This window comes from Klebsiella sp. JB_Kp031 (assembly GCF_040064295.1).
GTDB lineage: Bacteria > Pseudomonadota > Gammaproteobacteria > Enterobacterales > Enterobacteriaceae > Klebsiella > Klebsiella quasipneumoniae.
Window position 1 is genome coordinate 1 of sequence record NZ_JBEAJW010000023.1, and the last position, 55,906, is coordinate 55,906.

General features: G+C 59.7%; 54 protein-coding genes and 2 pseudogenes (1 of these 56 cut by a window edge). 26 read left to right on the plus strand and 30 right to left on the minus strand.

The window, feature by feature from the left end; genetic code table 11:
* Nucleotides 1-495 precede the first annotated feature (495 nt).
* A complete protein-coding gene (gene phoC / locus ABLV64_RS08035; protein WP_049118453.1) occupies nt 496-1,242 on the minus strand; it encodes an acid phosphatase PhoC in 747 nt (248 codons plus the stop codon).
* 225 nt (nt 1,243-1,467) lie between these two features.
* On the opposite strand from phoC, the gene selD reads away from it, so the two are divergent.
* The 3 genes from selD to ABLV64_RS08050 all read left to right on the plus strand — a co-directional run bounded on the left by selD (nt 1,468) and on the right by ABLV64_RS08050 (nt 5,612).
* A complete protein-coding gene (selD, locus tag ABLV64_RS08040; RefSeq protein ID WP_004203794.1) occupies nt 1,468-2,511 on the plus strand; it encodes a selenide, water dikinase SelD in 1,044 nt (347 codons plus the stop codon).
* A 4-nt stretch (nt 2,512-2,515) separates the two neighbouring features.
* Entirely contained in the window at nt 2,516-4,456 is a 1,941-nt protein-coding gene (locus tag ABLV64_RS08045; RefSeq protein WP_004203795.1) for a DNA topoisomerase III, read from the plus strand.
* 175 nt (nt 4,457-4,631) lie between these two features.
* Nucleotides 4,632-5,612 (plus strand): NAD(P)H-quinone oxidoreductase, encoded by a 981-nt coding sequence (locus tag ABLV64_RS08050; RefSeq protein WP_348843059.1) that lies wholly within the window; start codon nt 4,632-4,634, stop codon nt 5,610-5,612.
* Between the two features lie 43 nt (nt 5,613-5,655).
* Here the strand turns inward: ABLV64_RS08050 and gdhA are convergent, their stop codons facing one another.
* Nucleotides 5,656-6,999, minus strand: coding sequence for an NADP-specific glutamate dehydrogenase (gdhA, locus tag ABLV64_RS08055; protein WP_004203797.1), 1,344 nt, complete (start codon nt 6,997-6,999; stop codon nt 5,656-5,658).
* Nucleotides 7,000-7,181: 182 nt separating this feature from the next.
* Nucleotides 7,182-7,592, minus strand: coding sequence for a pyrimidine (deoxy)nucleoside triphosphate diphosphatase (locus tag ABLV64_RS08060; protein WP_057216769.1), 411 nt, complete (start codon nt 7,590-7,592; stop codon nt 7,182-7,184).
* A gap of 86 nt (nt 7,593-7,678) precedes the next feature.
* Between ABLV64_RS08060 and ABLV64_RS08065 the strand changes: the two genes are divergently transcribed.
* Nucleotides 7,679-8,293, plus strand: coding sequence for a CDP-alcohol phosphatidyltransferase family protein (locus ABLV64_RS08065; RefSeq protein WP_217324981.1), 615 nt, complete (start codon nt 7,679-7,681; stop codon nt 8,291-8,293).
* Nucleotides 8,294-8,341: 48 nt separating this feature from the next.
* On the opposite strand, the gene ABLV64_RS08070 is transcribed toward ABLV64_RS08065, so the two are convergent.
* The 7 genes from ABLV64_RS08070 to ABLV64_RS08100 all read right to left on the minus strand — a co-directional run bounded on the left by ABLV64_RS08070 (nt 8,342) and on the right by ABLV64_RS08100 (nt 14,956).
* Entirely contained in the window at nt 8,342-9,649 is a 1,308-nt protein-coding gene (locus tag ABLV64_RS08070; RefSeq protein WP_004203802.1) for a sulfurtransferase, read from the minus strand.
* Nucleotides 9,650-9,742: 93 nt separating this feature from the next.
* The gene (locus tag ABLV64_RS08075; protein ID WP_004203804.1) at nt 9,743-10,375 is read right to left on the minus strand and encodes an ATP-binding cassette domain-containing protein; all 633 of its coding nucleotides are present in this window, start codon (nt 10,373-10,375) and stop codon (nt 9,743-9,745) included.
* Entirely contained in the window at nt 10,375-11,910 is a 1,536-nt protein-coding gene (locus tag ABLV64_RS08080; protein WP_217324980.1) for an ABC transporter permease subunit, read from the minus strand. The genes ABLV64_RS08075 and ABLV64_RS08080 overlap by 1 nt, the downstream gene beginning before the upstream one ends.
* A complete protein-coding gene (locus ABLV64_RS08085) occupies nt 11,883-13,061 on the minus strand; it encodes an ABC transporter substrate-binding protein (protein WP_217324979.1) in 1,179 nt (392 codons plus the stop codon). The genes ABLV64_RS08080 and ABLV64_RS08085 overlap by 28 nt, the downstream gene beginning before the upstream one ends.
* A gap of 2 nt (nt 13,062-13,063) precedes the next feature.
* Nucleotides 13,064-13,624, minus strand: a complete 561-nt coding sequence (locus tag ABLV64_RS08090; RefSeq protein ID WP_004203808.1) for a carboxymuconolactone decarboxylase family protein — start codon at nt 13,622-13,624, stop codon at nt 13,064-13,066.
* Nucleotides 13,621-14,331: a TVP38/TMEM64 family protein gene (locus ABLV64_RS08095; RefSeq protein ID WP_004203809.1), complete on the minus strand. Its 711-nt coding sequence runs from the start codon at nt 14,329-14,331 to the stop codon at nt 13,621-13,623. The genes ABLV64_RS08090 and ABLV64_RS08095 overlap by 4 nt, the downstream gene beginning before the upstream one ends.
* Complete coding sequence (locus tag ABLV64_RS08100) at nt 14,318-14,956, minus strand: TVP38/TMEM64 family protein (protein ID WP_224052166.1); 639 nt, start codon at nt 14,954-14,956, stop codon at nt 14,318-14,320. The genes ABLV64_RS08095 and ABLV64_RS08100 overlap by 14 nt, the downstream gene beginning before the upstream one ends.
* Here ABLV64_RS08100 and ABLV64_RS08105 point away from each other — a divergent pair.
* Nucleotides 14,888-15,031: a hypothetical protein gene (locus tag ABLV64_RS08105; RefSeq protein ID WP_224222643.1), complete on the plus strand. Its 144-nt coding sequence runs from the start codon at nt 14,888-14,890 to the stop codon at nt 15,029-15,031. The two genes, ABLV64_RS08100 and ABLV64_RS08105, sit on opposite strands and share 69 nt — an antisense overlap.
* A 156-nt stretch (nt 15,032-15,187) precedes the next feature.
* Here ABLV64_RS08105 and xthA read toward each other — a convergent pair whose 3' ends face one another.
* The gene (xthA, locus tag ABLV64_RS08110; RefSeq protein ID WP_004203811.1) at nt 15,188-15,994 is read right to left on the minus strand and encodes an exodeoxyribonuclease III; all 807 of its coding nucleotides are present in this window, start codon (nt 15,992-15,994) and stop codon (nt 15,188-15,190) included.
* 438 nt (nt 15,995-16,432) lie between these two features.
* Between xthA and ABLV64_RS08115 the strand changes: the two genes are divergently transcribed.
* The 6 genes from ABLV64_RS08115 (at nt 16,433) to spy (ending at nt 23,285) form a co-directional block, all read left to right on the plus strand.
* Complete coding sequence (locus tag ABLV64_RS08115; RefSeq protein ID WP_205436832.1) at nt 16,433-17,653, plus strand: aspartate aminotransferase family protein; 1,221 nt, start codon at nt 16,433-16,435, stop codon at nt 17,651-17,653.
* Nucleotides 17,650-18,684 carry an arginine N-succinyltransferase gene (gene astA, locus ABLV64_RS08120; RefSeq protein ID WP_004203813.1) on the plus strand — a complete coding sequence of 345 codons (1,035 nt, stop codon included), beginning with the start codon at nt 17,650-17,652 and terminating at the stop codon, nt 18,682-18,684. The genes ABLV64_RS08115 and astA overlap by 4 nt, the downstream gene beginning before the upstream one ends.
* Complete coding sequence (gene astD, locus ABLV64_RS08125; RefSeq protein WP_348843058.1) at nt 18,681-20,159, plus strand: succinylglutamate-semialdehyde dehydrogenase; 1,479 nt, start codon at nt 18,681-18,683, stop codon at nt 20,157-20,159. The genes astA and astD overlap by 4 nt, the downstream gene beginning before the upstream one ends.
* Complete coding sequence (gene astB, locus ABLV64_RS08130; RefSeq protein WP_217324976.1) at nt 20,156-21,481, plus strand: N-succinylarginine dihydrolase; 1,326 nt, start codon at nt 20,156-20,158, stop codon at nt 21,479-21,481. Before astD ends, astB begins: the two co-directional genes overlap by 4 nt.
* 9 nt (nt 21,482-21,490) lie before the next feature.
* The gene (astE, locus tag ABLV64_RS08135; RefSeq protein ID WP_064150253.1) at nt 21,491-22,456 is read left to right on the plus strand and encodes a succinylglutamate desuccinylase; all 966 of its coding nucleotides are present in this window, start codon (nt 21,491-21,493) and stop codon (nt 22,454-22,456) included.
* Between the two features lie 343 nt (nt 22,457-22,799).
* Nucleotides 22,800-23,285 (plus strand): ATP-independent periplasmic protein-refolding chaperone Spy, encoded by a 486-nt coding sequence (gene spy, locus ABLV64_RS08140; protein WP_072096650.1) that lies wholly within the window; start codon nt 22,800-22,802, stop codon nt 23,283-23,285.
* Nucleotides 23,286-23,372: 87 nt separating this feature from the next.
* Here spy and cho read toward each other — a convergent pair whose 3' ends face one another.
* Together cho and nadE are read right to left on the minus strand one after the other, a co-directional pair.
* Entirely contained in the window at nt 23,373-24,236 is an 864-nt protein-coding gene (gene cho / locus ABLV64_RS08145; protein ID WP_017898663.1) for an excinuclease Cho, read from the minus strand.
* A gap of 99 nt (nt 24,237-24,335) precedes the next feature.
* Nucleotides 24,336-25,163, minus strand: coding sequence for an ammonia-dependent NAD(+) synthetase (gene nadE, locus ABLV64_RS08150; protein WP_004203821.1), 828 nt, complete (start codon nt 25,161-25,163; stop codon nt 24,336-24,338).
* Nucleotides 25,164-25,445: 282 nt separating this feature from the next.
* Here nadE and osmE point away from each other — a divergent pair, with 282 nt between their 5' ends.
* The 8 genes from osmE (at nt 25,446) to chbG (ending at nt 31,370) form a co-directional block, all read left to right on the plus strand.
* Nucleotides 25,446-25,784 (plus strand): osmotically-inducible lipoprotein OsmE, encoded by a 339-nt coding sequence (osmE, locus tag ABLV64_RS08155; RefSeq protein WP_004203822.1) that lies wholly within the window; start codon nt 25,446-25,448, stop codon nt 25,782-25,784.
* Nucleotides 25,785-26,062: 278 nt separating this feature from the next.
* The gene (gene chbB, locus ABLV64_RS08160) at nt 26,063-26,383 is read left to right on the plus strand and encodes a PTS N,N'-diacetylchitobiose transporter subunit IIB (RefSeq protein WP_217324975.1); all 321 of its coding nucleotides are present in this window, start codon (nt 26,063-26,065) and stop codon (nt 26,381-26,383) included.
* A 19-nt stretch (nt 26,384-26,402) separates the two neighbouring features.
* Nucleotides 26,403-26,519: a hypothetical protein gene (locus ABLV64_RS08165; protein WP_032425961.1), complete on the plus strand. Its 117-nt coding sequence runs from the start codon at nt 26,403-26,405 to the stop codon at nt 26,517-26,519.
* An 11-nt stretch (nt 26,520-26,530) separates the two neighbouring features.
* Nucleotides 26,531-27,889 (plus strand): PTS N,N'-diacetylchitobiose transporter subunit IIC, encoded by a 1,359-nt coding sequence (gene chbC, locus ABLV64_RS08170; protein WP_064794776.1) that lies wholly within the window; start codon nt 26,531-26,533, stop codon nt 27,887-27,889.
* A gap of 53 nt (nt 27,890-27,942) precedes the next feature.
* The gene (chbA, locus tag ABLV64_RS08175) at nt 27,943-28,290 is read left to right on the plus strand and encodes a PTS N,N'-diacetylchitobiose transporter subunit IIA (protein WP_004203824.1); all 348 of its coding nucleotides are present in this window, start codon (nt 27,943-27,945) and stop codon (nt 28,288-28,290) included.
* Nucleotides 28,291-28,317: 27 nt separating this feature from the next.
* Nucleotides 28,318-29,142, plus strand: coding sequence for a transcriptional regulator ChbR (chbR, locus tag ABLV64_RS08180; RefSeq protein WP_004203825.1), 825 nt, complete (start codon nt 28,318-28,320; stop codon nt 29,140-29,142).
* A gap of 110 nt (nt 29,143-29,252) precedes the next feature.
* Nucleotides 29,253-30,599, plus strand: coding sequence for a 6-phospho-beta-glucosidase (locus tag ABLV64_RS08185; RefSeq protein WP_004203826.1), 1,347 nt, complete (start codon nt 29,253-29,255; stop codon nt 30,597-30,599).
* Between the two features lie 12 nt (nt 30,600-30,611).
* Nucleotides 30,612-31,370: a chitin disaccharide deacetylase gene (chbG, locus tag ABLV64_RS08190; RefSeq protein WP_064177934.1), complete on the plus strand. Its 759-nt coding sequence runs from the start codon at nt 30,612-30,614 to the stop codon at nt 31,368-31,370.
* A gap of 55 nt (nt 31,371-31,425) precedes the next feature.
* On the opposite strand, the gene katE is transcribed toward chbG, so the two are convergent.
* Complete coding sequence (gene katE / locus ABLV64_RS08195; protein ID WP_049002938.1) at nt 31,426-33,684, minus strand: catalase HPII; 2,259 nt, start codon at nt 33,682-33,684, stop codon at nt 31,426-31,428.
* 190 nt (nt 33,685-33,874) lie between these two features.
* Between katE and cedA the strand changes: the two genes are divergently transcribed.
* Complete coding sequence (gene cedA, locus ABLV64_RS08200) at nt 33,875-34,129, plus strand: cell division activator CedA (RefSeq protein ID WP_008807754.1); 255 nt, start codon at nt 33,875-33,877, stop codon at nt 34,127-34,129.
* Nucleotides 34,130-34,186: 57 nt separating this feature from the next.
* Here cedA and ABLV64_RS08205 read toward each other — a convergent pair whose 3' ends face one another.
* From ABLV64_RS08205 to hxpB, 4 genes are all read right to left on the minus strand, one after another.
* A complete protein-coding gene (locus tag ABLV64_RS08205; RefSeq protein WP_017898666.1) occupies nt 34,187-35,578 on the minus strand; it encodes an L-cystine transporter in 1,392 nt (463 codons plus the stop codon).
* A 135-nt stretch (nt 35,579-35,713) separates the two neighbouring features.
* A complete protein-coding gene (locus ABLV64_RS08210) occupies nt 35,714-36,304 on the minus strand; it encodes a metal-dependent hydrolase (RefSeq protein WP_004203834.1) in 591 nt (196 codons plus the stop codon).
* A gap of 91 nt (nt 36,305-36,395) precedes the next feature.
* Nucleotides 36,396-37,157: a 2-dehydro-3-deoxy-D-gluconate 5-dehydrogenase KduD gene (gene kduD / locus ABLV64_RS08215; protein ID WP_049093157.1), complete on the minus strand. Its 762-nt coding sequence runs from the start codon at nt 37,155-37,157 to the stop codon at nt 36,396-36,398.
* A gap of 149 nt (nt 37,158-37,306) precedes the next feature.
* Nucleotides 37,307-37,975 (minus strand): hexitol phosphatase HxpB, encoded by a 669-nt coding sequence (gene hxpB, locus ABLV64_RS08220; protein ID WP_017898668.1) that lies wholly within the window; start codon nt 37,973-37,975, stop codon nt 37,307-37,309.
* Nucleotides 37,976-38,163: 188 nt separating this feature from the next.
* Between hxpB and ABLV64_RS08225 the strand changes: the two genes are divergently transcribed.
* Nucleotides 38,164-38,700: a YniB family protein gene (locus ABLV64_RS08225; protein ID WP_004203839.1), complete on the plus strand. Its 537-nt coding sequence runs from the start codon at nt 38,164-38,166 to the stop codon at nt 38,698-38,700.
* A 29-nt stretch (nt 38,701-38,729) separates the two neighbouring features.
* On the opposite strand, the gene yciA is transcribed toward ABLV64_RS08225, so the two are convergent.
* The 5 genes from yciA to ABLV64_RS08250 form a co-directional block, all read right to left on the minus strand.
* Nucleotides 38,730-39,128, minus strand: coding sequence for an acyl-CoA thioester hydrolase YciA (gene yciA, locus ABLV64_RS08230; RefSeq protein WP_002901629.1), 399 nt, complete (start codon nt 39,126-39,128; stop codon nt 38,730-38,732).
* 98 nt (nt 39,129-39,226) lie between these two features.
* Nucleotides 39,227-41,410, minus strand: coding sequence for a TonB-dependent siderophore receptor (locus ABLV64_RS08235; RefSeq protein WP_064183128.1), 2,184 nt, complete (start codon nt 41,408-41,410; stop codon nt 39,227-39,229).
* Between the two features lie 270 nt (nt 41,411-41,680).
* Nucleotides 41,681-42,220, minus strand: coding sequence for a septation protein A (locus tag ABLV64_RS08240; RefSeq protein ID WP_004203842.1), 540 nt, complete (start codon nt 42,218-42,220; stop codon nt 41,681-41,683).
* A 54-nt stretch (nt 42,221-42,274) separates the two neighbouring features.
* Nucleotides 42,275-43,018: a YciC family protein gene (locus ABLV64_RS08245; protein ID WP_004203845.1), complete on the minus strand. Its 744-nt coding sequence runs from the start codon at nt 43,016-43,018 to the stop codon at nt 42,275-42,277.
* A 25-nt stretch (nt 43,019-43,043) separates the two neighbouring features.
* On the minus strand, nt 43,044-43,457 hold the full coding sequence (locus ABLV64_RS08250; RefSeq protein ID WP_004203847.1) for a YkgJ family cysteine cluster protein: 414 nt from the start codon (nt 43,455-43,457) through the stop codon (nt 43,044-43,046).
* 269 nt (nt 43,458-43,726) lie between these two features.
* Here ABLV64_RS08250 and ompW point away from each other — a divergent pair, with 269 nt between their 5' ends.
* Complete coding sequence (gene ompW / locus ABLV64_RS08255) at nt 43,727-44,365, plus strand: outer membrane protein OmpW (protein ID WP_126065708.1); 639 nt, start codon at nt 43,727-43,729, stop codon at nt 44,363-44,365.
* Nucleotides 44,366-44,443: 78 nt separating this feature from the next.
* Here the strand turns inward: ompW and ybiX are convergent, their stop codons facing one another.
* From ybiX to ABLV64_RS08270, 3 genes and pseudogenes are all read right to left on the minus strand, one after another.
* Complete coding sequence (ybiX, locus tag ABLV64_RS08260; RefSeq protein WP_048294545.1) at nt 44,444-45,121, minus strand: PKHD-type hydroxylase YbiX; 678 nt, start codon at nt 45,119-45,121, stop codon at nt 44,444-44,446.
* Between the two features lie 48 nt (nt 45,122-45,169).
* Nucleotides 45,170-47,455: a catecholate siderophore receptor Fiu gene (locus tag ABLV64_RS08265; RefSeq protein ID WP_017898670.1), complete on the minus strand. Its 2,286-nt coding sequence runs from the start codon at nt 47,453-47,455 to the stop codon at nt 45,170-45,172.
* Nucleotides 47,456-47,778: 323 nt separating this feature from the next.
* Nucleotides 47,779-48,116 (minus strand): annotated as a pseudogene (locus ABLV64_RS08270) (short-chain dehydrogenase); the annotation flags it as partial.
* A gap of 162 nt (nt 48,117-48,278) precedes the next feature.
* Between ABLV64_RS08270 and ABLV64_RS08275 the strand changes: the two are divergent.
* Nucleotides 48,279-48,541 (plus strand): annotated as a pseudogene (locus ABLV64_RS08275) (helix-turn-helix domain-containing protein); the annotation flags it as partial.
* Between the two features lie 47 nt (nt 48,542-48,588).
* Here the strand turns inward: ABLV64_RS08275 and ABLV64_RS08280 are convergent.
* Nucleotides 48,589-49,497 carry a LysR family transcriptional regulator gene (locus tag ABLV64_RS08280; protein ID WP_004203855.1) on the minus strand — a complete coding sequence of 303 codons (909 nt, stop codon included), beginning with the start codon at nt 49,495-49,497 and terminating at the stop codon, nt 48,589-48,591.
* Between the two features lie 127 nt (nt 49,498-49,624).
* Between ABLV64_RS08280 and ABLV64_RS08285 the strand changes: the two genes are divergently transcribed.
* From ABLV64_RS08285 to ABLV64_RS08295, 3 genes are read left to right on the plus strand one after another with little or no spacing between them, the layout of a single operon-like run.
* Nucleotides 49,625-50,935 carry an MFS transporter gene (locus ABLV64_RS08285; RefSeq protein ID WP_004203856.1) on the plus strand — a complete coding sequence of 437 codons (1,311 nt, stop codon included), beginning with the start codon at nt 49,625-49,627 and terminating at the stop codon, nt 50,933-50,935.
* Between the two features lie 14 nt (nt 50,936-50,949).
* Nucleotides 50,950-52,038: a tartrate dehydrogenase gene (locus ABLV64_RS08290; protein ID WP_004203857.1), complete on the plus strand. Its 1,089-nt coding sequence runs from the start codon at nt 50,950-50,952 to the stop codon at nt 52,036-52,038.
* 2 nt (nt 52,039-52,040) lie between these two features.
* Nucleotides 52,041-53,300 (plus strand): glycerate kinase, encoded by a 1,260-nt coding sequence (locus ABLV64_RS08295; protein ID WP_032455868.1) that lies wholly within the window; start codon nt 52,041-52,043, stop codon nt 53,298-53,300.
* A gap of 216 nt (nt 53,301-53,516) precedes the next feature.
* Here ABLV64_RS08295 and trpA read toward each other — a convergent pair whose 3' ends face one another.
* The 3 genes in view from trpA to trpCF are tightly spaced (at most 9 nt apart) and all read right to left on the minus strand, a layout consistent with a single transcriptional unit that may run on beyond the window.
* Nucleotides 53,517-54,326 carry a tryptophan synthase subunit alpha gene (gene trpA, locus ABLV64_RS08300; RefSeq protein WP_004203859.1) on the minus strand — a complete coding sequence of 270 codons (810 nt, stop codon included), beginning with the start codon at nt 54,324-54,326 and terminating at the stop codon, nt 53,517-53,519.
* Entirely contained in the window at nt 54,326-55,519 is a 1,194-nt protein-coding gene (gene trpB / locus ABLV64_RS08305) for a tryptophan synthase subunit beta (protein ID WP_004203860.1), read from the minus strand. Before trpB ends, trpA begins: the two co-directional genes overlap by 1 nt.
* 9 nt (nt 55,520-55,528) lie before the next feature.
* Nucleotides 55,529-55,906: the 3' end of a bifunctional indole-3-glycerol-phosphate synthase TrpC/phosphoribosylanthranilate isomerase TrpF gene (gene trpCF / locus ABLV64_RS08310; RefSeq protein ID WP_004203862.1), read on the minus strand. Its footprint extends 981 nt past the window's final position; 378 of the gene's 1,359 nt are visible here — the last part of the coding sequence; its start codon lies beyond the right edge, outside the window; its stop codon occupies nt 55,529-55,531.

Sequence of the window (55,906 nt, forward strand, 5' to 3'; positions counted from 1 at the left end):
CCGGAGCCCGGGGGTACAGGGGGCGGCGGCGACTGGCCGCCCCCTGTGCGCTCCCGGCGCCATGAGTGACATAACGCAGACGATTAACCGGGAGCGCAAACTACGCTGAAGCCACAGATAACATAAACAACCACACTGCAGTGCTTCCCCTCACCCTGGCCCTCTCCCGGAGGGAGAGGGAACCGTCCGGCTGGCCGCGCAAGCGCAGCGCCGCCGGGCAAGATATCAGGCATGGTACCCGTGGTGTTGCCGGGTGGCGGCTGCGCCTTACCCGGCCTACATAACCATCGCTATATCAGACGGTTACTCCTCAATGTAGGCCCGCGCAAGCGCAGCGCCGCCGGGCGACGGCAGCAAGCTCGGAGCCGCATCTATGCCGGGCGGCGGCTGGCGCCTGACCCGGCCTTCAAACCCTACCATTCGAATCAATCGCGGTTTTTGTCGCCCGGACAAGGCGCGCCAGGCGCCGTATCCAGGAGTTCAACGGCGATGACGTTACTTCTGCGCTTTGGCGAATTCGTCTTTGGCTTTCTGCAACTGCTGCTGGAAGGCCGGGTTGGTGTGCAGCGTGGCGACCACCGCGGAGCCGACGATGCGCGCCGCATCGACATCGCTCTGCCAGTGATAGCCGCAGATCACCCGGCTCTCGCCAAGCTCATAGCCGCGCTTCAAAATTTCGTTCTGCCGCTGCGGGTTGATCTCCGCCAGCACCAGGGCGGTGGCCCAGCCGATGGAGGTATGCCCGGACGGGTAAGAGCCGTTTTTCGCCAGCTTGTCCTGCTCGGTGGTGTTGCAGGTGGAGACGCCGTAGAAGGCAAACGGGCGAATGCGCATATACTTCTCTTTCGCGCCGCGGGTCGCCAGATCGCCGGCGTCTTCAATCATATTGGTCAGCAGCTTATGGAGCTGCGGCGCGTCTTTTTCGGTGATCGGCGAACCAAAGGCGCTGGAGAAGGCGTTAGCCACGCCGCCCGCGCTGAGGTTGGCATCCTCTGCCGCCAGCTTCCCGCGCTCGGTGTTGCGCAGCAGGCGCCCCTGCTCATACATCGCCTGATCGTTTAAGAACGCGATACTGCCCACCGCCGGCGGCGGCGGCAACAGCGCCAGGCTGTCGATGGCCTGGGCATTGGTCAGATAGTAGAGATCGGGCTTGGTGGTGACATCGTTACCGGGGGGAACCAGTGCGAAGGCGTTAACGGAGAAGAAACTGGCCAGGCAAAGGGCAAGAACACGCTTTTTCATTAGAATTTCCTTACGTCATAATCATTCCAGAGAAGACAGTCCTGTGTTGTCACATTTCTGTCATCTTTAAGTAAAAGTGAAAATGGTCGGGAAAAAATTGCCGCGTCTCGCAAAAACGGCTTTTTGTCTGCTTAATGAGCAACCATACGCGATTTCAGACTGTCGTACTTACCACCCTGGCGTTTGGGCGCTAACATAGCGGGATTGCAATGACAGGAGATGTCCATGAGCGAGCAAGCCATTCGTTTAACGCAATACAGCCACGGAGCCGGTTGTGGTTGTAAAATTTCCCCGAAAGTGCTGGAAACCATCCTGCATAGCGAGCAGGCGAAGTTCGTCGACCCGAACCTGCTTGTCGGCAACGAAACCAGCGATGATGCCGCCGTTTACGATCTCGGTAATGGCACGTCAATCGTCAGCACCACCGACTTTTTTATGCCGATTGTCGATAATCCGTTCGACTTTGGCCGCATTGCCGCCACCAACGCCATCAGCGATATTTTCGCCATGGGCGGGAAACCGATTATGGCGATTGCCATTCTCGGCTGGCCGATCAACACCCTGGCGCCGGAAATCGCCCGCGAAGTGGTGGAGGGCGGGCGCTTTGCCTGCCAGCAGGCGGGGATCGCGCTGGCGGGCGGCCACTCCATTGACGCCCCGGAGCCGATCTTCGGTCTGGCGGTCACCGGCGTGGTGCCCACCGAGCGCATCAAGAAAAACAGCACCGCGCAGGCGGGCTGCAAACTGTATCTCACCAAACCGCTGGGGATCGGCGTGCTGACCACCGCAGAGAAAAAATCGCTGCTCAAGCCGGAGCATCACGGGCTGGCGACGGAGACCATGTGCCAGATGAACCTCGCCGGCGCCGCGTTTGCCGCTATCGACGGGGTGAAGGCGATGACCGACGTCACCGGCTTTGGCCTGCTCGGCCACCTCAGCGAAGTGTGCCGCGGAGCCGGCGTGCAGGCGCAACTGCGCTATGCCGATATCCCGAAACTGCCGGGGGTGGAGGAGTATATCGCCGCCGGCGCGGTGCCGGGCGGCACCGGGCGCAACTTTGCCAGCTATGGCCATCTGATGGGCGAGATGCCGACGGAGTGGCGCGATCTGCTCTGCGACCCGCAGACCTCCGGCGGTCTACTGCTGGCGGTGACCCCGGAGGCGGAGGCGGAAGTGCAGGCTGCCGCAGCGGAGTTCGGTATTAAGCTGGCCGCCATCGGCGAGCTGGTGACCGCCCGCGGCGGACGACCCATGATCGAGATCCGTTGATTCGATGCGGTTGTTTATTGCAGAAAAACCGAGTCTCGGTCGGGCTATCGCCGATGTGTTGCCTAAACCGCATCGCAAAGGCGATGGCTTTATTGAGTGCGGCAATGGGCAGGTGGTCACCTGGTGTATCGGTCACCTGCTGGAGCAGGCGCAGCCGGACGTCTATGACAGCCGCTATGCCCGCTGGAATCTCACCGATCTGCCGATTGTGCCGGAGAAATGGCAGCTGCAGCCAAAACCTTCGGTCACCAAACAGCTGAATGTCATCAAGCGCCTGCTCGGCGAGGCCGAGGAGGTTATCCACGCCGGCGACCCCGACCGTGAGGGGCAGCTGCTGGTGGATGAAGTGCTCGACTACCTGCAGCTGGCGCCGGAGAAGCGTCAGCAGGTGCAGCGCTGTCTGATAAACGATCTCAACCCGCAGGCGGTTGAGCGGGCGATCAACCGCCTGCGCGCTAACAGCGAGTTTGTGCCGCTTTGCGTGTCGGCGCTGGCGCGGGCGCGCGCCGACTGGCTGTACGGCATCAATATGACCCGGGCCTATACCCTGCTGGGGCGCAACGCCGGCTATCAGGGGGTGCTCTCCGTGGGGCGGGTGCAGACCCCGGTGCTCGGCCTGGTGGTGCGCCGCGATGAAGAGATTGAAAACTTCGTCGCCAAAGACTTCTTCGATGTCAAAGCGCATATCGTCACGCCGCAGGAGGAGCGCTTTGTCGCGACCTGGGTGCCGAGCGAAGCCTGCGAACCTTACCAGGATGAAGAAGGGCGCCTGCTGCATCGTCCGCTGGCCGAGCACGTGGTTAAGCGTATTGAAGGCCAGCCGGCGCTGGTGACCGGCTATAACGATAAGCGCGATTCCGAACCCGCGCCGCTGCCGTTTTCGCTGTCGGCGCTGCAGATTGAGGCGGCCAAACGTTTCGGCTTCAGCGCGCAAAACGTGCTGGATATCTGCCAGAAGCTGTATGAAACCCACAAGCTCATCACCTATCCGCGCTCGGACAGCCGCTATCTGCCGGAAGAACATTTCGCCGGCCGCCATGCGGTGCTGAATGCGATTGCCGTCCATGCGGCGGATCTGCTGCCGCAGCCGGTGGTGGATCCGGAGATCCGCAACCGCTGCTGGGATGATAAAAAGGTCGACGCGCACCATGCGATTATCCCGACCGCCCGCAGCAGCCAGGTCAAACTCACCGATAACGAAGCGAAGGTCTACACCCTGATCGCCCGCCAGTATCTGATGCAGTTCTGCCCGGACGCGGTGTTCCGTAAATGCCAGATTGACCTCGAGATCGCCAACGGTAAGTTTGTCGCCAAAGCGCGTTTTCTGGCCGAGGCGGGCTGGCGGACGCTGCTTGGCAGCAAAGAGCGCGATGAAGAGAACGACGGCACGCCGCTGCCGGTGGTGGCCAAAGGCGATGAACTGCTGTGCGAGAGGGGCGAAGTGGTGGAGCGCCAGACGCAGCCGCCGCGCCACTTTACCGACGCCACGCTGCTGTCGGCGATGACCGGGATTGCCCGCTTCGTGCAGGATAAAGATCTGAAGAAGATCCTCCGCGCCACCGACGGCCTCGGCACCGAAGCAACCCGCGCCGGGATTATCGAGCTGCTGTTTAAGCGCGGTTTCCTGACTAAAAAAGGGCGCTATATCCACTCCTCGGAGGCCGGAAGGGCGCTGATTCATTCCCTGCCGGAGATGGCCGGTCGACCGGACATGACCGCCCACTGGGAGTCGGTATTGACGCAAATCAGCGAGAAACAGTGCCGCTATCAGGACTTTATGCAGCCGCTGGTGGGCACGCTGTATCAGCTAATCGAGCAGGCGCGCAGCACGCCGGTGCGCCAGTTCCGCGGTCTGGTGGCGCCGGGCGGGGCGAAAAAATCGTTCAGTAAAGGCAAAGCGAAAGGCAAAAAAGCGGCAGAGGATGCCGCGCCGCCGCCGCAATAACCTGCCCGGCGGCCGTGAGGAGGCCATTCCCCACGGCCGCCGTTTCTCCGCCAGACTGGTCAATGGTCTACACTAAACAGCCGGGAAGGGGGGGACGATCGCCCCGCAGAACGGGGGCGCCCATTGCCCTTCCCGATGCCTTGCTTAATTCTCTGACAGGCGATAAGGAGGACCCGTGAAATATATCGCTATCAGCCAACCGGGTGGCCCGGAGGTTTTACAGATCCGCGAAGGTGAGATCCCCACTATCGGGGAGCATGAGGTGCTCATCGAGGTGAAAGCGGCGGGCGTCAACCGGCCGGATATTCTGCAGCGCCAGGGTCTGTATCCCATGCCTGAGGGGGTTACCCCCGTGCCCGGCCTCGAGGTGGCGGGCGTGGTCGTGAAGGTTGGTGCGCAGGTTGCGGCCTTTGCCCCCGGGGATCGCGTCTGCGCGCTGACCAACGGCGGCGGGTATGCCGAATACTGCGCCGTCCCGGCAGGCCAGACGCTGCCGATCCCGGCGGGCCTCAGCTTTAGCGAAGCGGCCGCCATTCCGGAAACCTTCTTCACGGTGTGGGCGAACGTTTTCCAGCTCGGTAAGCTGCAGCCCGGCGAGAGCATTCTGATCCACGGCGGCGCCAGCGGGATTGGCACCACCGCGATCCTGTTGTGTCACGCGCTGGGGATGACCGTCTATGCCACCGTCGGCCAGGACGAAAAAATTGCCGCGCTGCGGCCCTACGCCACGGCGATCAACTACAAAACCGAAGATTTCGCTGAGAAAATTCATCAGCTGACCAACGATGAAGGGGTGGATGTCATTCTGGATATCGTGGGCGGCCCTTACTTTAACCGCAACCTGGGGCTGCTGAAAAAGGACGGGCGGCTGGTCATCATCGGCTTTATGGGCGGGCGAATGGCCCATGAGGTCGACATTCAGACCCTGATGCTCAAGCGGGCCACCGTCACCGGCTCCACCATGCGCGGCCGGACGGCGGCGGAGAAACAGGAGATTGCCGAGGCGCTGCGGCGCCACGTCTGGCCGCTGCTTGAGGCTGGGAAATGCAAGCCGATGATCTACGCCAGCTACCTGATGGCGGAAATTGCCGAGGCGCATGCCTGTCTGGACAGTGGTCAGCATCTGGGGAAAGTGGTGATCACGATGACGTCGTGAGAGACATCCCGGCGGGCAGCCGCCGGGATGGTGTGAGGGGAGGTTAAATCACGCCCTGGGCCAGCATGGCGTCCGCCACCTTGACGAAACCAGCGATATTGGCGCCGCGCACGTAGTTGGTCTGCTTCGCTTCACCGCCGTACTGCACGCAGGCGTGGTGGATATCCAGCATGATGTGATGCAGACGGGCATCCACTTTTTCCGCTTTCCAGCCCATGCGCGCGGCGTTCTGCGCCATCTCCAGACCGGACGTCGCCACGCCGCCGGCGTTGGCCGCTTTGCCCGGGGCAAACAGCACGCCAGCTTCAAGGAACAGATCGGTCGCGGCGATGGTGGTTGGCATGTTGGCGCCTTCCGCCACGGCCTTCACGCCGTTGGCAATCAGCTGGCGAGCGGCGTCGGCATCCAGTTCGTTCTGGGTGGCGCAAGGCAGAGCGATATCCACCGGCACTGACCACGGCTGCTGGCCTTCGAGATAGGTGAGGCCAAATTCGCGGGCGTAGTCGGCCACCCGGCCGTGGGCACGCTCTTTGATGTCGATCAGGCGGGCCAGTTTTTCTTTGGTGAAGCCCGCTTCGTCAACGACGGTGCCGTTGGAGTCGGAGGCGGTGACCACCCGCGCGCCAAGCTCCATCGCTTTCTCAATGGCGTATTGCGCGACGTTGCCGGAGCCGGAAACCGCCACGCGAGCGCCTTCGAAGCCGAGGCCGTGACGTTTGAGCATCGCTTCGGTGAAGTAGATCAGGCCGTAACCGGTGGCTTCCGGACGGATCAGGCTGCCGCCGAAGGAGAGGCCTTTACCGGTGAAGACGCAGGCGCTGTTGTTGGAGAGCTTACGCATCATTCCGGCCATAAAGCCGACCTCGCGGCCGCCGACGCCGATATCGCCCGCCGGTACGTCGGTATCCGGGCCCAGATGGCGATAAAGCTCGGTCATCAGCGCCTGGCAGAAGCGCATCACTTCGCCATCGCTCTTGCCTTTAGGATCGAAATCGCTGCCGCCTTTCCCGCCGCCCATCGGCAGCGTGGTCAGGGCGTTTTTGAAGGTCTGCTCGAAGCCAAGGAATTTGAGAATCGACAGGTTTACCGACGGGTGGAAGCGCATTCCGCCCTTATACGGGCCGATGGCCGAGTTGAACTGCACGCGCCACGCGCGGTTGACCTGGACCTGATTGCGGTCGTCCACCCACACCACGCGGAACTGGATCACGCGCTCCGGTTCCACCAGACGTTCCAGCAAAGCAAGCTGACGATAGCGCGGATTTTCCTCAAGGAAAGGCCACAGGGTGGTCATGACCTCCCGGACGGCTTGAGCAAATTCGGTTTGATGAGGATCGCGCTGTTGAACGCGGGTGAGAAAGCCTTCCAGAGTGCACGTCTGATCCATAGATATAAGTTCCCCTTATGGTTGTGGTTGCATGTATTTATTATGATTCGGTCCTTGAAAAAACCGATTTTCCGACTATAACACCGCTAATCCTTAGGCAAGCAAGGAAAAATTAAGCCGTCAGCAAAATTTATAATTGCCCGCCCGTCATAACTAAAAACGATGACGAGGCGGCGAGCGGATCAGCGGAGGGAAAGGGACGGGCGCTGGGCGATAAAGGCGTGCAGGAGGGGGATATCGGCCGGGGCGAGATCGAGGGTTAAGGCGTCGGCAGGAAGGCACCAGCGCAGCTGGCTGTGATAGTGGGCCAGCGGCACGCCCTGAAAATCCGGCACCCACCAGGCGTGCAGATGGATCTGACGACCGGAGACTTCCCGCTGATGGCTGGCGATATAGCATGCCGGGTGGGCGATGATGCCCATTTCCTCCTGCAGTTCCCGGGTCAGCGCCTGTGGTTGGCTTTCACCTGGCTCCACTTTGCCGCCGGCGAACTCCCACATTCCCGGCTGGTCGGCGTGGGGCGGGCGCTGCGCCAGCAGAATTTTGCCATCCTGTTCAATAATGGCGGCGACAACTTCAATCATTTTTAGCATAAGCATCAACGTTAATAAGGCCAAACTGGCCTATTATCACCGCCATAGACCTTCACTGACAACCGCCAACTCTGCTGGAGATCCTCGTGCTTGATAGCCACCTGCATCCTCGCCTTAAACCCCTCCTTAACGCTGTCGCCGGCGCGCTTGACCGCCCGGGTATTTCACCAGACAGGCTGACGCTGCTCGGTTTTGCCATCGGCGTGCTGGCTCTGCCATTTCTGGCATTAGGGTGGTATGGCGCGGCGCTGGCGACCATTCTTCTCAACCGCCTGCTGGACGGCCTGGACGGCGCCCTGGCGCGGCGGCGCGGGCTGAGCGACGCCGGCGGTTTTCTCGATATCTCACTGGATTTTCTCTTCTATGCCCTGGTGCCGTTCGGTTTTATCCTGGCGGATCCGCAGAATAACGCTCTGGCGGGCGGCTGGCTGCTGTTTGCCTTTATCGGCACCGGCAGCAGCTTTCTCGCCTTTGCCGCGCTGGCGGCAAAGCACCAGATCGCCAATCCCGGCTATGCCCATAAATCGCTGCACTACCTCGGGGGGCTGACGGAGGGGACGGAAACCATCCTGCTGTTTGTCCTCAGCTGCCTGTTTCCGGCACATTTTGCCTGGCTGGCGTGGCTGTTTGGCGCGCTATGCTGGCTGACGACGGCGACGCGTATCGCCAGCGGCTACCAGACCTTAAAGCGGGTGGCGTGAGCGGGAAAGCGCGCGTCGCCGGCTGGGGACGCGCGCTGGTGGGGTGTGTTACTGACTGCTTTCCGGGCCGCGCTCGCCGCGGGCGACCGGATTGTGCGGGTTGCTGCTCCATTCGTACCAGCCGCCGTCATAGACAGCGACGTGCGGCCAGCCCATGGCCCGGGCATACATGAAGGTTTCCGAGGCCCGCCAGCCGGTCCCGCAATAGAACGCCACCTGCTGGTTCGGCAGGATGTTCCACTGGCGCCACAGGGCAGCGATATCGTCGGCGCTGCGCATGGTGCCGTCCGGGTTATGGAAGTCTTCCATGTGCGTGGAGTCGCTTCCGGCATGGCCCCAGCGGGCGCCGGCGATATCGCCCTTCGGTTTGATATAGCTGTAGCCGCTGGTGGTGCCGATAAACTCCGGCCAAGAGCGGACACTGACCAGCGAGGCGTCCTGACGGTGGAGCAGGCCGCGGGCCTGCTCGGTATCCAGCATCAGCTGCGGCTGGCCGGGGATCGGCGCGCCAAAATCTGGCGCCGGCTGCGGCGTCGGCGGCATGCCGCGCTCCACCGGCAGACCGGCGTCGGACCAGGTCTGCCAGCCGCCGTCCAGCAGGCGCACGTCTTTGACGCCGGCGTACAGCATGATCTGCGCCACACGCGCCGCGGCGTAAACGTCGCGACCGTAGAGGATCACCGTGGTGTCATGGCGGATGCCGTGCTTCGCCAGCATCGCCTTCAGCTGCGCATCGGACACTTTATTCCACAGCGGTTCGCTCTCCACCTCATTGGTATCGATATAGCCCGCGCCCGGGATATGGCTCAGCAGATAGAGCTTCGGCGCCCCCCAGGCGGCCTCAACTACTTTCCAGTCGCCGGCCGGGGCGGCGGCCACGCTTTTCCCTTGCTGCAGGTCGTGCAGCCATTGCGGATAAACCAGCTGTTCAAAGTGCGGCAGCTTTTGCAGACGGTCTCCCTGGCTCAGGGCGTCGCTCAGGGTGTTGAGCCGGGTGAAGCCCGCTTGTTTCAGTCGCGCCGCGACGCTGGCGTTATCCTCAGGACTGCCGTACAGCGCAAGGGGGGTATCGGCCTGGAGCTGGTGCTGCTTAGCCCAGCCGCGGAGCTGCTCGTCGCTCATGGCGCCGAGCCAGCGGGCGGAAAGATTCAGCGCCTGCGGCTCATGCCCTTCCGGGCCGTTGGCGCGCTGCGGCCAGCCGTTGTAATAAGCGCTCAGGCGGGTGTCGATGGCCACGCCGTGCTGCTGTTGCAGGTGGGAAAGAGTGAGCGCTGGCATGGTTTCAGCGGCGAAGGTGGTGGAAGCAGCAAGCCCCATGAACAGGGCGAGTGCGGTCAATTGAGAAACACGTTTCATCGAAATGCCCGACGGTAAAAAGTGGAGGGCGTATTCTCCGCTTGCCAGGCGTTGATTTCTTTGCGGTAACGCAGGTTTGCACGCTATTGCTCTTCATTGCCAGCGCTCCATCGTCAGGCAGCGCCCCGTCGGCGGACAGTCCTCGCGATCGTGGGTCACCAGGATCGCCGGAATGGCCTGGCGGGCCAGTTCCTCAAATACCCAGCGGCGGAACGCGGCGCGCAGGGCGGCATCCAGGCGGCTGAAGGGTTCATCCAGCAGCAGCGCCTCGGGGCGCGCCAGCAGGGCGCGCAGCAGACTCACCCGCGCCCGCTGTCCGCCGGAGAGCGTGGCCGGGTCGCGCGCGGCGAAGCCATGCAGCCCGGCGCGACTGAGCGCCTGCTCCACCGCGGCTTTTCGCGCCTCGCCGCGCACGCTTTCCGGTAGCGCCAGCTGTAAATTTTGCCCGACGCTGAAATGGTCGAACAGCAACGGGTCCTGAAACAGGATGCCGATGCGCCGGCGCTCCGTGGGCAGCGTATCGCACCGCCGCCCGTTGAGCCACAGCTCGCCCTCGGCGCGGAAGTCGCCGGCCAGGGCGCCAATCATCCACGCAAACAGCGTCGATTTTCCGCTGCCGGAAGGGCCCATCAGCGTCAGCACTTCACCCGGGGCCACCGAAAAGTCGACCTCCCGCAGCAGCGGCTGACGGTTCACGCTCAGGGTCAGATGGTTTACGGTTAGCACTAGCGAAGTCCTCGTCGATAGCGGCCTGCCAGCCAGGCCAGCAGGGCCGTCAGGATAAAGCATACCGCCGGCAGCAGTAATTGCCACAGCGCCTGGGCGGCAAGCATCTGCGCCTCGCCGCCGCTGCTGAGCGCCACCGCCTGGCTGGTGAGCGTCGGGATACGGCCTGCCCCCAGCCATAGCGTTGGCAGATACTGCGCGATGCTCACCGAGAAGCCCACCGCCAGGGCGGTCAGCAGTGGGCGGGTCAGCGAGGGCAGAGTCAACAGCCAGAAAATACGCGTGGGTCCCCAGCCGAGCGTGCGGGCGATCACCGTCATCCGCGGATCGTGCTGGCGCCAGGCCGGGCGCAAAATAAATAGCATCCACGGCACCACCCACAGCAGATGGCCCCACAGGACGGTCCACCATTCGCCGTCTAGCCAGGCGTACAGCGCCAGCCGGTACTGGCCATCGGCCAGCGGCAGGGCCGGCAGCACCAGCGGCAGCCAGACCCAGCCATCTCCCCGCTTCGGGCCGCAGGCCAGCCACAGCAGGCAGACGGCCGCGCCGAGGGCGCAAGCCATCAGCGCGAGGCCAAGGCTGTTGCCCAGGGCATCCATCTGCGGCGGCGCCGAGCGCGCCAGCCCCGCCAGCAATAGCGCGCACAGCAGGCCGCTCAGCGGCAGGGCACTCGCCAGCAGGCGGCCGGGCAGGGCGTGGGGATGGGGATGCCGAATGCCGCGCAGATCGGGCAGACGCCGACGCTGTAGCCGCCATCCGCCCCAGGCGACCAGCGCCAGCCCGCCGAGGATCGCCAGCAGCAGCAGGCTGGCCAGCGCCCCTTTCGCCTGCTGCATGTCATCGCCCTGGCTTAACCACTGCCACGCCAGAACGGCGAGGGTGGGTGGATTGCCGGGCCCCAGCACCAGGGCGACGTCTACCGTCGACAGGCTCCAGGCCGCGGCGGCCAGCAGCACCATGCCGAGGGCGGGCAGCAGCGCAGGCAGCACCAGCCAGCGCAGGCACTGCCAGCGGCCGTAACCGAGGCTCTTTAGCGCTGTCGCCTGGTCGGCGAGGCGCGCCTCCCCCAGCAGGCCGTAGATCACCCACAGCACAAAGGCGCTCTCTTTAAGGGCCATCGTCAGGCCAAGCCCGATGCCGTACCGGTCGACCGGCGGCGTCAAAAACGGCAGTCGCTGCCAGATCCAGCCGCCTTCGGCGAACAGCAGCAGCGCCGCCGTCGCCAGGGCAAGATGGGGCACCGCCAGCAGCAAAGGCAGGCGGGAAGCCAGCCGCCGCCAGCGGGCCGAAGGCCAGAAAGCGGCGACGATGGTCAGGGCGATCAGTAGCGCACCGCCGACGGACAGCAGCGTGGAAACAAGGGTGGCGGCCAGCGCCTGGCCCAGCTGCGGGTCGGCGAACAGCGCCCGCCAGTGGACCGGGGAGAGCGCCGGCCACATCAGCCCTGCAGCGGCGGGGAATAAGGGCAGATAGATGGCCGCCATCGTCCCCCAGGCCAGCAGGATCAGTGGGTACCGTAGCGGCGCAGCCATTCCTGCTCCAGCGCGTCAACCCACGCCGCATGTGGCTCGGCAAGCACCGGCGGCAGATCCTGCGGCAGGGTGGCCGCCAGCGCCTGACGCTGTTTGTCAGGCAGACGCTGCGGGTCCAGTACGCTTGGATCGCCCCAGACGGCGGCATCCGCCTTGCGCAATTGCGCCTCTGGGGAAAGCAGGAAATTGGCGACCACTTTGGCCGCGGCGACGGCGCGTGCGTTGGCCGGGATGGTAACGAAATGGACGTTGCCGAGGGTCCCTCCGGTAAAGCCGAAGCTGTAGCTGTCCGCCGGTAACTCCCCGCTGACGGCCTTCTGGCGGGCATGGAGCGGGTTAAACGTCAGCGACAGGCGGAGGATGCCCTGGTTGAACATGGCGTCCATCCGCGCCGGCGACGCCGGGAAATCCTTACCCGCCCGCCACAGCGTCGGGTGCAGCGCATCGAGATAGCGCCACAGCGGGGCGGTTACCGCCGAGAAGGTCGCCGTCTCCGGCGGCTGGCGCAGGGCGGCAGGCTGGTCGGTGAGGGCGATCAGCAGCTGCTCCAGCAGGGCGGTACCCGTAAAGTCCGGCGGCCGCGGGTAGGTCACGCTGCCGGGATGGGCTCTGGCGAAGGCCAGCAGCGCCTGCGGGCTGGTGGGTGGCTGCGGCGTTTGCCCGCGGCGGGCGATAAACGTCAACTGGGCGCTGCCCCACGGCGACTCCGCGCCCTCGGTGGCGACAGAAAAATCTTCCTGAACCGGTTTTTGCAGATCGATATAGCGCCAGTTGGGCAGCGATTCTGCCCAGCCGGTGAGCAGCAGGTTGGCCTGTTTTAGGGTGTGAAAGTTCTCGCCGTTGATCCACAGGAGATCCACCGACCCGCCGCGGCGACGGCCGGCCTGCGCCTCAGTCTGGATGCGTTTCACCGCGTCGGCGGCATCGGCGATAGGGACAATACGCAGGTCGATCGCGTAGTGGCGTTTGACCTCCTCGCTGACCCACGCCAGATAGCGGTTGACGGCCGGGTCTCCACCCCAGGCGTTAAACCAGACGGTCTGGCCGCGGGCTTCCGTCTGGGTCTGCCGCCAGCTGTCGTCGGCTTGAACCACCAGCGGCCAGAGAAGCAGCAGGCACAGACAGAGGCTGAAATCACGCAAACGGCGCATCGTTACTCCTTATGGTGCGGGGAAGAACCAGGTATCTTGCACAGCCCCTGGGCAGGGATCGCCATCGCGGCATTGAACCGCGCCGATAAATTTTGCAGGCCAATCAGGGCGGTCAGCTCGGTGAGCGCCCGGGCGTCAAAATGCGCGGCCATCGCGCTACGCAGGGCATCATCCACCGCCGGCGGCGTCTGGGTGGCGGCTTCGGCATAGGCCAGCGCCAGACGCTCTTTTTCGCTGAACAGCTTACTGCTGCGCCAGTCGGCGACCGCCAGCAGCTTGTCCTGGCTCCCGCTCCGCGCCGCGAGGGTCATGCTGGTGATATCGATGCAGAATTCGCAGTGGCACAGCTGGGCGATACGGGCGCTGACCAGCGAGCGCAACACCGGATCCAACGGCGAGCGGCGGCGTTCAATATAGCCCACGAACAGCGAAACCAGGTAAAACAGCCACGGGATCCGTCCCCACCAGCGAATGGGGCTCAGCACCTGGCCGTAATGCCGGCGATGCAGCCAGGCCTGCGGACGAAGGATCAGGGGGACAGTATCCAGCGGGGGTAAGCTCATGGCGACGATCTCTTATGACGTTCACGGTAAATATTTTTGGCGATGGAGATGACCACCGCCAGGGCCAAAAGCAGCGAAAGGCCGGTGGCCAGCCAGAAGGCGCCTCCGGTCAGCAGGCTCCCGGCCCAGGAATAGACGATGGTCGCCGGCAGCTGGCCCACGCCGGTGGCCAGCATAAAGGGCCAGAAGCGCTGCGAGGTCAGTCCGGCGGCATAGCTGACCGGATCAAAAGGGACAAACGGCAGCAGGCGGCAGACCAGGATCGTCTGCGCGCCATAGCGGGCGAAATAGCCGTCGACGCTGCGCAGCACCGTGCGGCCGGTGAGCTTCTCCACCATCTCGCGCCCCAGCGCTCTGGCGATGCAAAAGCAGAGCCCGGCCCCGACCATGGCGCTGAACCACGACAGCATGCCTCCCCAGAAGGCGCCGAACAGCGCGGCGTTCGCCAGGGTGATCAGGAAGGCCGGCAGCGGGGCGACGATCGCCTGGAGGATCATTAGCGCAAAAGAGACCAGCGCCGCCTGCGTCCCCCAGGCGGCGATAAAGTTTTTGACATACTGGGGATCCAGCGACGCTAACGCCGTCAGGCTGTGTTGCAGAAAGGCTCGCCCGTCGGGGAACCACAGCCAGGCGGTCAGCCCGGCGACAGCCACCACGGCAAGGGCCAGCCTGGCGCGGCGCAGGTGACGGCGATCAGGTCGGGTCATGGCGCACCTCCTCGCCGGGCGTTGCCACACGGCGGGCGCGGGCAAACCGTTTGCCCATCTGCACCAGGGCAAACAGCAGCCCGCCGGCGAGGCTCAACTTGAGCGCGAAAGCGAGGGTCGCTCCTTCGCGGGCCAGTTCGCTGGCCATCACCGAATAGATGACCAGGCCCGGCAGGGTGGTCACGGCGGAGATCAGAGTAAAAGGCCAGAAGGGGATCGCCGTCAGGCCGTAGGCGTAATTCTGAATGTTGTAGGGAAAGAGTGGCACCAGGCGGGTGAGGATCAGGAAATCGCTGCCGCTGCGGGCGATACCGCGCTCAATGGCCTGGAAGACGGCGGTATGGCCTACATAGCGCTGCAGCAGATCGCGCCCCAGCCAGCGGGCGATCAAAAACGACAACGAAGAGGCGACGGTGGCGGCGGCAAACGAGAGCAGAGAGCCGGTCAGCGGGCCGAAAAGCACCCCGCCGGCGATCACCAGCAGGCTGCCGGGGATCAGGCACAGGGTGGCAATGATAAATAGCGCAACATAGACCAGATAGCCCCAGGCGCCATGATGGCGGAGGGTCTCCTGCAGCAGATGCAGGTGAGTCAGCAGATCGTGGAGACCAACGCGGTGGCTGATAACGGCCAGCGTGGTCGCCAGCGCGAGAAGTACCAGCCCTTTACCAATGGCCGGATGATGGCTTCTTTTTCATGAAGGGGTCTCCTGTACAGCCTGGACGCGGTGGACGTCAAAAAGTGCGCGCGACAGTATCCTGTTCCGACGACGGTCACAATGGTTTACCGTCGCTTTGTTGATTTTGCTCAGGAAATTCTGCCCCCCGCGCGGCGGGAGGCGAGAGAAGGACGTGACTTACGGCCGGAAGGTGGCCCACACCGGCGCGTGGTCGGATGGTTTTTCCATCCCGCGGATCTCATAATCGATCCCGGTCTCCACGCAGCGCTGGGCCAGAGGCTGACTGGCCAGCAGCAGGTCGATGCGCAGCCCACGGTTATCGTCAAAGCCTTTGGAGCGGTAATCAAACCACGAGAAGTGCTCATGATTGTCAGGGTTAGCCTGACGCCAGGTATCCACCAGGCCCCAGCCCAGCAAGCGATCCATCCATTCCCGTTCTTCCGGCAGGAAGGAACATTTGCCGGTGCGCAGCCAGCGTTTGCGGTTCTCTTCACCGATACCGATGTCGAGATCGGTAGGGCTGATGTTCATATCGCCCATGATCAGTACCGGATTCTCTTTGTTGAGCTCGCTCTCCAGGTAGTTCTGCAGATTCTGATAGAACGCCGCTTTGGCCGGGAATTTGGTCTCATGATCGCGGCTTTCACCCTGCGGGAAATAACCGTTAATCACCGTGACGTTACCGAAGGGCGACGGGATCTCCGCCATGATGATGCGGCGCTGAGCCTCTTCGCCATCGTTAGGGAAACCGCGGCGGACGGCAATCGGCGTCTCTTTGGTCAGCAGCGCGACGCCATAATGGCCTTTCTGGCCGTGATAAAAGACGTTATAGCCGAGTCTGGCGACCTCTTCGAGAGGGAACATGTCGTCGTGAACTTTGGTTTCCTGCAGGCCAATCACGTCCGGCTGGTGTTTTTCGACGATGGCGGCCAGTTGGTGTGGGCGGGCGCGCAGGCCGTTGATATTAAAAGAGACGAATTTCATAGTCGCTGCCACTGTGCAAGGTGAATAGTGCAGGGATGGTAGCAGAAATTCGCCAGGCTGGCTGCCATCCGATGCGTCATTCTGCCAATCGCTGCGCATGATCGTGCCGTTGGTGCCCCTTTTGCGGGCACGCCGCGCCAAAAAAGGGCAAATATCTACGATAAATTTCGCAGAAGATCACAATTACAGAATTATATCTTACCGTTGCATAACTTATCTTCTTTAATCACTGTTCATCCCCCTTTATCGGATAGTTATTCACTAAATATGCATTTTATATGAATAGCGTTAGGTTGTAACTCGTTGATATTGCGTTATCTCATCCGGTTTATGCATTTTTATCGCTGGCTGGCACGAACCGTGCAATCTACATTTACAGCGTAATAACTCATATTTATTAACATTATTGCTACTTTTAATTTACCGGAAGAGGTCGATATGTCTCAGTCAATTACGCGTAACCACTTTGATGAATGGATGATGCCGGTCTACGCGCCAGCGGCGTTTATTCCGGTGCGGGGCGCCGGGTCGCGGCTGTGGGATCAGCAGGGCAAAGAGTATATCGATTTTGCCGGCGGTATAGCCGTGAACGCGCTGGGGCATGCGCATCCGCGTCTGGTGCAGGCCCTCACCGAGCAGGCGGGCAAGTTCTGGCATACCGGCAACGGGTATACGAATGAGCCGATCCTGCGGCTGGCCAAAATGCTTATTGATGCCACTTTCGCCGATCGGGTCTTCTTCTGTAACTCCGGGGCCGAGGCTAATGAGGCGGCGCTCAAGCTGGCGCGTAAATATGCCCACGATCGCTTTGGCAGCGAGAAAAGCGGCATCGTCGCCTTCCAGAACGCTTTCCACGGGCGGACGCTGTTCACCGTTTCGGCGGGCGGTCAGCCGGCCTACTCCCGGGATTTTGCTCCGCTGCCGCCGCAGATCCAGCATGCGGTGTTTAACGATCTCGAGTCGGCAAAGGCCTTAATCAATGACCAAACCTGCGCGGTGATCGTCGAGCCGGTGCAGGGTGAAGGGGGCGTGGTGCCGGCCAGCGTCGAGTTTTTACGCGGCCTGCGTCAGCTTTGCGACCAGCACAACGCCCTGCTGATTTTCGATGAAGTGCAGACTGGGGTCGGACGCACCGGCGAGCTGTACGCCTATATGCACTACGGCGTGACGCCCGATGTGCTGACTACCGCCAAAGCGCTGGGCGGCGGCTTCCCCATCGGCGCGCTGCTGGCCACAGAGGCCTGCGCCAGCGTGATGACCGTCGGCACCCACGGCACCACCTACGGCGGCAACCCGCTGGCGGGGGCGGTGGCCGGCGAGCTGCTGTCGATCGTCAACACCCCGGAAGTGCTCTCCGGCGTCAGACAGCGCCATCAGTGGTTTTGCGAACGTCTGCAGGCGATCAACGCCCGCTATGGCCTGTTCAAGGAGATCCGCGGCCTGGGGCTGTTGCTCGGCTGCGTGCTGAACGACGCCTGGGCCGGGAAGGCGAAAGCCCTCAGCATCCTGGCGGCGGAAGAGGGGGTGATGATCTTGATCGCCGGCGCCAACGTGGTGCGTTTCGCTCCGGCGCTGAACGTCAGTGAAGAAGAGGTGAACAGCGGTCTGGATCGCGTCGAGCGGGCCTGCGCGCGTTTCCTGGCGGGAGTCTCATCATGATGGTTATTCGACCAGTGGAGTCGGGCGATCTGCCCGGGCTGCTGAAGCTGGCAGCTGAGACCGGCGGCGGGCTGACCTCGCTGCCGGTGGATGAAGCGACCCTCGCGGCGCGGATCGCCCGCTCGCAGCAAACCTGGCGCGGCGAGCTGCCGAAAAGCGAGCAAGGTTATGTCTTTGTGCTGGAGGAGAGCGAGAGCGGCACGGTGGTGGGCATCTGCGCGATAGAGGTGGCGGTGGGCCTCAACGATCCCTGGTACAACTACCGGGTCGGCACTCAGGTCCATGCCTCGAAGGAGCTTAACGTCTACCAGGCGCTGCCGACGCTGTTTCTCAGCAACGACCACACCGGCAGCAGTGAGCTGTGCACCCTGTTCCTCGACCCGCAGTGGCGCAAAGAGGGCAATGGCTATCTGCTGTCGAAATCGCGCTTCTTATTTATGGCCGCTTTTCGCGAGCGCTTCAATGAGAAGGTGGTCGCCGAGATGCGCGGGGTGATTGACGAGCACGGCTATTCCCCGTTCTGGGAGAGCCTGGGCAAACGCTTTTTCGCCATGGAGTTTTCCCGCGCCGACTACCTGTGCGGCACCGGACAAAAGGCTTTCATTGCCGCCCTGATGCCCAAGCATCCGCTGTATATCGATTTCCTCACCCCCGAGGCGCAGGCGGTGATCGGCAAGGTCCATCCGCAGACCGCCCCGGCCCGGACGGTGCTGGAGAAAGAGGGATTCCGCTACCTGAACTACATCGATATTTTCGACGGTGGCCCGACCCTGGAGTGCGATATCGACCGGGTGCGGGCGATCCGCAAAAGCCGTCTGGTGACTACCGAGGCCGGCGAAACGCCACCCGGCGACTGGCCGTTGTGCCTGGTGGCGAACGAACAGTATCACCAGTTCCGCGCCCTGCTGGTGCGTGCCGACCCGGATGGCGACACCCTGACCCTCAGCGCCCGCGAGCTGGATATGCTGAAGTGTCATGCTGGCGACCAGGTGCGCATGGTGCGCTTGATCCCTGAGGAGAAAACCGCATGAGTCTGTGGATTAACGGCGAATGGCGGCCCGGCGATGGGCCGCGCTTCAGCAAACAGGATCCGGTCAACCTGAAGATTGTCTGGCAGGGCGAGGCGGCGGATGCCGGGCAGGTTGCCGAGGCGGTCGCGGCTGCCCGCCAGGCGTTCCCGGCCTGGGCGCGGCTGCCGTTTGCCGACCGCCAGGCCATCGTCGAAAAGTTTGCCAGCCTGCTGGAGGCCAGCAAGGCGGACCTGACGGCGATTATCGGCGCCGAGACCGGAAAGCCGCGCTGGGAGGCGGCCGGGGAAGTGACGGCGATGATCAACAAGGTGGCGATCTCGGTGAAGGCGTATCACACCCGCACTGGTGAACAGCACAGCGATCTGCCCGATGGCGCCGCGACGCTGCGTCACCGGCCGCATGGCGTGCTGGCGGTCTTTGGTCCCTATAACTTTCCCGGTCATCTGCCGAACGGGCATATCGTGCCGGCGTTGCTGGCGGGCAATACCGTGGTATTTAAACCCAGCGAATTAACCCCGCACAGCGGCGAAGCGGTGGTGAAGCTGTGGGAGCAAGCTGGCCTGCCCGCCGGCGTGCTCAACCTGCTGCAGGGCGGTAGGGAAACCGGCGAGGCGCTCAGCGGCCAGGCGGACATCGATGGGCTGCTGTTTACCGGCAGCTCGACCACCGGTTTTCATCTGCATCGCCAGCTGGCCGGGCAGCCGCAAAAGATCCTCGCGCTGGAGATGGGCGGCAATAATCCGCTGATCGTTGACGACCCACGGGACGTCGATGCCGCGGTGCATCTGACCATCCAGTCCTCCTTTATTACCGCCGGCCAGCGCTGCACCTGCGCCCGACGTCTGCTGGTCCGGCGCGGAGAGGCGGGGGATGCCTTCCTCTCCAGGCTGGTAACGGTCAGCCAACGGCTGATCCCCGCGGCGTGGGACGCTGAGCCGCAGCCGTTTCTCGGCGGGCTTATCTCTGAACAGGCCGCGCAGAAAGTGCATCAGGCCTGGCTGCAGCGGGTCGCTGCTGGCGCGGTCACCCTGCTGGAGCCGCGGTTATTGCAGGCCGGGACGTCGCTGCTGACGCCGGGGATTGTCAACATGAGCGACATGGCCCAGGTCGAGGATGAAGAGGTGTTCGGCCCGCTGCTTGGGGTCTGGCGCTACGATACTTTCGAAGAGGCGATTGCCCTGGCCAACGCCACCCGCTTCGGCCTCTCCTGCGGGTTAATCTCCCCGGAACGAGAGAAGTTCGATCGGCTGCTGCTTGAGGCACGGGCCGGGATAGTCAACTGGAACAAACCCCTGACCGGGGCGGCGAGTACCGCGCCGTTCGGCGGCACCGGAGCCTCAGGCAATCATCGCCCCGGGGCCTGGTATGCCGCAGATTATTGCGCCTGGCCGATGGCCAGTCTCGAATCGCCGACCCTGACGCTGCCCGCCAGTCTCAATCCGGGGCTCGACTTCCGGGCCGGGGAGGCGTTATGACCGCCCGCGAAGTCAACTTTGATGGTCTGCCCGGACTGACCCATCACTACGCAGGGCTCTCCTTTGGCAATGAGGCCTCCACCCGGCACCGCTATCGGGTGTCGAACCCGCAGCTGGCGGCGAAGCAGGGGCTGAAAAAAATGAAAGCCCTTGCCGACGCCGGCTATCCGCAGGCGGTGATCCCCCCTCAGGAACGACCCAACGTGTCGCTCCTGCGTCAGCTGGGCTTTAGCGGCAGCGATGAGCAGGTGGTGGCCCGTGCGGCCCAGCAGGATCCGGATCTGTTGTCGGCGGTGAGTTCGGCCTCGGCGATGTGGGTGGCGAACGCCGCGACCGTCTGTCCCTCCGCCGATTCGCTGGATGGCCTGGTGCACCTGACGGTGGCGAATCTGCAGGATAAATTCCACCGCGCCAGTGAAGCCCCCATCACCGGGGCGCTGCTGCAGGCGATATTCCCGGACCGCACGCGATTTGCCATCCACCCGGCGCTGCCTGCCTCTGCCTGGTTTGGCGACGAAGGGGCGGCGAACCATAACCGTCTCGGCGGCGAATATGGCGCCCCCGGCCTCCAGCTATTTGTCTATGGCCGCCGTCGGGGAAGCGAGGAGGCGCCACGTCGCTATCCGGCGCGGCAAACCCTTGAGGCAAGCCAGGCGGTGGCGCGCCTCAATCAGGTCAATCCCCGCCAGCTGATCTTCGCCCGCCAGCATCCGGAGGCGATCGACAAGGGGGTTTTTCATAACGACGTCATCGCGGTGAGCAACCGTCAGGTCCTGTTCTGCCATGAGCAGGCCTTTGCCGACCAGGACGCGGTTTTGCAGCAGCTTGCGCAGCAGGTGCCGGGCTTTATCCCGTTGGTGGTTCCCGCCAGCCGGGTCACGGTGGAAGAGGCGGTTGCTACCTATCTGTTCAACAGTCAGCTGTTGAGCCGGGCGGACGGCAGCATGGCGCTGATCCTGCCCCAGGAAGCCCAGGCGCATCCGGGCGTGTGGAACTATCTTAATGAGCTGCTGGCCGCAGATAACCCCATCGCCGCGCTGCAGGTGTTTGATCTGCGCGAGAGTATGGCCAACGGCGGCGGTCCGGCGTGCCTGCGCCTGCGGGTGGTGTTGACGGCCGAGGAGTATCAGGCGGTCAATCCGCACGTCCTGATGAACGATACGCTGTTTGCCACCCTCAATGACTGGGTGGATCGCTACTATCGCGACCGTCTCACCCAGTCCGACCTCGCCGACCCACAGCTGCTGCGGGAAGGGCGCGACGCGCTGGATCGGTTGACCCAGATCCTGCAGCTCGGTTCGGTTTATCCATTTCAGCAATAAGGGGGCGCGGTGGAACACTTTCTGGCATTAACCCTGGCGGGGCGATTGCCCCATCACTTTCACGGCGAGACGGCCCATTTCCGCTGGCACTGGCTCGGCGAGGGGATCCTCGAGCTGACGCCGCATGCGCGCTGCGAGCGCGGGCTGGTGCTTTCCTGCGCCATCCATGGCAACGAAACGGCGCCGGTGGAGATTGTCGACCGGCTGGTGCAGCGGCTGGTCCGGGAGGCACTCCCCCTGCGCTGGCGGCTGCTGGTGATCGTCGGTAACCCGCCGGCGCTGCGGGCGAATAAACGCTATCTGCACAGCGATATGAACCGGATGTTTGGCGAGCGCTGGCGGCAGTTCCCGGCCAGCGAGGAGACGCAGCGGGCGCAGCGGCTGGAGCAGGCGGTGGCCCGCTTCTATCGCGACCATGATGGTCCGCGCTGGCACCTCGATCTGCATACCGCGATCCGCGGGTCGCTGCATCCGCGCTTCGGCGTGCTCCCGGCCCGCGATACGCCCTGGGGGGAGGATTTTCTTCACTGGTTGGGCGGCGCCGGGCTGGAGGCGCTGGTGTTTCATCGCCAGCCGGGCGGGACCTTCACCCATTTCAGCTGCGAACGGTTCGCGGCGCTGGCCTGCACTCTTGAGCTGGGCAAAGCGCTGCCGTTGGGGGAAAACGATCTAACGCAGTTTGCCGCCGCCGAGGGGGCGATCTCCCGGTTGCTGGTGGGGGATCTGGCCATTGCCGACGCCCCGACGCCGCTGCGCTACCGGGTTGTGCAGCAGATCACCCGTCATAGCGATGATTTCCGCTTGCATATGGCGGATCGGACGCTGAACTTCACCCCCTTCGCACCTGGCACGCTGCTGGCGGAGGAGGGGGAGACGCGGTATGTGGTGGGGGCAGAGCCGGAGTATGTTCTGTTTCCCAATCCGGCGGTGGCCAGGGGGCTGCGCGCTGGCCTGATGCTGGAAAAATTATCCTGAGGGCAAGCCGTCCGCCGGGCGGCCTGCTTTATTTCGCGCGTCGTTGTTCATCTTCTTATTTTTTCGTGCGCCAGTGTAAATTTGCAGATTATTCCTGGTAAAATGCTTTGTTTTTAATCTCCTCTTCTTTATACTCTCCATAATTGCTCTGCAAAACAGTAGGTTATTTATTTTTTATTGCAATTATTCCGTCAAATTCCTTATTTTCTCCATAATTGGTGAGAAACTGTTTTTTACACTTTCATTGTTTTACTCTTGCTCTGACTAATTGACGATTAACGTCGTAAAGTTAATCTCGTCAACACGGCAACGCGCCGTAAGAATAACGTAAAGTAAGGATTGAATGATGAAGAAACTCACTGCACTGTTTGTTGCCTCTACTCTGGCTCTGGGCGCGGCTAACCTGGCACACGCCGCCGATACCACCACCGCGCCGAGCGACAGCAAGCCGATGATGATGCATCATAAAGGCGGCCCGGGTCAGCATGACATGATGTTTAAAGGGCTGAACCTGACCGATGCGCAGAAGCAGCAGATCCGCGACATCATGAAGAGCCAGCGCGAAAACATGAAGCGTCCGTCCCTTGACGAACGTCGCGCGATGCACGAGCTGATCGCCAGCGATACCTTCGACAAGGCGAAAGCGGAAGCGCAGATCGATAAGATGGAAGCGCAGCACAAAGCGATGGCGCTGTCCCGCCTGGAAACGCAGAACAAGATCTACAACATTCTGACCCCAGAGCAGAAAAAACAGTTCAATGCCAATTTTGAGAAGCATCTGACAGAACGCAACGCGCCGGCAGGTAAAATGCCTGCACCCGCTGAATAATGTAGCGCACTGAATCAAGACCGCCGGTCTTGCCCAATAATGCCATCAGGCGTTGGGCAGGGCCGGCGGTTTTTTCTTTCTGGCCTTTCAGCCAAGCGGATGCAACGGGTAGTTGCCGCTGAGCAGAGGCTTACAGAGGATTTTGTAACCATCCTGGTCGAATCCGGCGGGCAGGCGGGTCAGCGCAGCGGCCTCATTGAGCGAGTCGACGGCTCCCAGCCACAGCCAGTTATGAATGACATGATACTGCGTCATATCCGGGCCGCGCTCCTCCAGCGCCACCGGTCCTGCCCACGGCCAGCACACCAGCTGCAGCTTGCTCATCTGCGCCAGCAGACGCTGACGGTGCGCCTCCACGCTCTCCTTTCCACAGCAGGCGCCGGCGCAGCGGCCCAGTGCGGATCGAAAGCAGGCGCGGCCGCGGCTGAGCGGCTCCAGACCGAGCAGGCCGTAACAGAGGCGCTGTTCGTCAGCAAGGCTCTGCAGCATCTGCAGCGCCGCCCGCCGGTTGGCGAACAGACCATAGAGATGCTGCTGGTGCGAGAAATCAACCTCGCGGGCATAGACAATCTGCGGCCGGTCGTCCGCAAGCAGCCAGGCGCAGAGTTGCTTGTTACGCCGTAGCCGCTTGTTAAACAGCGGCTGCTGCTCTTTAATCAACCGCGCCTCCAGCAGCAGCGCTCCCAGCTCGCCAGCGGTGCGCTGCCAGGTGATACGCCGGGACTGACGCAGCATCGCCGCCTCTTCAGGGGTGCGCAGGTGGGAGAGCACCCGGCTGCGGAGGTTGACGCTCTTGCCGATATAGAGCGGCATCGTGTCGCTATCGCCGTGAAACTGATAGACGCCCGGCAGCTTCGGCAGTGTCTCCAGCCACGGGCGAAGGTGTTCGGGATATTCATAGATCGCCGCCGCCTCAAACTCCAGACGCGGGGCAGATTGCTTTCTGGCCACAATAACTCCTGATACTGTCTATCTATCCAGTATAGCAGGCGGTTTTTGCGGCGAAAAGCGCAAAAAACAACCCCGGCGCGGGCCGGGGCGGGGGAGGGACTATTTTTTCCAGAAATCGTCAAAGACGGTGATCGGTGGCCGACGCTTGTGTTCGGTTTTCAGATACCAGCCTTCGATCGTTTTGGCGATGCTGGGGTCCAGCGTTTTGCCTTCCAGATAATCGTCGATATTCTCATAGGTCACCCCCAGCGCCACTTCATCCGGCAGGGAGGGGCGATCGTCTTCCAGATCGGCGGTCGGTAACTTCTTATACAGATGTTCCGGGCAGCCGAGATGGGCCAGCAGCTGTTTGCCCTGACGTTTGTTCAGGCGGAAGATCGGGTTGATGTCGGTGCCGCCGTCGCCATATTTGGTGAAGAAGCCGGTAATCGCCTCCGCTGCATGGTCGGTGCCGACTACCACCCCTTGGGTCATCCCGGCGATGCTGTACTGGGCTTTCATGCGCTCACGGGCTTTTTCGTTGCCGCGAACGAAGTCGCTCAGTTCGATCCCCGCTTCGCGCAGCGCCTGTTCGCTTGCCAGTACCGAGGCTTTGATATTCACCGTCAACACCCGGTCAGGCTGAATAAAGGCGATGGCATCCTGGCAGTCCTGCTCATCCGCCTGCACGCCGTAGGGTAAACGGACGGCGATAAACTGCAGGCTGCTGTCGCCCGTTTCGGCGCGCAGTTCATTGATCGCCATCTGGCACAGTTTCCCCGTCAGGGTCGAGTCCTGGCCGCCGCTGATACCCAGCACCAGCGATTTAATAAAAGGGTAAGTCTGCAGATAGGATTTCAGGAAATCGACGCTGCGACGGATCTCGTCTGCGGCATCAATCTGCGGCTTCGCGCCCAGCGCCTGAATAATCTCTTGTTGTAGCGTCATCGCGCCCTCCGAAAGTGAATCTGTTTGGCAACCTGTTGGCTTAAAGCTACCTCTTTGCCGCTGAAACGACAAGGACCGGGGTTTTGACTGCCGGAAAAGAAGGCAATCAATGACATAGGATTTCATTATAGATGCCACCGCGCAGGAGAAAGCGCCGGTCGGCGGCGGAGCGTCAATCCTGTTTACGTAATAACACACTCAGACATGATTTCGCTGTTCGGCTTGAAAAATAACACTATTTATTCCAGGCTTATCGTTACACAGTGGAAGAGAGGAACCAAAATGAACAAAAGCTTAGCAGGAATACTGGGCGTCACCGTCGCGTTAACCTTACTCGCGGGCTGTACCGCTTACGATCGTACCAAAGACCAGTTTACCCAGCCGGTGGTGAAAGATGTGAAGAAAGGGATGTCGCGTCAGCAGGTGATGCAGATCGCAGGCAAACCTTCAACGGAAGTGACGATGGTCCATGCCCGCGGCACCTGCCAGACCTATATCCTCGGTCAACGAGATGGTAAAGTTGAGACCTACTTTGTGGCCCTCGACGAAACCGGGCACGTGATGAACTCCGGCTACCAGACCTGCGCCGAGTATGATACGGATCCGCGCAACGCTAAGTAAACGCCCTACTGTTGACAGAGTTGTACGTAAGCCCGACCACTGGTCGGGCTTTTTTGTGAGTCCTGATGCTTATTTAATTGCGCGAATTATTTGGGTGAAAATGTGAGGGTAGTCAAAACCGGAGGTCAATGAGAGACAATTCTGTTCAACAGGGAATTATCACGACGGCTCAGCTTGCCGTATACTCAACCCATAAACAGAATTAACCGGATGTTACCAGTCTTACCGGCTCTCAGCGGTTACTGAAGGCCCTGGTCTCACACATTGAGGAAGCGTTCATGGAAAAGAAACACATTTATCTGTTCTGCTCGGCAGGCATGTCCACGTCACTGCTGGTCTCCAAAATGCGGGCGCAGGCGGAAAAATACGAAGTCCCGGTCATTATTGAAGCCTATCCTGAAACTCTCGCGGGTGAAAAGGGACCGGAAGCCGACGTTGTATTATTAGGGCCACAAATTGCGTATATGTTACCGGAAATTCAGCGCCTGCTGCCGAATAAACCGGTAGAAGTCATCGATTCTCATCTGTATGGCAAGGTGGATGGTTTAGGGGTATTGAAAGCCGCCGTCGCGGCCATTAAGAAAGCTGCAGCACAATAATTTTAAATTTTAAAACTCGATGTATTTTGACGCCTGGCGGCATTCTGTTGCCGGACGTCAAAAAATAAAGAGTTTATTTTCCCGTCAAAGAGTAATTTCATACATCATCGCCGTAATAGTTTATTGCGGCTTTTAAGGGTATTGACTATGAGTAAAGTGATCGACTCGCTTGAAAAGGTACTCCTTCCTTTTGCAGTGAAAATAGGAAAGCAGCCGCATATTAATGCGATTAAAAATGGATTTATTAAACTCATGCCGTTGACCCTCGCCGGGGCCATGTTTGTATTAATTAACAACGTTTTTCTGAGCTTCGGCGAAGGCTCTTTCTTTTACTCCATGGGCATTCGCCTGGATGCCTCTACCATTGAAACCTTAAACGGTTTTAAGGCTATCGGCGGCAACGTCTATAACGGCACCCTCGGCATTATGTCGCTGATGGCGCCATTCTTTATCGGCTCCGCGCTGGCGGAAGAGCGCAAAGTCGACCCGATGGCCGCTGGCCTGCTGGCGGTAGCGGCCTTCATGACCGTGACCCCATACAGCGTGGGCGAAGCCTATGCCGTCGGCGCCAACTGGCTGGGCGGGCAGAACATCATCTCCGGTATGATTATCGGTCTGGTCGTCGCGGAAATGTTCACCTTCGTGATCCGTCGCAACTGGGTGATCAGACTGCCGGACAGCGTGCCGGGATCGGTATCGCGCTCTTTCTCTGCGCTGATCCCTGGCTTCTTGATCCTCTCCATCTTCGGCATTATCTCGTGGGCCCTGTCGAGTTACGGCAGCAACTTCCACCAGATCATCATGGACTCCATCTCCACGCCGCTGGCGGCGATGGGCAGCGTGGTCGGCTGGGCATACGTCATCTTTAACTCCCTGCTGTGGTTCTTCGGGGTGCACGGTTCGCTGGCGCTGACCGCGCTGGATAACGGCATCATGACGCCGTGGGCGCTGGAAAACATCGCCCTGTACAACCAGTACGGATCGGTTGATGCGGCGATCGAAGCGGGTAAACAGTTCCACTTCTGGGCCAAGCCGATGCTCGACTCCTACATCCTGCTGGGGGGGTCCGGGGCGACGCTGGGTCTGATTATCGCCATCTTTATCGCTTCCCGCCGCGCTGACCATCGTCAGGTCGCGAAGCTGGCGCTGCCGTCAGGCATCTTCCAGATTAACGAACCGATTCTTTTTGGCCTGCCGATCATCATGAACCCGGTGATGTTCATCCCGTTCGTGCTGGTCCAGCCGATTCTGGCGGCCATTACTCTCGCCGCCTACAGCCTGGGGATTATCCCACCGGTGACCAACCTGGCGCCGTGGACCATGCCAACTGGCCTGGGGGCGTTCTTTAACAGTAACGGCAGTGTCGCCGCTCTGCTGGTCGCCCTGTTCAACCTTGGCGTCTCCACCCTGGTCTACCTGCCGTTTGTGGTGCTGTCGAATAAAGCGCAGACCGTTATCGAGCAGGAAGAGAGCGAAGAAGACATCGCCAACGCACTGAAATTCTGATACCGCGCGGTACGGGCAACGTCCCGTACCGCCTGAGAAATGAGGGAAATATTATGTTTGATCTGGACAACATCGACGCGGTAGAGACCCCGGAAAACGACCTCGAAGAGGTGGTGATGGGGCTGATTATCAACTCCGGCCAAGCGCGTAGTCTGGCCTATGCCGCGCTGAAGCAGGCCAAGCAGGGGGATTTTGCCGCGGCGAAAACGATGATGGAGCAGTCGCGTCAGGCGCTGAGCGAGGCGCATCGGGTGCAGACCCAGCTTATCGAAAGCGACGAGGGCGAGGGGAAAATGAAGGTCAGCCTGGTGCTGGTGCATGCTCAGGATCACCTGATGACCTCCATGCTGGCCCGCGAGCTGGTAGCGGAATTGATTGAGCTGCACGAGAAGGTACAATAGGCCATCGCGACGATGAGGCAGCCCAGGATGATGACCACCGAGATCAGTACCGCCAGAGAACAGCAGTTGTTCAACGGGAAGAACTTTCATGTGGTCATCTATAACAAAACGGAAAGCGTGAGCGGGCTCCACCAGCATGATTACTACGAATTTACCGTCGTATTAACCGGGCGCTATTACCAGGAGATCAATGGCAAACGGGTGCTGCTGGAGCGCGGGGATTTTGTCTTTATCCCGATGGGTTCGCACCACCAGAGCTTCTATGAATTTGGTGCGACGCGCATCCTTAACGTCGGCATCAGCAGGCGCTTCTTTGAGAAACATTATCTGCCGCTGCTGCCGTTTGGCCTGGTGGCGTCGCAGGTCTACGCCGTGCAGAGCGCTTTTCTCGGCTACATTGAGTCGGTCATCGCCTCACTCAATTTTCGCGAAACGGAATTTGACGAATTTATCGAGCTGGTCTCCTTTTATGTCATTAACCGTTTACGTCACTATCGCGAAGAGCCGGTTGCAGACGTCGTCCCGCAATGGTTAAAAAATACCGTTGAGGCTATGCACGATAAACTGGAGTTTGGCGAGAGCGCCCTCGAGAATATGGTTCGGCTATCGGGCAAAACGCAGGAATATTTAACCCGGGCGACCCAGCGCTATTATGGTAAAACGCCGATGCAGATAATTAACGATATCCGTATCAATTTTGCCAAAAAGCAGCTGGAAATTACCAACTATTCGGTGACGGATATTGCCTATGAATCAGGGTACAGCAGCCCGAGCCTGTTTATTAAAACCTTTAAAAAGCTGACCTCGTTTACACCGAGTAGTTATCGAAAACATTTGACCAGTATTAATTAAGCCCAGGCGGTATTAGCCGCCAGGCTTACACCATAACTAATTTAAGTTAACTGTCCGCATTTATGCGGAGAGCGGCCTGCGTCTACACGCAGCGTCTAAGGGAGAAAAAGATGAGCCAGAAATTAAAAGTCGTCACTATTGGCGGCGGTAGCAGCTATACCCCGGAATTACTGGAAGGTTTCCTGAAACGTTATCATGAACTGCCGGTGACAGAGCTGTGGCTGGTGGATGTGGAAGAGGGCCAGGAGAAGCTCGATATTATCCATGCGCTGTGCGAGCGGATGGTGGAAAAAGCCGGCGTGCCGATGAAGGTTTATAAAACGCTGGACCGCCGCGAGGCGCTGCAGGGCGCAGATTTCGTCACTACCCAGCTGCGCGTGGGCCAGCTGAAGGCGCGGGAAAAAGATGAGCGTATCCCGCTGAGCCACGGTTATCTTGGCCAGGAGACCAACGGGGCGGGTGGGCTGTTTAAGGGGCTGCGCACCATCCCGGTGATTTTCGACATCGTGAAAGATGTGCAGGAGATCTGCCCGGACGCGTGGATCATCAACTTCACCAACCCGGCGGGCATGGTCACCGAGGCGGTCTATCGTCACACCAGTTTCAAACGCTTTATCGGGGTGTGCAACATTCCCATCGGCATGAAGATGTTCATCACCGACGTGCTGCAGCTCAGCCCGAGCGATGAGCTGCACATCGACCTGTTCGGTCTGAACCACCTGGTGTTCGTCCGCGACGTGCTGGTTAATGGCGTCTCGCGCTTCGATGAACTGCTGGACGGCGTCGCCTCCGGCCGCCTGACCGCGAACTCGGTAAAAAATATCTTCGACCTGCCGTTCAGCGAAGGGCTAATCCGCTCCCTGCGCCTGATCCCATGCTCCTATCTGCTCTATTACTTTAAGCCAAAAGAGATGCTGGCGATTGAGATGGGCGAGTACTATAAGGGCGGCGCGCGCGCCCAGGTGGTGCAGAAAGTGGAGAAGCAGCTGTTTGAGCTGTATAAAAATCCGGATCTCAAGGTCAAGCCGAAGGAGCTGGAGCAGCGCGGGGGCGCCTATTACTCCGATGCCGCTTGCGAAGTGATCAACGCTATCTATAACGATAAGCAGACTGAGCACTATGTGAATATCCCACATCATGGCCATATCGATAATATCCCGGCGGACTGGGCGGTCGAGATGAGCTGCACCTTAGGTCGCGATGGCGCGAAGCCGACGCCGCGCATCACCCATTTCGACGAGAAGGTGCTGGGGCTTATCTACACCATCAAAGGGTTTGAAGTGGCGGCCAGCCAGGCGGCGATCAGCGGTGAGCTGAACGACGTGCTGCTGGCGCTGAACTTAAGCCCGCTGATCCATTCCGATCGTGACGCCGAGCAGCTGGCGCGGGAGATGATTCTGGCCCATGAAAAATGGCTGCCGAACTTTGCGGCGACGATCGAAAAACTGAAAGCGTAACGGGAGCGGCTAATGGAACGCGTATTGATCGTCAATGCCGACGACTTCGGCCTCAGTAAAGGGCAGAACTATGGCATTATCGAGGCCTGCCGCAACGGCGTGGTGACATCGACTACGGCGCTGGTCAACGGCGCGGCTATTGACCACGCCGCCCAGCTGAGCCGCAGTACGCCGGAGCTGGCGGTCGGGATGCACTTTGTGCTGACGCTGGGCGAACCGCTGTCGGCCATGCCGGGGTTAACCCGCGACGGCCGGCTGGGCAAATGGATCTGGCAGCAGGCGGAAGAAGATAACCTGCCGCTGGAGGAGATTGCCCACGAGCTGGCGTGTCAGTACCGTCGTTTTCTCGAACTCTTCGGTCATGAGCCGACGCATCTCGACAGTCATCACCATGTGCATATGATCGCTCCGATCTACCCCATCGTCGCGGCTTTTGCCCGCGACAAGGGCATCGCGTTGCGCATTGATCGCCAGGTGGCGGCACAGAGCGGTCTCGATCAGCAGGCGGCGCGCAGCAGCGCAGGCTTCAGCAGCGAGTTTTACGGGGAAGGCGTCTCTGAGGCGCTGTTCCTGCAGATGCTGGACGCCTCAATCGCCCGCGAGGAGCGCTCTCTGGAGGTGATGTGTCATCCAGCCTTTGTCGACCAGACCATCATGGGCAGCGCCTACTGCTACCCGCGGCTGGGCGAGCTTGATGTGCTGACGTCCGCCTCGCTGAAAGCGGCGGTGGCCGACCGGGGTTATCGCCTGGGAACCTACCGCGACGTGTAAACCCGACGGGGAAAGGAAAGTGAGTCAAGCCCGGCACACCGTGCCGGGCTTTTTGCTACGCCGGAATAGCGGCGATTTTCGGGCTTCTCGACCATACCCGGTGGGCCGTCATCAGGGCGAGCAGTTTATCTGCCGCCGGCGTGTCAAGAGCATCGGTGACGATGACGCCCTCTTCGCCCTGGGCCGGGACCTGCAGAACCGATGTTAACTGCCGCGCATCGCCTGCCAGCAGGATCGGCTTCAGATGCTTATAGGCCTCCAGCAGGTAGTAGCGCGCGTCGCCGCTCTGGCTCAGGGCGCTGAGATCGCCGCCGGGCACCACCACGGCATCCACCGTCAGCGACGGGGAGCCGGCGAAGGTGCCGGCGATCGGCAGGGGAGAGCCATCGTCGGCGACGACTTCCCCCATCCGCGAATAGAGCAGTTTACTGTGCACGCCCCGGGCCTGTAGCGCCTGCAGGAGATGGACCAGATCCTGCGCCGAGGTACGCTCATTGAGCAGCACCGCCACCACACGACCTTTCACATCCCCTTCGGCATCCGCGTAGAGGCTGAGGGTGGGATCTTTCTCCACGCCGTTGACCGGGGAGGGCAGAGTGAGGCTGCGCTGCTCATCGCTCAGTTCGATACCTAAATTCGCCCCGACCGTTTCCGCCAGCCGGGTATCAATATGGGCCAGGTGATCGACCACCCGCTCGCGGATCCAGGTGCGGACCACTTTGCTAAGCTCGAAGCTGAAGCCATCGATAATATGCTGCTGCTCAATCGGCGTCTGGCTCAGCCAGAACAGACGCGGCTGGGCGTAATATTCGCCGAATGACGGGCTGCGCTGACGGATCTTCTCGCCGTCGACGCGCTCGGCGAGGGACTCAAAACCGCCGCGTTTGGCGGCTGGCGGCGTCTCGCGCGGCCAGTTATCGTTGATCGAGTTGGGTTCGTAGTTGGCCGGGTTGGTGTCAATCTCCATCCGGTGCATACCGTCGCGCTGGAAGTTGTGGTACGGGCAGGTCGGCCGGTTGATCGGGATTTCATGGAAATTCGGTCCGCCGAGGCGGCTTATCTGGGTATCGGTGTAGGAGAAGAGGCGCCCCTGCAGCAGCGGATCGTTGCTGAAATCGATGCCCGGGACGATATGCCCGGGATGGAAGGCCGCCTGTTCGTTTTCGGCAAAGAAGTTGTCCGGGTTGCGGTTGAGGACCATTTTGCCGACCCGTTGCACCGGCACCAGCGCCTCGGGGATCAGCTTGGTGGGATCGAGCAGGTCGAAGTCAAAATCAAATTCATTCTCTTCGGGGATCAACTGCAGGCCGAGCTCAAATTCCGGGTAGTCCCCGGCTTCAATGGCCTCCCACAGGTCGCGGCGATGAAAATCGGGGTCACGGCCGGTCAGCTTCTGCGCTTCATCCCATACCAGCGACGCCTTGCCGGCGACCGGTTTCCAGTGGAAGCGAACAAAGGTGGCTTTGCCCTCGGCATTGATCAGGCGGAAGGTGTGGATGCCAAAGCCTTCCATGGTGCGATAGCTGCGTGGGATGCCGCGATCGGACATCGCCCACATCACGTTGTGCAGCGTTTCCGGCTGCAGGGAAACATAGTCCCAGAACGTATCGTGAGCGCTTTGTCCCTGGGGGATGGCCCAGTGGGGCTCAGGCTTCACGGCGTGGACAAAGTCGGGAAACTTCAGCGCGTCCTGGATAAAGAAAACCGGGGTGTTGTTGCCGACGAGGTCAAAAATCCCCTCGTCGGTGTAAAACTTGGTGGCGAAGCCGCGAATATCACGAACGGTGTCCGCCGACCCCGCGCCGCCCTGCACGGTGGAGAAGCGCACAAAGACCGGGGTGATTTTATCGGCTGCCGAGAGAAAATCGGCTTTGGTCAAGGCTGTCAGGCTTTTGTAGGGCTGGAAGTAGCCGTGGGCTGCTGAGCCGCGGGCATGAACGATACGCTCCGGAATTCGCTCGTGGTCGAAGTGGGTGATCTTCTCCCGCAGAATGAAATCTTCCAGCAGCGTTGGGCCGCGGGTACCGGCGCGCAGCGAGTTCTGATCGTCGGCAATGCGCACGCCCTGGTTAGTAGTCAGCGGATAGTCTTCTCCGCCTTTGCGCTGTGGCTCCAGGGCATCGAGTTTTTTGCTGTGGGTATCAGGCGTTTTCAGGCTGCCAGGGGCGGTCGGTTCAGCGCCAGGGGCGGTGGGTTTCGGCGTGGGGCGCCACTCCCTGTCATCCGGCGCCAGCGAGTCGAGACCCGGCTGCGCTTCCTCGCTGCCGTGGACCGGTGCCTGCTGGTGGTGAGGGTTTGGGTGCTTATCAGACATTGCTCGTCTCCTGCTTTCATTGCTAAAAGTGGTCGTTGATAAACCAAAACCCTTCTAACTATAGAACATTACGCTGCCTGCGCCCGGCAAGGGGGCAGGGAGTTATCCTAAAATGCGCATCGGCGGCAGGGGGGCGACGAACGGGGCCACGATCGGCTATGATAGAGGTTTCTGTTTCCCGCTTTGCTTAGTGAATCCATTTGTTATGAAACCATTGCGCCAACAAAATCGCCCTGTCATTAGCTACGTGCCGCGCGTGGAGCCTGCGCCCCCGGAACATGCCGTGAAAATGGACCATTTTCGCGATGTCTGGATTTTGCGCGGGAAGTATGTCGCCTTTCTGCTGATGGGAGAGCATTTTCGCCGTTCACCGGCGTTCAGCGTGCCGGAGTCGGCGCAGCGCTGGGCTAACCAGGTGCGTCAGGAAGGAGAGATTGAAGCCTGAGTCTGCTGCAGAAATAAAAAAACCGCTGATTATCAGCGGTTTTTTTGTGCTTACCGTTTAGCGATGCGCCAGTTCGGCTTCTTCTTCGCTATCGAAAATCGACTTGTCGGTCTGGCGCAGCCACTGGCTGGTCAGCGTCCCGGCGGTCATGGAGCCGTTAACGTTCAGCGCGGTACGTCCCATATCGATCAGCGGCTCGACGGAGATCAGCAGCGCCACGAGGGTCACCGGCAGGCCCATCGCCGGCAGGACGATCAGCGCGGCGAAGGTGGCCCCGCCGCCCACTCCGGCGACGCCCGCCGAGCTGACGGTGACGATGCCCACGAGGGTGGCAATCCACATCGGATCCAGCGGGTTGATGCCTACGGTCGGTGCGACCATCACCGCCAGCATGGCCGGGTAGATACCGGCGCAGCCGTTCTGACCAATGGTGGCGCCAAAGGAGGCGGAGAAGCTGGCAATCGACTCCGGTACGCCGAGACGACGGGTCTGCGCTTCCACGTTCAGCGGAATGGAGGCGGCGCTGGAGCGGCTGGTGAAGGCGAAGGTGATCACCGGCCAGACTTTACGGAAATACTTCAGCGGGCTGACGCCGTTAATCGCCAGCAGCAGGCCGTGGACGATAAACATGATGCCCAGCGCGATGTACGAGGCCACCACGAAGCCGCCAAGCTTGATGATATCCTGCAGATTCGACCCGGCAACCACTTTGGTCATCAGCGCCAGAACGCCGTAAGGGGTCAGCTGCATCACCAGACGAACCAGCTTCATCACCCAGCCCTGCAGGGTATCAATGGCGGTCAGGACGCGCTGGCCTTTTTCCACATCCTCTTTCAGCAGCTTCAGGGCTGCGACGCCGAGGAACGCCGAGAAAATGACGATGCTGATGATCGAGGTCGGGTTAGCCCCGGTCAGGTCAGCAAACGGGTTCTTCGGCACAAAGGAGAGGATCAGCTGCGGGACGCTGAGATCGGCCACTTTACCCACATAGTTGCTCTGAATGGCGTTCAGACGAGCGGTCTCCGCGCTGCCCTGGACCAGTCCCTCGGCGGTGAGGCCGAACATGTTAGTCACCAGCACGCCAACCAGAGCGGCGATCAGGGTGGTGAACAACAGAGTCCCGATGCTCAGGAAGCTGATTTTCCCCAGCTGCGAGGCATTGTGCAGGCGGGCGACCGCGCTAAGGATTGACGCGAAGACCAGCGGCATAACGATCATTTGCAGCAGCTGGACATAACCGTTGCCGACGATATTAAACCACTGGATGGAATCCTTCAGCACCTGGCTGTCAGACCCGTAGATCAGCTGTAGCGCCAGACCGAAGATCACGCCAATCGCCAGGCCGACCAGGACCTTCCTGGCCAGGCTCCACTGTTTATGGCGCGTTTGCCCCAGCGCAAACAACAATACGGCGAACACGACTACGTTCGCTATTAATGGAAAGTTCATCCCCGTTCTCCTGATATTTTTATAACCCGGGCTGGTGGATAACCAGCTCTTATGACCGCAAGGTTAGCAGAAGGCGTTATCAAGGACTTATATTCAAATGGAATGGGTTATAACCAAAAGGTGTTTTCTGCCGGTTTATCGCCCACTCTGGTGACTTATGAAGCGATTGAAGGTGATCTGCAGGGAATTAATCACCCCGGAAGACCAGCGTATCGCGGTGTTGTCCGCCAGCGTCTGCGGCATCCAGACGGCATAGATGAACAGCGCCATGCATAATGCGCGCTCCAGCTGGTTGCCTTTGCGCGGCGCAAGGATCGGTAGCCGAAAGCGCCAGCGGCAGGGCCACAGCAGCGGCACCCCGGCTGGGGTGAGCATATCGGCAAGGATGTGGCTGAGATAGCCCAGCACCAGGCCCTGGAGGGCGTCCGCCGGGACAATCCAGCTGTCAGGCACCTTGAGGTAGAATAGCGTCAGCGCGCCAAACACCGCCAGCAGGCTGTGGGTGAAGCCGCGGTGGCCAAAGGCCCGCGCCACGGGCTTTGAGATCCAGCTCAGCCGCTGGCCAAGAAACGACTTTGGGTGATCGATGTCCGGCAGCAGGCAGGTCAAGACCGCGGAGGGCACAATATGCCACCAGTCGCCCTGCGCCAGCACCGGCGTTAACTCTGCGTTTTTGGCAAATACTGCGCAGGCGATTGAAAAGAAGAGATGGCCTTCCGCCGTCATGATAACACACCCTAAACTGTCGATTCATACAGTATAGGGTTTTTATACAGTGCACGGAAGAGGTGACGGTGTAACTCTTTGTCACAAATTCTCAGCGCGCCAGCCATCCGCCGTCGACGGCCAGGGTATAGCCGTGAATATAATCGGCGGCGGACGAGGCGAGAAACACCACCGGCCCCTGCAGGTCATCTGGCACACCCCAGCGACCGGCGGGGATACGCTCAAGGATTGCCTGGTTGCGCTCCTCATCTTCGCGCAGCGCCTGGGTGTTATTGGTGGCCATATACCCGGGCGCAATGGCGTTGACGTTGATACCCTGACCAGCCCATTCGTTAGCCAGCAGGCGGGTCAGCCCCAGCACGCCGCTTTTCGAGGCGGTATAGGAGGGGACGCGGATCCCGCCCTGAAACGAGAGCATCGAGGCGATGTTAACGATTTTCCCGCCTTCACCCTGGCGAATGAACTGCCTGGCGACCGCCTGGCAGAGGAAAAAAACTGCTTTCAGATTCAGATCGATCACCGCATCCCAGTCACTTTCCGTGAAGGTCAGGGCATCATGGCGGCGGATAATCCCGGCGTTGTTGACCAGAATATCGACCCGGCCCATCGCCGCCATCGCCTGGTCGACCAAAACGGTCATATCATCCTGTTGGCTGAGATCCGCCTGAATGGCATGAAAGCGGCGGCCCAGCGCCTGAACCTGCGCGGCCGTGTCGTGGGGAATTTTGCGGTTGATGCCGACGATATCGCATCCGGCCTGCGCCAGGCCCAGCGTCATTCCCTGTCCCAGGCCGGTATCGCAACCGGTCACGATGGCGACCTTACCCGTCAGGTCGAAGGCGTTCAGTACCATATTCACCTCTGTGTGCTGATCTTCAGGCGTACGATAACGCCACCTGTACCCAGCATAGAGGTAGGAAAACAAAATTACAATTAAAATGAAACGATGTTTTGATTTTCTTTGCTGGCGGGTGGCGGCGATCGCGTCACCCGCCAGCGGTCTTACCCGAGCAGCGCCTCGACGGTCAGGGCCTGCAGTGACGGCAGCTTGACGTCCGCCAGCACGAAGCGCGGGTCGCGGCTGTTCTCTGCTTCCGGCACGACGATAGCGCGCATGCGCGCAGCTTTGCTGGCGATCATGCCGTTGACCGAGTCCTCCAGCGCGACACAGCGCTGTGGGTCGACCCCGAGGGCGGCGGCGCAGTTGAGATACACCTGCGGGTGCGGTTTGCTCCAGGGCAGATGCTCCGCCGAGGCGAGGGCATCAAACTGGTCGCGCAGCTCGAACATATTGAGCACTTTCTCCAGCATCACCAGCGGCGAGGCTGAGGCCAGCCCTACCTTCAACCCCTGGGCTTTGCACAGGGCCACCGCCTCGCGCACCCCCGGCAGCAGCGGACGTGAGGCTTCCACCAGTTCGATGGCGCGACGGATAATGCGCGCGGTGGCTTCTGCGCGGTCAACGCCGCGCCACGGCTGCTGCGCGTACCACAGATCCACCACCAGGTCGATTCGCAGACCCAGCAGGTCGGGCAGTTCATCGCGGCGGCGGGTATCCACCCCCAGGCTCTCCATGACCTCGACCTCCGCCTGATCCCAAAGCGGCTCAGAGTCAATCAGCAACCCGTCCATATCAAAAATCGCAGCCTCAATGCGGCGCTTCGCTGACATATGTCCTTCTCCTGTTGCGTAATCAGATAAACGAATCGGCATTCATGGTATATCATACCGCGCGTTATTGGGCGAAATTCGCCGTGGAAGATAGACTTATACCCGACACATTCGGGTAAGCGAGGGGCGCCTGCGCCACGCAACGGGCGGCAGGCGAACCACTAACGCGTCTTTAACAAGGGGAACTCATGACGTACCAACAAGCTGGACGCATTGCGGTCATCAAACGTATTTTGGGATGGGTCATCTTTATTCCCGCCGTGCTGTCGACGCTGATTTCTGTCCTCAAATTTATGTATGAGCACAGTGAAAAGAAACCCGGCATTGACGCGGTAATGATGGATTTTGCGCACGTCATGATTGAGATGATGCGCTTTAACACGCCGTTCCTGAACTTTTTCTGGTACAACTCACCGCTGCCGGATTTTCACCATAGCCTGAACATCGGCTTCTGGATTATCTTCATTCTGGTGTTCGTCGGCATGGCGCTGCAGGCCTCCGGCGCGCGGATGGCGCGGCAGGCGAAATTTCTCCGCGAGGGGATTGAGGATCAGCTGATCCTCGAGCAGGCGAAAGGCGCGGAAGGGTTAACTCGCGAGCAGCTCGCCGAACGCATTGTGGTGCCGCGACATACGATCCTGGTGCAGTATTTCCCGCTGTACGTGCTGCCGGTGATGGTGATTGTTATCGGCTACTTCTTCTTCTCGCTGCTGGGCTTTCTCTAAGCCAGGTGCCCGGTTAGCCGGGCGCCATCTTATTCCGCTGGCAGAGGGCGGGGTTTACCCTGATTATCGACGGCAACGTAGATAAACAGCGCTTCCGTCGCCTTGTAGCGCTGGCCAATCGGTTCTGAAGAGACTTTTTTCACCCACACTTCGATGTTAATGGTCACTGAGGTATTGCCGCGCTTCACGCAGCGGGCATAGCAGCACACCACGTCGCCTACGGCCACCGGGCGTAAAAAGGTCATCCCATCCACGCGCACGGTCACCACGCGACCCTGGGCGATCTCTTTGGCCATAATGGCGCCGCCGATATCCATCTGCGACATCAGCCAGCCGCCAAAAATGTCCCCGTTGGCATTGGTATCTGCCGGCATTGCCAGGGTGCGTAAAACCATTTCGCCCTTCGGGGCGAGATCTGTTGTTGTCATGCTCTACTCTGTTGTGGTCAAAGACGATCAGCGGGATGCTACTATGAAAACGGCGTAGAGAGAATAGGGCTGGCGCCCGCGGAGGCGGGCGCAGTGGTTCAGAAAGAGAGGGTCACTCCGGCGTAATACGCGCGTCCAGGCTCATTGTAGGTCGAGGCGCCGGCATTTTCGCGATACAGTTGCTTATCAAAGAGGTTACTTATGCCGGCATTCAGGCGAATATCCCGGTTGAGCTGATACTGGGTGCCGATCCCCACGATGGAATAGGCGCCAACCTCGGTGGTAGCAAGGGTTCCGGTTTCGTTGCGGATCTCTGCATACTGACGCGGCTTCTGACGGCCATAAAGCGTCCAGTTGACATTCGCAGACAGGGCGTCGTTTACCTGCCAGTCGAGCATCGTGTTAACGGTATATTTCGGGATAACCGACAGCGGGTTGCCTGTCTCTTTACTTTCAGATTTGAACATCCAGGTGGCATTGGTCCGCCAGCTTAGGATATCAGCCAGCACCGGGATCAGCATATTGCCTTCCAGCCCCTCGACTACTGCTTTGCCGCCGTTCTGCCATTGCAGGATATTATTGCCGCTGGAGGTATAGCCCAGCACCTCGGTTCCGGAGACGATTTTGTTTTTGTAATCGTTGCGGAACCAGGTGACCCCGGCAGCGTAGCCATTAAGGTTAAATTCGATACCGATCTCTTTGTTAATACTGATTTCCGGGTCGAGGTCAGGGTTGCCCAGCAGATAGCAGCTGCCTTCGGCGATAGTGTTTGGACAACCGTTGCCGCGGGTGGAGAGCAGATAGCCTTCACTGGATTGATAGAGGTTAGGCGCTTTAAACACCCGCGCGATACCGGCCTTCAGCGTGAACATATCGCCCAGCGCCTGAGACAAATTGAGGCTTGGGCTCCAGTTGCTGCCAAACTGATTATGATAATCGAAACGAATGCCGGGGATCAGGTTGGTGCCGGGCACGGCTTCGATATTATCCTCCAGATAGATACCGGTGAGGGTGGCGCTGTTTTTGGTACGACGTTGCGCAGGGTCGCCGGAGGTCCCAGGGATAGTCTCCCCATTGCTGTTAGTGGCCTGCATCGATGCCGGGTCGTCGAGCTGATCATGGTTCCATTCCATGCCCAGCGTCAGCGTCTGATCCGCCAGCCAGAAGAAAGGCACATTGAATTCGGAGGTAGTACGCCAGGATTCCAGTCGGCTGGTGGCATAATCCTCACTGTTGATCATGCCTTCGACGCGGCCGGTGGAGCCTTCCTGCAGGCGGGTATTGTTGGTTTTCTCGTAGTAAACCCCCGCTTTGGACTGGCCCCAATCCCAAAGACCGTTGTAGGTCAATCCCCAGGACTGGCGATAGAGGCGATTCGTTTCGTGGCCGTACAGGGAATCCACCAGCCCGTTCGGGCTAAGATTGCCGTTGCTGTACTGGGTATCACCGGCATAGATATTCCCCTGACGGCTATAGGCGTAGCTGAAATCGAGAATTTGTTGCGGGGTCATTTTCCATGACAGCAGGGCGTTAATATCTTTATTGCGTACCCCTTCGCGTCCCGCAGCGTAGGAGCCGTTTTGCGCATGGTTAATATCCCAGGCGTCGGGTTCCGTTTTATTGATATTGCCATACAGGCGCATTGTCAGCGCTTCGCCGGCCAGTGGGCCGCTGAGATTGAAGTTAGCGCGATTAGTCGTGCCTTCCTTGTTGTTTTCCGGCTGATTGGTAAAAAAAGACAGGGAACCGTGCCAGTTGTTGGTCGGGCGTTTGGTAATAATGTTGACCACTCCGCCGGCCGCACCGGAACCATAACGCGCGGCTGCCGGGCCGCGGAGGACTTCAATTCGCTCGACCATCTCGGCAGGGACCCAGTTGCTGTCGCCCCGGGTATCGCGTTCGCCGCGCCAGCTATAGCGAACCGAGTTACGTGACGTGGCCGGTACCCCATCTATCAGGATCAGGGTGTTCTCCGGCCCCATGCCGCGGATATCAATCTGGCGGTTGTTGCCCCGACTACCGCTGGCGCTGTTGCCGGTCAAATTCACCCCGGGCATTTTACGGATGATGTCTGAGAGATCGTTGACCGGTGGCTGTTTTGCAATATCATCTGCCGTGATAATCGACACCCCGGGCTGTTGCTTGAGCGCCTCTTCCGCCGTACTGCGCACAATCATTGTTTCGGTATCTTGTTCTGACTCTTCTGCAAAGGCGTTAGGGGCAAGGAGACTGGATATGACCAGCGCCAGGGTCGTGGGGACATAATATTGCGGCGATCTCATGTAAATATCCTTTTCAAAACAATTAAAAATGAGATCGAGAATATTAATGATAACAATTATCATTACAATGTAACGAAATGAATCTCCATAAAATCCTCATAATTAGCGCAATTTTTTACGCTGCCGATTGAAATCGTGAAGGGAGCCTGCGCTGTGGGGCCGGGAAGCTGTCAGGTTACGCGCGGAGGTGGTGGTGGCAGGGACGGTTGGCCAGCGCAGCAAGGGTACCCGGGGCGAGCGCGGCGCGCGGGTGGCGCGCCGGTGGAGGCGTTAGTGGTGGTCGTCCTGCGGCATATGACGGTAGATGTAGATCCCGCTCAGCAAGGTAAAGACCAGCGTGAGGGCAGTTAAACCGAAGACCTTAAAGTTAACCCAGATATTCTGCGGCAACCAGAAGGCGATATAGATATTAGCCAGTCCGCAGAGGATAAAAAACGCCGCCCAGGCCAGGTTAAGGCGCGACCAGACCTGCTGCGGCAGGGTCAGCTCTTTACCCAGCATGCGCTGGATAAGCGGCTTTTTCATCACCCACTGGCTGAACAGCAGCGCGCCGGCGAACAGCGCATAGATCACCGTCACCTTCCATTTAATGAACTCATCATTGTGGAAGAAGAGGGTTAATCCACCGAAGACGGCCACCAGCACGAAGGTGATCAGCGCCATTTTTTCGATTTTACGGTAGCGCACCCAGCTGTAGATCAGCACGATGGCGGTCGCCACAATCAGCGCCGTGGTGGCGGCGTAGATATCGTAAAGCTTATAGAAGGCGAAGAAGACCACCAGCGGTAAAAAATCCAGAAACTGCTTCATACATCGATCCCGTCTGTCAGGACGGACCGGGAAATTCCCCGGTCCAGGTTAAAATTAGCTACGGATAAGCATATACACGCGGAATAAATAGATCAGCAACAGGGCGGAAATCAGGTTGCTGAGGGTATTAATCACCACCGCGCCGACGTTTGGCGTCAGGGCGGCAAAGCTGGAAGCGAACAGCAGCAGCAGGGTTTTCGCCACCAGCCAACCGATAATGGCCGGCGCCACCAGCCGCAGATTGGCCCACGCCAGGCGCATGCTGCTGCGCATGGCGCCGAGGATGCCCATTTTGTCCTGCACCAGCATGATCGGCGCAAAGGCCAGCACAATGGCCAACAGGACGCCGGGCACCAGCACTAACATCATCCCCATCTGCACCAGGAAAGTGGTGAAGAGGATCAGCAGCAGCAGCTTTGGCAGCACCGGCGCCGAGGCGCCGATGGCGCGCAGGGCGCTGACACGATGACCGGCAGAGACCAGCTGGATAAGCAGCAGGACGCCGCCGGCGAGGATCGCATTGCCCACCAGACCCGAGAAGGTTGATGCCGCCGAGGCGCGCAGCAGAACCTGCTGCTGCTCCGGCGTCATATTCTGCACCAGTTCGAACAGGCCTGCGCTACCGGCGAGGTTGTCGCCTTCGCTGAGTATCGACAGCTGCTCGTCGCTGGGTGAAAAGGCATGGCCAAGTACTACCGTAATGAACGCGCACAACAGCGCAATCAGCAAAATGGTAATGAACTGATTACGAAAAAAATTCCCGGTGTCACGGTAGACGGACTTCGCCGTGATAGACATGCATTCTCCTTGAGTGTCGCAGGTGTTAACTAGCCGGCGATTGTACCGCAAATCCTTCCGTCGTAGCACTCTCTGCGCCGGTCAGGGCAGGTATATCTTTGTAAAGAGGCCGCAATGGCGGCAGCCCATAGCGCGCTCGCGCCCGGTTGCAGGCGTCGTTTTCCTCGCCGTTTTCCCCGGACATGGCGAATTCGCGACATGGCGAAGGACGGTTTTCATAGATAGTGCAGTGGACGGCGTCGCCGATCTCGCCCGATAGCGCCGCACAGCGGCTCTGACGTTGATTAGTGCCGCTCATACAGCGCAGGAAGGGGGTCAGCGGCTCGGTCAGCGCGGCGGGCACCAGGCCGCCCGCGTCGTCGGCTTCCGCCCAGTAGAAAGAGACTCGAAAATACGCACAACAGGCACCGCACGTCATGCACGGGTTGATTTCACTCATAATTACACCTGAAAAAAACGCATCAACACAGATTGTCGGCAGTTAACTTATCCAGCCGCCTCAGCGGCGGCAAGAGGGGCAGAAATAATTTTTTTTGCGAAAAGTGAAAATTGATGTGCGAAGGATTTAGCGTATTGCGATCGGTATCAAAAATTAATCTGGATCAATAAATGTTAAATCTAAGGTTTTAGTGTGATCTAAAACAGATCAAAAGTAACTCGTTATAGGTATATTTGGCCGCGCTGAAAAACCATAATGAGGAAGTGGATATGAAGAAGTTAGCAGCGGCGGCATTGATTCTAAACACTCTTACTACCGGCAGCGTCTGGGCGCATGAAGCGGGTGAATTTTTCATTCGTGCCGGGACCGCCACCGTCCGACCGACGGAAGGCTCTGACAATGTGCTGGGCAGTCTGGGCAGTTTCAACGTCAGTAACAATACTCAGCTGGGTTTAACCTTTACCTATATGGCGACCGATAACATCGGCGTGGAACTGCTGGCGGCTACGCCGTTCCGCCATAAGGTTGGTACCGGGCCAACCGGCACCATCGCTACCGTGCATCAGTTGCCACCCACCCTGATGGCGCAGTGGTACTTTGGCGATGCGCAAAGCAAGGTGCGTCCGTACGTGGGGGCGGGGATTAACTACACCACCTTCTTTAATGAAGACTTTAACGATACCGGCAAGGCGGCCGGGCTTTCCGATCTGAGCCTGAAGGACTCCTGGGGCGCGGCAGGGCAGGTCGGCCTCGATTACCTGATTAACCGTGACTGGCTGCTGAATATGTCAGTGTGGTACATGGATATCGATACCGATGTGAAATTCAAAGCCAACGGCGTGGACCAGAAAGTCAGCACCCGCCTGGATCCGTGGGTGTTTATGTTCTCCGCAGGCTATCGGTTCTAACGCCTGCTGCAAACTGGCCAGCGGACGGCCAGTCTGTTGCCTCCTCACCCCTCCCTGCGATAAACCTTCGCCTGCGGATCACACTTCAGTCCACTGGCGCAGCAGGTTGTGATACATATTGAGCAGGGAGAGGACCTCTTCCCCGTCGCCAAAGCGGGTTTTGAGAGACTGGATCGTGCGGTCCAGGTCGTAGAGCATCGCGCGCTGCTTATCGTCGCGGACCATCGACTGGATCCACAGGAAAGAGGCCTGGCGAACCCCGCCGGTGACCGGGGTGACGCAGTGCAGGCTACTGGCGGGATAGAGCACCAGATGTCCGGCCGGGAGCTTCACCCGGTGCTGGCCATAGGTATCTTCAATCACCAGTTCGCCCCCTTCATAGCTTTCCGGCTCGCAGAGGAACAGCGTCGCCGAGAGGTCGGTCCGCATCCAGCCCGCCTCGCCGTTCTGGCGCACCGCGCCATCGACATGAAAACCGTAGGTCTCTCCCGGCCCGTAGCGATTAAACAACGGCGCGGAAATTGTCCGCGGCAGCGCGGCGGAAAAAAACTGCGGATGGCCGCGCAGCGCATCGAGTACGGCGGCCTGCAGACGGGCATACAGCGGCGTGCGGGTATCAATCTGCTGGTTTTGTTTGACGGTCGCCCCCTGGCTGCCGACGGTAACCCGCCCGTCAACCCATTCGGCCTGCGCCAGCAGGCGGCCATATTCAGCCACCTGGTCCGCCGTCAGCACGTCAGGAATGTGATACATCATTGCGGTGTTCTCTCAAAAAGGTGGGGCGCGATGGCCCCACGTACAGACTCAGAAATGGACGTTCGCCGTCAACATAAAGGTACGGGGTTCGCCCGGATGATAGCGATAGCCGCTCTTGTTGATGGAAGCCACGTAATCGGTATCAAACAGGTTGTACATATTGAGCTGCAGATCGAGATTGCTGTTGACCCGATAGCCCAGTTTGGCGTCGGCGACCCAATAGCCCTCGGTGTGATCCGGGGTACCCACCGCGCCATCGCTGCCCCGGCGCAGGCTTCCGACATAGCGCACGCCGCCGCCGACGGACAGATCGCTGGTGGCCTGATACTGCGTCCACAGCGTAAAGGCATGTTTCGGGGTGTAGGCCAGCGCGGAAGAGCCATCCTGCGCCACATTCTGACCCTCTGTCACCGTGGCATGCTGCTGGGTGTAGCCGGCGATGATTGTCCAGTCCGGGGTCAGGTTCCCGGTTGCGGAGAGCTCATAGCCTTCCACGCGCTTTTTGCCGTACTGCGACCAGGTTCCGTCATCGTTGGCGGCCACTTCGTTTTCAATATCGGTGCGGAATAACGCCGCGCTGAGCAGCAGGCGCTTGTCGAGGATCTGCCACTTGGTGCCCAGTTCGCTGGATTTCGCTTTCTGCGGTTTAAAGTCGGTCCGGTTGGCGCTGTTGCCGCTACCGCTGGCAGCCAGCGCGAAGCTGCTGCCCCCCGGCGGTTGCTGCGAGATGGCATAGTTGACGTAGATATTGCCCTGCTCGGTTAAGCGATACAGCGCCCCGGCCTTCCAGTTAACCAGGTTACCGGATTTAGCGGTATCGACAGTGGTGACCGGGCTGCCGGTCGACTGTCCTGGCGGGCAGGCGACAGCCCCGCGTCCGCTGCCGCCGCAGGCGGTGGCGCTGTCATATTTGGTATGGTAACTGTCGAGACGCAGCCCACCGTTGACCTCAACCCGATCGGTCAGCGCCAGCGTATCAAAGGCATAGATACCGAAGGTATCGGTCTGGCCGTTGGCGTTCGCCCCGTTTCTGTCCAGCCCGCCAATCGACAGGCTGCTCACCGGATGATAGAGATTCACCGCCGGAGCGGTCAGGGCGTTGACGCCATAGTTAGTCTGGTTTTCCCGGGTAAACTCCACGCCGGCACTGACGTCATGGCCTATCGAACCGGTATTGAAGGTCGAAGTGATATTGGTCTGGTTGGTCAGAATGCGGTTGCTGACATCTTTGGTATTAACCAGACGTGACCAGCTCCAGGTATTGACGTCATTGATGTCGGGGGCGGTGATATTGCTCGCGCCGCCCATCACCGCGGTCAGGAGATACTCCTGCTTCACACGCGACCAGCGGGTGGTATTGCGCACGGTGGTATTGTCCGTCAGATCGTGTTCAAAGCGCAGGGTGCCGCTGTCGGTGGTGGATTTATCGTAATCGGAGTCGGTGCCATAGAAATTGCTGGTATCGACCTTACCGGCGGAATTGAGGGCGGCATATTTCGGCGAAGGCGCCGAATAGCCCGGCAGGCCGACGGTGGGGATCCCGCCATCCGGGGTGTTATTCTGCCGGACGTGGAGATAGTTCAGATACAGACGGGTGGGCGTATCGAGGCCGAAGGCCAGGGACGGGGCGATGCCGTAGCGCTCGTTCTCAATCTTATCCCGGCCGGCGTCGTGGGTTTTTTCGCCCATCAGGTTGAGGCGAAACGCGGCGTTGTCGCCGAAGGCCTGGTTAAGGTCAAGGGTACCCCGACGCGACCAGGCGCTGCCGATGCTGGCGGATCCGTCGATCCCGGAGTCAAGGCGCGGCTGCTTGCTGATCATATTGATCGAGCCGGAAGGGGCGCTGCGGCCATAGTCCGTGCCGGCGGGCCCTTTGATGACTTCCACCTGCTGGGTATTGAAGGTATCCCGCGTCACGCTGCCGATATCGCGAATGCCGTCGACATAAATACTGTTGGAGGTGTCCACGCCGCGCATAAAGATGGCGTCCCCGGTGGTTGAGCTGCCATTCTCCCCGGCGTAAAACGCCCCGACGCCGGGGACGTTTTTGAGGGCGTCAGTCAGGTTGGTGACGCCCTGATCTTTAATGACCTGTTCGGGGATCACGGTGATGGTGCGAGTGGTATCCACCAGTGGTTTATTGAACTTGGGATCGGCGGAGGCTCCGGGAGAATAAAGCGAAGGCGGGGCGGCTTCCACCACCAGCGTCTCTTCATTATTTTTGACTGATTTTTCCGCTGCCATGCCGGTTGCCGGCGCGGCCCCCAGACACAGACCCGTAAACAATGCCAATGAGTTGAAACTGCCAAACGGCAGAGAAGCGTTTTTTTCCATGATAAATGCAGGCTTATTTTTTGTTATGAGCACATATCACGCCGCGCAAAAGCGACGTTATTCGTCGTCTGGCTTGCGCTGACCCGGCGTGACTCTATAAATGATAAAAAGAATAGTTATCATTCGCCTTAATATTTACACAGAAAAGTTGACGTTTAAACTGATTTCTTCACCCTCGTTTACAAATTTCATAAATTTTGAACAAAAAAGGCGAGTTAGCTCGGCAAAGGTGGCGGGACAAAGCGGTACATAGCGTGGTGACCCTGGGTCAATGACGCCGGGCGGGCGCCGGAGGACGCCCGGAGGCAGGCGTCCCGGCGGGCTTACCAGGGCACCGTGCGGCCCTGGTAATTCAGATACTCCAGTCCCGGGCGCCGCTGCTTGTCGAGCAGGACGTTCACCAGGCATGGGATGGTCTCTTCGATGGTCAGGGGGCGTCGGCCCCGCCGAGCTCGGTGCGGATCCATCCCGGAGCCATCACTACCAGCGGGTGGCAGGCCGAGGTGGGGCGAGCGGCGAAGCTGCGCATGAACATATTCAGCGCGGCTTTACTTACGCGGTAGAGCTCCCGCTGGCCGCCGAGATTGTTCGTCAGACTGCCCTGGCCGGAGGACATCACACCCAGCAGCCCCTGCGGCTTGACCGCCGGCTGCGGCAGCTGGTGCGTGAGGTGTGTTGTGAGTAAAAAAAAGCCCGCACAAGTGCGGGCAAAAATACTGGAAGCAATGTGAGCAATGTCGTACTGAATACCTGAGTTATTTACTCAACTATTCAGTAATGAGAAAGATAATATTTCTCATTTAAGATATCAACCCCATCTTTTGTGCGGAAGCGATTTTTATCCAAGGGTAAAGACCGTGCGCTGCTGGATATCATCAGCGTGATGAACCAGCCAGTGCGCGATGAGCAGATCCTCCAGGCGGCCGGCGTCCAGCTGGAACAGATGCTGTTTCCGCTGCTGGTGGCGGTAGGGCGCCATGGCCCGGTGGGGGGGAGCTGGCGGATCATTTAGGGCGCGATAACACCACCGTCAGTCGCCAGGTGAAGAAACTGGAAGCCCAGGGGCTCGCCTGTAAGCAACCGAACTAAATTCTCGCGTGTTGCCGCCCCGGCGCAACAATCATCTTTTTCCGTCACAAATCACGGGTCAGCTCGTCGATGTTGTCGGAAAGTATCTCCAGTAGGGATCGCAAATAGATAGTGTTATTTCCCTGATGCCACATCGCGCTGAGGGGAAGGCCTTCGATATGTTTTTTGGGCGCGAGCTTAAGGTATTTCACGCCGTCCGCATTCATATCTTTATATGACGCAGGCACCAGAGCGATGCCCAGTCCAGCGGCAACAAAACTCAGGATAGTCTGCTTCTCTTCGGCATACTGCGCGATGACAGGCATGCTGCCACCCTCCTTGAAAATATTCATTGTCAGGTCATGGCTGTGACGCCGGGTGCCTCTTTCCGGCACGATAACCGGCTCGTGTCGGAAGTCATCGATACTGACTTCGTCATAACTGACCAGGCGGTGGTTAGCGGGCACGGCGAGCACGCAGGTTTCATTGGCGATAAAACGTGTTGTCAGCGTGGCATCAATATGTTCCGGCGGACGTACAAAGACCACATCCAGCCATCCTGAAATGAGTCGGGGGATAAGTTTATGAGATTTATCTTCCGTAAGATGAATGTCTGCCTCCGGAAAACGCCTGACGAAAAGATTAAGCAGTTCAGGAAGTAATCCTTTGGCTGCGCTATCGATAGCTCCGATCCGCAACGTCCTTTTCTGCAGCAGGCTATTTTTACGGAATCGCTGCCGTAGCGCATCGAAATCAGCAATGACCGTTTTGGCCTCATTTAAAAAGGCGGCACCTTCAGGCGTTAGCGACACATTGCGGGTCGATCGATTCAGTAGTCTTATCCCCAAATCATCTTCCAGCAGTTTGATGAAGCGACTCAGTGACGCAGGCATCATTTCAAGTTTACGGGCAGCACGGCCGAAGTGAAGCTCATCACCCAATACCACAAAGCAACGTAGCTGATTTATATCCATTTTTTCACCAAAACCTGATTATGCAAATTATTTATATAAAGCCATGCCGATGATAAAGCGGTTCAAAACTTCATACTGGGTTTATTACAAAACGATAACAACCCTACATCACTATGGAGCATCCGTCATGAAAAACGACCTCGAAAAGAAGGTGATGCGCAAGGTTACCCTGCGCATTATTCCTTTCATCATGCTGCTGTACTTCATTGCCTTCCTCGACCGTGTCAACATTGGCTTTGCCGCCCTGACCATGAATCAGGATCTGGGTTTTTCACCTACCGTTTTTGGGCTGGGCGCCGGCATCTTCTTCCTGGGGTACTTTCTGTTTGAGGTGCCGTCAAACTTAATTCTCCATAAAGTAGGTGCCCGCATCTGGATTGCCCGCGTCATGATCACCTGGGGCCTGGTCTCTGGCTGCATGGCTTTTGTGCAGGGTACGACGAGCTTCTACATTCTGCGTTTTCTACTCGGTGTAGCGGAAGCCGGTTTCTTCCCAGGAATTATCCTTTATCTCAGTTATTGGTTCCCGGCAGCCAGACGCGCGCAGGTTACCGCCATCTTTATGGCCGCAGCCCCGCTCTCTACAGCATTGGGATCGCCTGTTTCTGCCGCCCTGCTGGAGATGCATGGCTTTCTCGGCTACGCCGGCTGGCAGTGGATGTTTGTGCTGGAAGCCTTGCCAGCGCTGATACTCGGCGTTGTGGTTCTGTTCTTTCTTACCGATCGTCCGGCCAAAGCCAAATGGCTGACTGACGAAGAGCGTGCATGGCTGGAAAACACCATGCAGGCCGAGGAGCTGGCCCGGGCGGCAAAACAGAACCACAGCAGCGCATGGAAAGGACTGGCGGATAAGCGGGTACTGGCTCTGGCGCTGGTCTATTTCGGTACTTCTGCCGGCTTGTACACACTTGGCATCTGGTCCCCGCAAATCATCCGCAGCTTCGGTGCTACCTCACTGGAGATTGGCTTCCTCAACGCCTTCCCGGCGGTCATCGGCGTCATCGCCATGATCCTGTGGGCGCGGCATTCTGACCGCACCAGAGAGCGCAGCTGGCATGTGATTGGTGCCTGCCTGCTGGCAGCAGCCGGTCTGATTTACGCCGGTAACGTCAGCACACTGTTTACCGTGATTGTTGCCTTAACCCTGGTCACCGCAGGCATCAGCGCCTCGAAACCGCCCCTCTGGAGTATGCCTACCGTGTTCCTCAGCGGCCCGGCTGCGGCCGCGGGTATTGCCACGATTAACTCCATCGGCAATCTGGGCGGCTTTGTCGGCCCGATGATGATTGGGGTGATCCGCGAGCAGACCGGTAGCTACACCTGGGGCCTGTACTTTGTCGCCGGACTGCTGGCTATTTCGGCCCTCATTGTCCTGATCCTTTCTGCCAGGGCGGGTAAACCGCAAACGGCAGAACTCACTCATCCTCATACTCATTAACCGGAGAATTTACTATGCGTAACTATAAAATTGCCGCCATACCTGCCGACGGTATTGGTCCTGAAGTCATCTCGGCAGGTGTTGAAGTGCTGCATGCACTGACACGCCACGATCCGCAGCTGAAGTTTGATGTGGAGACCTTTGACTGGGGGTCGGACTATTACAAAAAACATGGCGTGATGATGCCGGAAGAAGGGCTGAATACACTAAAAAAATTTGATGCCATTTACTTCGGCGCGGTGGGCGCACCGGATGTCCCTGACCACATCACACTCTGGGGTCTGCGCCTGCCAATTTGCCAGGGGTTTGACCAGTACGCCAACGTGCGTCCAACCAAAATCCTGCCGGGTGTCACCTCACCGCTGCGCAACCGCGGGCCCGGGGATCTTGACTGGGTGATTGTGCGCGAAAACTCCGAAGGTGAGTATTCCGGTAACGGCGGTCGTGCACACCGTGGCTTACCGGAAGAAGTCGGCACCGAGGTGGCCATCTTCACCCGCGTCGGGGTTACTCGCATTATGCGCTATGCCTTCAGACTGGCGCAGTCTCGTCCACGTAAACTGCTGACCGTGGTGACTAAATCCAACGCCCAGCGCCACGGAATGGTGATGTGGGATGAGATTGCCGCCGAGGTGGCGCAGGAATTCCCGGATGTGCAGTGGGACAAGATGCTGGTCGATGCGATGACGCACCGCATGACGCTGCATCCCCAGACCCTGGATACCATCGTTGCCACCAATTTGCATGCCGATATCCTTTCCGATCTGGCCGGCGCGCTGGCGGGCAGTCTGGGCGTAGCGCCGACCGCCAATATTGATCCGGAACGCCGCTTCCCTTCCATGTTCGAACCTATCCATGGTTCAGCTTTTGATATCACCGGCAAAGGCATTGCTAACCCGATAGCAACCTTCTGGACTGCGGTACAGATGCTTGAACATCTGGGAGAGCGTAACGCCGCGGCGATGATTATGGAAAGTATCGAATATGTTTGTGAGAAAGGCATTCTGACGCCAGATGTCGGTGGAACGGCCAGTACCGCGGACGTCACCCGCGCTGTAGTGGAATTTATCGAAGCCAGAGCAAATATCGCCGAGACCGTATAACCATGATAAATGAACAGCCTGCAGAGATCCTGCAGGATATTTTTCAGCATGCTGTCGACAGCGCCCGAGCCGGGCCTGCGATCCTGTCTAACCTGCCGGAAAAACCGCGTGGCCGCTGCGTGGTAATCGGTGCCGGTAAAGCCTCGGCGGCAATGGCAGCGGCTGTGGATGCAGCCTGGCCGGATGTGGATGTGTCTGGCGTGGTGGTGACGCGTTACGGTTACGCGGTGCCTGCTGGTCGCATCCGGATTATCGAGGCTGCTCATCCGGTATCGGATTCGATGAGCGAAGTTGCCGCCATGCTGATTGTGGAAGCGCTGCGCGGATTGACCTCTGATGACCTGGTGCTGGCGCTCATTTCCGGTGGCGGGTCGGCGTTGATGGCGCTGCCCGCACCAGGATTAACATTGAAAGATAAGCAGGCCATTACGCGCGCGCTACTGCACAGCGGTGCCAATATCAAAGAGATGAATCTGGTACGTCGTCATCTCTCCGCGGTGAAAGGCGGCAAGCTGGCAAGAATGGCGCAACCGGCCCGTATTGTGTCACTGATTATCAGCGATGTGCCGGGGGATAACCCGGCAGATGTGGCATCAGGTCCTACTGTCGCCGATGACAGTACGCCGCTTGATGCGCTTCGGGTGCTTCAGCGCTACGGTATTCAGACCCCGGAACCTGTTCATAAACTGCTAAGCCAGCCGGCAGGCCCGGTTGAAAGCACAGCGAACAGCGAAGTAAAACTCATTGCCACGCCGCAGCGGGCTTTGCAGGCTGCCGCGCTGGTTGCGTGCAGACACGGACTGACGCCGCTTATTCTCGGCGATGCGTTAGAAGGCGAAAGTCGTGAAGTGGCCATTGTTATGGCCGGGATTGCTAAATCCGTGAAGCAATATGGTCATCCGGTTTCCGGTCCGGCAGTGCTGTTGTCGGGTGGCGAAACCACCGTGACGGTAAGTCAGGGTCAGCACGGGAAGGGTGGTCGTAATACTGAATTTGCGCTCAGTCTGGCCTGTGCGTTGCAGGGAGAAAGCGGTATATGGGCAATCGCCGGCGACAGTGATGGTATCGACGGAACGGAAGATGCAGCAGGTGCGCTGGTATTCCCGGACACGCTAACACGCGGCAAAATGGGTGGTCTAAATGCGGCTAGTTATCTTGATGCACACGATAGCTATAGCTATTTTCATGCGCTCGATGACCTGGTAATGACCGGCCCAACGTTAACCAACGTCAATGATATTCGGGCAATATTGATTGCCTGACCTATCGCTCTCCTGTACCAGGGAGAGCGATATTTTTACTTTCAACATGGTGCAAATCTTCGGTATCCGCCCGCCATCAATTTCCACGTTAAAGCGCATCGCCTGGCGTCAAGGTGTCGATCATCGTTCAGTCTGATGTGCAGGCGTGCAAGATGACGTGGAGGGGGAGCTAACGCGAGGAAATCGCCGCCTGGCGCGATGCCAGGCGGCTGACGGTCAGGCGGTTTTGGTCGCCGCCTTCAGGCTCTGGACGAAGGCTTTCAGCTCGTCGAGCATGGTTTGCGGCTCATCAAGATGACGTTCGATGATTTTGACGATGGCGGAACCGGAGATCGCCCCGGCGGCCCCGGCGTCAATGGCGGCGCTCACCTGCTCCGGCGCGGAGATGCCAAAGCCCTGCAGCGGCGGCGCAGCGTGATATTCCGCCAGCTTCTCCACCAGATGGTGCAGCGGCAGCGCAGCGCGATTTTCCGCACCCGTCACCCCGGCGCGCGACAGCAGATAGGTGTAGCCGCGACCATAAGAGGCAATCTGGCGCAGTAAATCGTCATCCGCATTGGGCGGGCAAATGAAAATTGGCGCGATGTTATGGCGCATCGCCGCCTGGCGGAACGGGGCGGACTCTTCCACCGGCACGTCGGCTACCAGCACCGAGTCGACGCCGACGCGGGCGCACTGGGCATAGAACTCATCGATACCCGGGCTGAAGACGAGGTTCGCGTACATCAGCAGGCCGATTGGGATCGTTGGATGCTTCTGGCGGATCGCCGCCAGCATCTCAAAGCACTGCGCCGGGGTTACCCCCGCGGCGAAGGCGCGCAGGGCCGCGCCCTGGATGGTCGGGCCGTCCGCCAGCGGGTCGGAGAAGGGGATCCCCAGCTCAAGGGCATCGGCGCCGCCTTCGATCAGCGCATCGATAATTTTCAGCGACTGCTCCGGTCCCGGATCGCCAAGGGTGACAAAGGGGACGAAAGCGCCTTCCTGGCGGTTTTTCAGTTGGGCAAATAGCGTCTCATAGCGTTCCATCAGATTTCCCCTCGCGCTTTCAGGATGTCGTGTACGGTGAAAATGTCTTTATCGCCGCGGCCGGAGAGGTTAACCACCAGCAGCTGCTCTTTTTCCGGGTTCTCGCGCATCATTTTCAGCGCATGGGCCAGAGCGTGAGAGGACTCCAGCGCCGGGATGATCCCTTCGTGGCGGGAGAGCGCTTTAAACGCCTCCAGCGCTTCGTCATCGGTGATCGACACATAGTCGGCGCGCCCGGTGCTGTTAAGAAACGCGTGCTGCGGCCCAACGGACGGGAAGTCCAGCCCGGCGGAAATGGAGTAAGATTCCTCGATCTGGCCGTCGGCGGTTTGCATCATCGGCGACTTCATCCCGAAGTAGATCCCCACACGACCATGCTTCAGCGGCGCGCCGTGCTCCCCGCTTTCGATACCGTGCCCGGCAGGCTCCACGCCGATCAGGCCGACGCGGGTTTCCTCGATAAAATCAGCGAACATGCCGATGGCGTTTGACCCGCCGCCGACGCAGGCGATCACCGCGTCCGGCAGACGGCCCTCTTTTTCGAGGATCTGCGCTTTGGTCTCTTCGCCGATCATGCGCTGGAATTCACGCACGATGGTCGGGAACGGGTGCGGACCGGCGGCGGTGCCCAGCATATAGTGCGCCTTCTCGTAGCTACCGGACCAGTCGCGCAGCGCCTCGTTACAGGCATCTTTCAGCGTGGCGGAGCCGCTGTGCACCGGGATCACCTCGGCGCCCATCAGGCGCATACGGAAGACGTTCGGCGACTGGCGCTCGACGTCCTTGGCGCCCATGTAGATACGGCATTTCAGACCGAGCAGGGCGCTGGCCAGCGCTGAGGCGACGCCGTGCTGACCGGCGCCGGTCTCGGCGATAATTTCGGTTTTGCCCATCCGTTTGGCCAGCAGAGCCTGGCCCAGCACCTGGTTGGTTTTGTGCGCGCCGCCGTGCAGCAGATCTTCGCGTTTCAGGTACAGGGTAGTGCGGGTCCCTTCGGTCAGGTTCCGGCATTTGGTCAGGGCCGTCGGACGACCGGCGTAGTTTTTCAGCAGGTCGGTGAATTCCGCCTGAAAGGCCGGGTCCTTCTGCGCGCTGACAAAGGCCTCTTCCAGCTGGCGCAGGGCGGGCATCAGGATCTGCGGCACATACATGCCGCCGAATTCGCCGAAGTAGGGGTTCAGTAAAGTGCTCATTATTGCTCCTTAATATGCGCGCAGCGTCTGGAATACGGAGGCCAGCTTGCTGGCGTCTTTAATCCCGGGTTGCGACTCTACGCCTGAATTGAAATCGAGTCCGGCACAGCCGCTTTTGGCCGCTTCCACACAGTTATCGGCGCCGAGGCCGCCAGCCAGCATAACGTTACGCAGGTCCTGGCCCTGCAGCAGGCTCCAGTCAAAACGCTGGCCGCTGCCGCCCTGGCCGTTGTCGAGCAGATACTTATCGACATGGCGGAGTGTACGGGACGGCAAGGTTTCGCCAACGCTCAGCGCTTTCCAGATGCGGACGCTATCCGCGAGGGCGTCGCGCAGCGCGTCGATATAGGCCTGGTCTTCATCACCGTGCAGCTGTACGGCGGCCAG

Excerpts from the sequence above, each read along its gene's own strand:
- ABLV64_RS08265 (WP_017898670.1), bottom strand. The coding sequence starts at position 47,455 with ATGGAAAAAAACGCTTCTCTGCCGTTTGGCAGTTTCAACTCATTGGCA.
- ABLV64_RS08290 (WP_004203857.1), top strand. The coding sequence starts at position 50,950 with ATGCGTAACTATAAAATTGCCGCCATACCTGCCGACGGTATTGGTCCT.
- ABLV64_RS08250 (WP_004203847.1), bottom strand. The coding sequence starts at position 43,457 with ATGAGTGAAATCAACCCGTGCATGACGTGCGGTGCCTGTTGTGCGTAT.
- chbG (WP_064177934.1), top strand. The coding sequence starts at position 30,612 with ATGGAACGCGTATTGATCGTCAATGCCGACGACTTCGGCCTCAGTAAA.
- ABLV64_RS08210 (WP_004203834.1), bottom strand. The coding sequence starts at position 36,304 with ATGACGGCGGAAGGCCATCTCTTCTTTTCAATCGCCTGCGCAGTATTT.
- ABLV64_RS08090 (WP_004203808.1), bottom strand. The coding sequence starts at position 13,624 with ATGAGCTTACCCCCGCTGGATACTGTCCCCCTGATCCTTCGTCCGCAG.
- ABLV64_RS08225 (WP_004203839.1), top strand. The coding sequence starts at position 38,164 with ATGACGTACCAACAAGCTGGACGCATTGCGGTCATCAAACGTATTTTG.
- ABLV64_RS08060 (WP_057216769.1), bottom strand. The coding sequence starts at position 7,592 with ATGCTAAAAATGATTGAAGTTGTCGCCGCCATTATTGAACAGGATGGC.
- ybiX (WP_048294545.1), bottom strand. The coding sequence starts at position 45,121 with ATGATGTATCACATTCCTGACGTGCTGACGGCGGACCAGGTGGCTGAA.
- xthA (WP_004203811.1), bottom strand. The coding sequence starts at position 15,994 with ATGAAATTCGTCTCTTTTAATATCAACGGCCTGCGCGCCCGCCCACAC.
- selD (WP_004203794.1), top strand. The coding sequence starts at position 1,468 with ATGAGCGAGCAAGCCATTCGTTTAACGCAATACAGCCACGGAGCCGGT.
- trpA (WP_004203859.1), bottom strand. The coding sequence starts at position 54,326 with ATGGAACGCTATGAGACGCTATTTGCCCAACTGAAAAACCGCCAGGAA.
- ABLV64_RS08235 (WP_064183128.1), bottom strand. The coding sequence starts at position 41,410 with ATGAGATCGCCGCAATATTATGTCCCCACGACCCTGGCGCTGGTCATA.
- ompW (WP_126065708.1), top strand. The coding sequence starts at position 43,727 with ATGAAGAAGTTAGCAGCGGCGGCATTGATTCTAAACACTCTTACTACC.
- ABLV64_RS08185 (WP_004203826.1), top strand. The coding sequence starts at position 29,253 with ATGAGCCAGAAATTAAAAGTCGTCACTATTGGCGGCGGTAGCAGCTAT.
- ABLV64_RS08295 (WP_032455868.1), top strand. The coding sequence starts at position 52,041 with ATGATAAATGAACAGCCTGCAGAGATCCTGCAGGATATTTTTCAGCAT.
- astA (WP_004203813.1), top strand. The coding sequence starts at position 17,650 with ATGATGGTTATTCGACCAGTGGAGTCGGGCGATCTGCCCGGGCTGCTG.
- ABLV64_RS08085 (WP_217324979.1), bottom strand. The coding sequence starts at position 13,061 with ATGCGCCGTTTGCGTGATTTCAGCCTCTGTCTGTGCCTGCTGCTTCTC.
- trpB (WP_004203860.1), bottom strand. The coding sequence starts at position 55,519 with ATGAGCACTTTACTGAACCCCTACTTCGGCGAATTCGGCGGCATGTAT.
- osmE (WP_004203822.1), top strand. The coding sequence starts at position 25,446 with ATGAACAAAAGCTTAGCAGGAATACTGGGCGTCACCGTCGCGTTAACC.
- chbB (WP_217324975.1), top strand. The coding sequence starts at position 26,063 with ATGGAAAAGAAACACATTTATCTGTTCTGCTCGGCAGGCATGTCCACG.
- nadE (WP_004203821.1), bottom strand. The coding sequence starts at position 25,163 with ATGACGCTACAACAAGAGATTATTCAGGCGCTGGGCGCGAAGCCGCAG.
- ABLV64_RS08240 (WP_004203842.1), bottom strand. The coding sequence starts at position 42,220 with ATGAAGCAGTTTCTGGATTTTTTACCGCTGGTGGTCTTCTTCGCCTTC.
- ABLV64_RS08045 (WP_004203795.1), top strand. The coding sequence starts at position 2,516 with ATGCGGTTGTTTATTGCAGAAAAACCGAGTCTCGGTCGGGCTATCGCC.
- spy (WP_072096650.1), top strand. The coding sequence starts at position 22,800 with ATGATGAAGAAACTCACTGCACTGTTTGTTGCCTCTACTCTGGCTCTG.
- chbA (WP_004203824.1), top strand. The coding sequence starts at position 27,943 with ATGTTTGATCTGGACAACATCGACGCGGTAGAGACCCCGGAAAACGAC.
- chbR (WP_004203825.1), top strand. The coding sequence starts at position 28,318 with ATGATGACCACCGAGATCAGTACCGCCAGAGAACAGCAGTTGTTCAAC.
- ABLV64_RS08285 (WP_004203856.1), top strand. The coding sequence starts at position 49,625 with ATGAAAAACGACCTCGAAAAGAAGGTGATGCGCAAGGTTACCCTGCGC.
- ABLV64_RS08095 (WP_004203809.1), bottom strand. The coding sequence starts at position 14,331 with ATGACCCGACCTGATCGCCGTCACCTGCGCCGCGCCAGGCTGGCCCTT.
- yciA (WP_002901629.1), bottom strand. The coding sequence starts at position 39,128 with ATGACAACAACAGATCTCGCCCCGAAGGGCGAAATGGTTTTACGCACC.
- astD (WP_348843058.1), top strand. The coding sequence starts at position 18,681 with ATGAGTCTGTGGATTAACGGCGAATGGCGGCCCGGCGATGGGCCGCGC.
- chbC (WP_064794776.1), top strand. The coding sequence starts at position 26,531 with ATGAGTAAAGTGATCGACTCGCTTGAAAAGGTACTCCTTCCTTTTGCA.
- ABLV64_RS08105 (WP_224222643.1), top strand. The coding sequence starts at position 14,888 with ATGGCGGAGGGTCTCCTGCAGCAGATGCAGGTGAGTCAGCAGATCGTG.
- ABLV64_RS08280 (WP_004203855.1), bottom strand. The coding sequence starts at position 49,497 with ATGGATATAAATCAGCTACGTTGCTTTGTGGTATTGGGTGATGAGCTT.
- phoC (WP_049118453.1), bottom strand. The coding sequence starts at position 1,242 with ATGAAAAAGCGTGTTCTTGCCCTTTGCCTGGCCAGTTTCTTCTCCGTT.
- astB (WP_217324976.1), top strand. The coding sequence starts at position 20,156 with ATGACCGCCCGCGAAGTCAACTTTGATGGTCTGCCCGGACTGACCCAT.
- ABLV64_RS08080 (WP_217324980.1), bottom strand. The coding sequence starts at position 11,910 with ATGGCTGCGCCGCTACGGTACCCACTGATCCTGCTGGCCTGGGGGACG.
- katE (WP_049002938.1), bottom strand. The coding sequence starts at position 33,684 with ATGTCTGATAAGCACCCAAACCCTCACCACCAGCAGGCACCGGTCCAC.
- ABLV64_RS08205 (WP_017898666.1), bottom strand. The coding sequence starts at position 35,578 with ATGAACTTTCCATTAATAGCGAACGTAGTCGTGTTCGCCGTATTGTTG.
- ABLV64_RS08115 (WP_205436832.1), top strand. The coding sequence starts at position 16,433 with ATGTCTCAGTCAATTACGCGTAACCACTTTGATGAATGGATGATGCCG.
- ABLV64_RS08165 (WP_032425961.1), top strand. The coding sequence starts at position 26,403 with ATGTATTTTGACGCCTGGCGGCATTCTGTTGCCGGACGTCAAAAAATA.
- ABLV64_RS08245 (WP_004203845.1), bottom strand. The coding sequence starts at position 43,018 with ATGTCTATCACGGCGAAGTCCGTCTACCGTGACACCGGGAATTTTTTT.
- gdhA (WP_004203797.1), bottom strand. The coding sequence starts at position 6,999 with ATGGATCAGACGTGCACTCTGGAAGGCTTTCTCACCCGCGTTCAACAG.
- hxpB (WP_017898668.1), bottom strand. The coding sequence starts at position 37,975 with ATGTCAGCGAAGCGCCGCATTGAGGCTGCGATTTTTGATATGGACGGG.
- ABLV64_RS08070 (WP_004203802.1), bottom strand. The coding sequence starts at position 9,649 with ATGAAACGTGTTTCTCAATTGACCGCACTCGCCCTGTTCATGGGGCTT.
- kduD (WP_049093157.1), bottom strand. The coding sequence starts at position 37,157 with ATGGTACTGAACGCCTTCGACCTGACGGGTAAGGTCGCCATCGTGACC.